This window comes from Pseudooceanicola sp. HF7, from assembly GCF_011806405.1.
GTDB lineage: Bacteria > Pseudomonadota > Alphaproteobacteria > Rhodobacterales > Rhodobacteraceae > Pseudooceanicola.
Window position 1 is genome coordinate 1 of sequence record NZ_JAATOW010000013.1, and the last position, 57,083, is coordinate 57,083.

Below are 57,083 nucleotides of genomic sequence, written 5' to 3' on the forward strand. Positions count from 1 at the left end.
ACGCCACGCCGCGCCTGCGGCGCGGACCGATCCAACCCCGGGGCTCCGCCCGTTCGCCCCTCGCGGCGTCCACTGGACGCCACGCCGCGCCTGCGGCGCGGACCGATCCAACCCCGGGGCTCCGCCCGTTCGCCCCTCGCGGCGTCCACTGGACGCCACGCCGCGCCTGCGGCGCGGACCGATCCAACCCCGGGGCTCCGCCCGTTCGCCCCTCGCGGCGTCCACTGGATGCCGCGCCGCGCCTGCGGCGCGGACCGATCCAACCCCGGGGCTCCGCCCGTTCGCCCCTCGCGGCGTCCACTGGACGCCGCGCCGCGCCTGCGGCGCGGACCGGGGCTCACCCCCTGCCGCGATAAGGCGGTACGCCCTGGTCAGGGATCCACACATCCTGCGGCACCGCGCCCGTCTGCCAGAAGACATCGATCGGAATGCCCCCACGCGGATACCAGTAGCCACCGATCCGCAGCCACTGCGGCGCAAGCAGCTCCACCAGGCGACGCGCGATGGAGATCGTGCAATCCTCGTGAAAGGCGCCGTGATTGCGGAAGGACCCGAGGTAGAGCTTCAGGCTCTTGGATTCCACCAGCCAGTCACCGGGCACGTAATCCAGCACCAGGTGGGCAAAATCCGGCTGTCCCGTCATCGGACAGAGCGAGGTGAACTCCGGCGCGGTGAAGCGGACGCAATAGGCCACCCCCTCCTGCGGGTTCGGCACGCGCTCAAGCACCGCCTCCTCGGGCGAGGCCGGCAGCGCCGTCGCGCCGCCAAGCTGGGTCAGACCTTCGGTGTAATGCGCCATGTCCAGGCTCCTCTGCTGATCGCCCTCTGATAGCGTGCTGAGCGCAGCAGGATAAGGGGGCCTTGACCTTGCCCGGGGGCCATGGTCTCACCGGGCCGATCCTGCCGCCTGATCCGAGGACCCCCATGGCCACGACCTTCCTTGCCTATACCGACGGCGCCTGCTCCGGAAATCCCGGCCCCGGCGGCTGGGGCGCCCTGCTGCAGGCCAAGGAAGGCGATACCGTCGTCAAGGAGCGTGAACTGAAAGGCGGCGAGCCCGGAACCACCAACAACCGGATGGAGCTGATGGCCGCGATTTCCGCGCTCGAGGCGCTTGGCCGCCCGACCCGGATCACCATCGTCACGGACAGCCAATACGTGAAGAACGGCGTCACCGGCTGGATCCACGGCTGGAAGCGCAACGGCTGGAAGACGGCCGCCAAGAAGCCGGTCAAGAACGCCGAGCTCTGGCAGCGCCTCGACGCGGCGCAGGCCCAGCACGATGTGACCTGGGAATGGGTCAAGGGCCACGCCGGCCACCCGGAAAACGAACGCGCCGATGAACTGGCCCGCGCGGGCATGGCCCCCTTCAAGTCCTGAAGAAGCACCAGGCGGCACGCAAATCAGGGGCTCTGCCCCCGCCGGGCCTGCGGCCCGCCTCCCCCGGAGTTTATCGGCAAGAAGAAAACGCAACGGAGGCCTGACAGGCGCCGCGGCCCTGTCTTCTTCTTGCCGGAAAACTCCCGCCGGAGGCTTCCGCCCTATCCGATCCGCGTCCCCGCCTTGAGTGGCAGACCCCGCAGGAAGACCTCGGCCTCCTGCGGCCCCTTGCCCGCGCGCTGCAGGCGCAGGATCTGCACGGCCCCCGTGCCGCACGCCAGGGTCAGGGTGTCGTCCAGCACCTCGCCCGGCGCGCCGGAACCTTCCGCCAGGCGGGAGGCCAGCAGCTTCAGACGCTGGCCGTCATGTTCGACCCAGGCCCCGGGAAAGGGCGAGAGACCGCGGATCTGGCGGTCCACCTCTTCTGCAGGGCGGGTGAAATCCACCTGGGCCTCGGCCTTGTCGATCTTGTGGGCATAGGTGACGCCCTCTTCCGGCTGGGGCTCCGGCGACAGGTTGTCGAGCTGGTCGAGCGCCTGGGTGATAAGCTGCGCCCCCATGGCAGAGAGCCGGTCATGCAGGTCCGCCGTGGTTTCCTCTGCTCCGATGGAGAGCGCCTCGCGCAGCAGGACCGGGCCGGTGTCGAGTCCGGCTTCCATCTGCATGATGCAGATGCCGGTTTCCCGGTCCCCGGCCATGATCGCCCGGTGGATCGGGGCGGCCCCGCGCCAGCGCGGCAGCAGGCTGGCGTGGATATTGAGGCAGCCGTGGGTCGGCGCATCCAGGATCGCCTGGGGCAGGATCAGCCCATAGGCCACGACCACCGCGATATCGGCCCGGAGCGCGGCAAAGCTGGCCTGTTCCTCCGCCGATTTCAGGCTTGTGGGGTGGCGCACCTCAAGGCCCAGTTCCAGCGCGCGGGCGTGGACCGGGGTGGGGCGGTCCTTCTTGCCGCGTCCCGCCGGACGGGGCGGCTGGCAGTAGACCGCCGCGATGTCGTGGCCGGCCGCCACCAGGGCATCGAGCACCGGCACGGAGAAATCCGGGGTTCCCATGAAGATCACGCGCATCGGGGGCCTCCTGCGGCTGGGCGGGCTTGTTGCAGCGCGGTCTAGCAGCGCGGGGGGAAGGGGTCCAGCGGGCCGGGGAGGCGATCGGAACGGGGCGCTGCGCCTGCGGCTCGCCCGGGAGGCGCAGCCGACAACGGACCCGGACCCCTCGATGGGGGACGGGCCCGTCCCTTGCGCCATGGGCAGCGCTTCAGCCGGCCTTGCGGGCCTTGCGCAGCAGCATGTCGCGTTTCATCTTGGACAGCCGATCAAAGTACATCCGGCCCTGCAGGTGATCCACCTGGTGCTGGACGGAGGTCGCCCAGAGGCCGACGAAATCGCGCTCTTCCATCTCGCCCGCGGCGTTAAGGAAGCGCACCGTCACCGCCCGCGGGCGCGAGATCACGGCGGACACGCCCGGCAGGTTGGGGCTGGCTTCCTCGTGCTCGCGCATCTGGACGGAGCTGTGCAGGATCTCCGGATTGGCCATGCGCACGGCCTCTCCGCGTTTCTCGGAGGCATCGACCACCGCCAGCTGCAGCATCACGCCGATCTGCGGCGCGGCCAGGCCGACGCCGGGCATGGCCTCCATCGTGTCGATCATGTCGCGCCAGATCGCCTCGATCTCGCCGGTGATCTCCTCCACCGCGATGGCGGGCGAGCGCAGGCGCTTGTCGGGCCAGGGAATGCAGCGGCGGGCGGTCATGGTCAGTCCCGCGCCCGCTCACGCTTGAGCTTCTGGCTCTTGCGCGTGATCATCTGGCGCTTCATCGGCTTGAGGTAGTCGATGAACAGCTTGCCATCCAGGTGGTCGATCTCATGCTGGACGCAGACGGCCCAGAGGCCGTCGAACGTGTCCTGCTGTTCGCGCCCGTCGCGGTCGATCCAGCGCGCCGTGACCTCGGCCGGGCGGGTCACTTCGGCGTATTGCTCGGGGATCGACAGGCAGCCTTCCTCGTAGACCTTCGTGTCGTCGGAGGCGGCGATGATCTCGGGGTTGAACATGATCAGCGGGCGGGGCGCTTCGCCCTCTTCGCGCACGCAGTCCAGCACCACGGCCCGTTGCAGGATCCCCACCTGGGGCGCGGCCAGGCCGATGCCGGGCGCGTCATACATGGTTTCCAGCATGTCGTCCGCAAGCACGCGCAACTCATCGCTGAGATCGGCGACGGGTGTGGCGACCTTCTTGAGGCGCGGATCGGGGTGGATCAGGATCGGGCGTTTCATGCGGTCCATGTAAGGCAAGCCCTGCGGCTTCGCAATATCACCGGCAGTATCGGTTTAGCCCATGTGGAGCGGGGCGGATCGGGCCGTCTCCTGCCCCCTGAACGCCATTGTGCAGGGGGACAGGCGCCATTGCGCATCCCGGCCCTTGCCCCCGCGGCGCAAAGCAGTAGCTTTCCCCCATGCCAAAGGACAGTGACACCATGAATTTCGACCAGATCATCGAACGCCGGGGCACCCATTCCGCCAAGTGGGACAACATGGAGGCCTTTTCCGGCATCTCCCCGGACGAAGGCATCCCCATGTGGGTGGCCGACATGGAATTCCGCGCCCCCGAGGTTGTGCAGCGCGCGCTTCAGAAGATGGTCGACCACGGCATCTACGGCTACTACGGCGGCAATGACAGCTACCTGGACGCGGTCCAGTGGTGGGCGGAAAACCGGCACGGCTGGCTCCCTCCGCGCGAGGGCATCTATGTCACCAACGGCATCGTCAACGGCCTGCAGCTCTGCCTGCAAGCCTGGACCAAGCCCGGCGATGGCGTGGTGATCTTCACCCCGGTCTACCATGTCTTCCCCCGCCTGATCCGCGCGCAGGAACGCGTGGCCGTGGAATGCGCCCTGGTGCAGCGCGGCGACCGCTACGAGATGGATTTCGACACCTACGAATCCCAGATGACCGGCAATGAGAAGATGCTGGTGCTCTGCTCGCCGCATAACCCCGGCGGCCGGGTCTGGAGCCCGGAGGAACTGCAGCAGGTCGCGGATTTCGCCAAGCGCCACGACCTGATCCTGGTCTCGGACGAGATCCACTGCGACCTGACCCTGCCCGGCCATACCCATACGGCCATGACCCGCGTCGATCCCTCGATCATGGATCGGCTGGTGATGATGACCTCCGCCACCAAGACCTTCAACCTGGCGGGCGGCCACGTGGGCAACGTCATCATCTGCGATGAAAAGCTGCGGCGCGATTTCGCCAAGGCGCTGGCCTCTTTCGGGGGCTCGCAGAACTCCTTCGGGCAGGTGATGTCCGAAGCAGCCTATTCGCCCGAAGGGGCCGAATGGCTGGATGCGCTGCTTGTCTACCTGGCTGAAAACGCCCGCATCTTCGAAGAGGGGGTGAACGCCATCCCCGGCCTGCAGGTCCAGCACCTTGAAGGGACCTACCTGGCCTGGGTCGATTTCTCCGGCACCGGGATGACCCCGGAGGAGGTGCGCACGCGCATCAAGGACGCCGGGATCGCGGTCAATGACGGCATCTCCTTCGGCAAGGGCGGAGAGGACTACCAGCGCTTCAACCTGGCCACCCAGAAGGTGCGGGTGGAAGAGGTCGTGCGCCGGATGCGCGCCGCCTTCTCCGACCTGCAGTGACGTGATTCGGGCATGAGCCAGCACGCGGGATCCCAAGGCGCCTTCGACCACCTGGTCGTCGCCGCCCCCACGCTCAGCGCCGGGCTGGATCATGCCCAGGCCGCGCTTGGCGTGACGATCCCGCAGGGCGGGGTGCATCCCCTGATGGGCACCCATAACCACCTGGTCCGGCTGGGCGATGCCTCTTTCCTTGAAGTCATCGCCCCCGATCCCGACGCCCCGGCGCCAGGCCGGCCGCGCTGGTTCGGGCTGGACCAGCCGCCGGCCACGCCCCGGCTGCTGCACTGGGTGATCCGCCTGCCCGGCCTTGCCGCGCGGCGCGCAGAGCTGCCGGACCAGCTTGGCCCGGCGATCGAACAGGTCCGCGGCGACCTGCGCTGGCTGATCACCGTGCCCGAAGACGGCAGCCTGCCCTTCGGCGGCGCCTTCCTCACGGTGATCGACTGGAGCAAGCCTGAGCAGGCCCTGCCACCCCGCGCCATGCCCGGTGCGGGCCTGGCGCTGGAAGCGCTAGAGGTCCGACACCCCCAGGCAGACAGGATCGCCGCCCTGCTGGCCCCGGTGCTGCAGGATCCCCGCATCCGCTTCACCCCCGCGCCCGAGATCGCGCTTGAAGCGCAGATCATGGGCCCGGACGGTCTGCGCCGCCTGCGCTGACGGCGCCCCACTCACCTGACCCCATACGCAAAAACGCGGCCCCGTTTCGGGGGCCGCGTTCTACTCGTCTCCTGTCAGGCCCTCACGGACCGGCGGCCCTGATCAGCTGGCAAAAGCTGGCGTCAGGGTGCTTCCGGGCCCTGGCCCGCTCAGCTCAGCCCTCGATGGCCTGGCTGTTGACGGTCTGGCCGCTGGCGATCTGGATCTGGCGCGGTTTCAGCGCCTCAGGCACTTCGCGCTTCAGCTCGATGTGCAGCATCCCGTCTGCATGGGTCGCGCCGGTCACGCGGACATGGTCTGCAAGCGCGAACCGGCGCTCGAAGGCACGGGTGGCGATGCCACGGTGGAGGTACGTCCGAGGCGTCTCGTCCTCTGCCTTCCTGGCGGAAACCACCAGCGCCTTGTCCTTCACCTCAACGCTCAGGTCGGCATCGGTGAACCCGGCGACAGCGATGGAGATGCGGTAGGCATCTTCGGCGGTTTTCTCAATGTTGTAAGGCGGGTAGGTCTGCTGGCCGACGTCATTGGTCAGGACCCTGTCCATCATGTCGGCAATCTGGTCGAAGCCGACGGTGGCACGGTAGAGCGGTGCAAAATCAAGGTTGCGCATCTGGTCATCCTTCTTGAAGCGATAACTATGTTTCGGCCCTCCCATCAGGGACGGACCGGGAAAGCAGAACCCGTGGTGGCGTCCTGCTGAGACTTATCTGGGAAGGGTGCGGGACGGTTTCAAGAGCCTGCCGGCAGGCCGAAGGCAGCCGCCCGCCGAAGGCCGCTCAAGACCCGGCGATCAGCGCTTTCAGCTCTGCCAGGGCCGGGCCCAGCTCCGGGCCAAGGGCCACGACCTGCCCGGCCATCTCCGCCTTGGCCGACATCACCGACACCAGCCGTGGCGCGCCGGAGGCAAAGGAAAACACCGGTGATCCGGAGGCCCCGAAATCCACCGCGCAAGAGGTCACCAGCACCCCGGCCTCGCGTGCCAGCACGCCACAGACCTCCTGCAGGCGGGGGGCGGAGTCGCGGCTGACCGCGTAGGAGACCGCGCCAACCCTGTCGCCCACGCCGGGATGGGCATCCACCGCGAAAGGCACCGCCGGGACGGGGGCGTCCAGTTTCAGCAGCGCGATGTCATGGGCCAGCTTCTGCGCGCCCGCGCTTGCCTTGCGGTAGGCGGGATGGGCCCGCGCGTGCAGCACGGACCGCCGCGCGCTCACCCCTTGGGAAAAGCCGGGGCGAAAGCGCAGGTCGGCGGCCCGCAGGGGCCGCCCGCTGAGCGGATCGAACAGGCAATGGGCGGCGGTCAGCACCAGGTCGGGCGCGATCAGCGCCCCGGTGCAGAAACCCTGCGCGCCACCCACGGTCTGCAGGTCCAGGCGGCCGACGGCCTGCCACCAGCCGCCCTCCACCGCGCCGCGCCGCAGGGTGGTCAGGTCACCGGCCCGCAGGGGCGCGGCCAGCATCAGGAAAATCAACAGAAGCCGGAGCATTCCAGTCGCTTGTCAGGGGCGCAGCACGGGCACCGGCTGCGGCAGTGGATCGGTGCCAAGCGCGGCCGGTTCCGGCCCGCCCGTCACCCAGTCGAGAAGCTCCACTGTATGCACGATGGGCAGCCCGGTTCCAGATCCGATCTGCATCATGCAGCCGATATTCCCCGCCGCGATCACCTGTGGTTGCAGCGCCTCCAGGCTGGCAACCTTGCGGGCCTTCAGCTGGCCGGAAATCTCCGGCTGCATCAGGTTGTAGGTGCCGGCAGAACCGCAGCACAGATGGGCATCCGCCGGCAGCAGCACCTTGAACCCCGCCTTGGCCAGCAGGGTCTTCGGGGCCTCCGTCACCCGCTGGCCGTGTTGCAGCGAACAGGCCGGGTGATAGGCCACGCGCATGTCCCTTGCCGGGTGATCGGGCAGCGGCTCCACCCCCAGTTTCACCAGCAGTTCAGAGATATCCGTCGCCATGCCCGCGATCCGGGCGGCCTCCTCGGCCAGCTCGGTGCCGGCCAGCATATGCCCGTAATCCTTGACCGTCGTGCCGCAGCCAGAGGTATTGACCACCACGGCCTCGACCCCGTCGCGGATCCAGGCGCGCACGTTGGCGGCGGCGAAAGGCTCGGACGGCTTGCCCATGTGATGGGTCAGCGCCCCGCAGCAGCCCGCCCCTTCAGAGACGACGACCTCCACCCCAAGGCGGGTCAGCAGGCGGATGGTGGCATCGTTGATATCGGTGTTCAGCGCCTTCTGGGCGCAGCCGGTCATCAGCGCCACCCGCATCCGGGGGGCCCTTGGCGTGAAGCTTTGCGGGCGGTCCCGGTCAGAGCGCGGCGGGATATGCGCCGGGGCCATGTCCAGCATGGCGCGCAGGCGCGGATCGGGCATCAGGTGGCGGAAGGGCCGGGCCAGCTTGGCCCCCACCAGCGCGGCGCGGAACCGCCCGGGGTAAGGCAGCACCATGGCCAGCAGCCGGCGCAGCATCCGGTCGCGCCAGGGCCGCTCGTAATGCTCTTCGACATAGGCGCGGGCGTGGTCGATCAGGTGCATGTAATCCACGCCCGACGGGCAGGTGGTCATGCAGGCCAGGCAGGACAGGCAGCGATCCAGGTGCTTGACCGTGGCCTCATCGGGCACGCGGGCGTTTTCCAGCATGTCCTTGATCAGGTAGATGCGCCCGCGCGGGCTGTCCAGCTCGTCGCCCAGCACCTGATAGGTGGGGCAGGTCGCGGTACAGAACCCGCAATGCACGCAGGCACGCAGGATCTTGTTGGCCTCGGCGGTATCCGGATCGGCCAGCTGGGCCTCTGTGAAATTCGTCTGCATCAGGCCTCCCGGGCAAGCTTGGCGATGGCGGTCCGTAAATCAGTTGAACAGGCCGAAGCCCTGTCCCGGGCCCCCAGCGCTTCTGCGTTGTGGCGGAAGGGGGTGACCCCGCCCTGGATCGCGAAAGGGGGCGTGTCGTCCTCACCGCCCCTGAGCCCGACCACCTCAAGCCCCGCAATGGCCTCCCGCAACAGGCAGGTCTCCTGCTCCAGCGTACCGGGGGGATAGGTGCACTCAGCCATGGGCCATCGCCCCCTGAGCGAACAGCCCCCTGGGATCGAACCTCTCGCGCAGGCCCCGGGCCAGCGCCGCAAGGGCGGGGGGCTGGGGATGGAACATCGGCACCGCGGCCCGCGCCTCGGCCCCAGCGCGCATCAGCGTGGCATGGCCCCCCAGCCGGTCGACCTCTGCCCGCAGCAGCTCTGCCCGCGGCGCCGCGCCCTCAAGCTGCAGCCAAAGCAACCCGCCGCTCCAGTCGCAGACCGCCGCATGCCCGACCCCGGCCTCCTCCAGCGCCGCCAGAAGAACCGGCCCGTCCGTCGGCTTGACCGACACCCGCCAGAGCGGCGCCATGCTGCCCGCGAAGTCAGAGACATCGCGCACCGCCGCCCAAAGCGCGGCGCTCTCCGGCCCCTCCAGCACCTCGTCCGCACCCAGCAGATCGCGCAGCCGTCCCGCCCGGTAGGCGACACTGCCCGACAGGCCCTCGACCCGGATCAGCCGCTCGGCAGAGGGGCCGCGCCAGGCCGCGCCGCTCACGTCCCAGGGAGTACCCATGGCCCGGCACAGATCGGCAACCGCCGCCGCCGCCCCCTGCCCGCGCAGCACCAGCGTGGCCTCGGCCTGGGGCACGGCCAGCACCTTCAGGCTGACCTCGCTCAAGACGCCCAGGGTGCCCCAGCTGCCCGCCATCAGCTTCACCAGGTCGTAGCCGGTGACATTCTTCATCACCCGCCCGCCGTTGCGCAGCACCCGGCCGGCACCATCGACAAAGCGCACGCCCAGCAGGTGATCCCGCGCCGCCCCCGCCTGCACCCGCCGGGGACCAGAGACATTGGCCGCGACCACCCCGCCGATGGTCGGCGCTCCGGGGCCAGAGGCCAGCAGAGCCCGATGATCCATGGGCTCGAAGGCCAGCCGCTGGCCCTTCTCCGCCAGCACCGCCTCGACCTCCTCCAGGGGGGTGCCCGCCCCCACGACCAGCGTCAGCGCGCCCGGCTCGTACAGATGCACGCCCGACAGACCGCCGGTCTCCAGGACCTCGCCCACCACGGGCACGCCCCGCGTCCCGCCGCCCCGCACCGCCAGGGGCGCCGTCGCACCGGCCAGCAGCTCGGCCAGCTCTGCCTCCGTCGAAGGTCTCACGCCGCACTCCTCTTCATCCTGCCGCCCCGGGAAAGGCCACCGGCCCGCCCCGGAATACGCCCTCTCCCCCGAAGACCCCTGGCTTCACCTGGCCAAAAATACTCAAACGCACCACCCGCCACCGGGCACTCCGCCCCGCTCATCGCGCCAGGGAAAGGCCATCCGCCCCCTCCCGCCGCCCGGCGGAAACCGCCAACGGAAAGACCTTGGCCGGGTTCAGCAGCCAGGCCGGATCAAAGACATCCTTCACCGCCATCTGCGCCTCAAGATCCTCGGCCCCGTATTGCCGGTCCATCAGGTCGCGCTTCTCAATCCCCACGCCATGTTCGCCGGTCAGGCAACCGCCCGCCTCGACACACAGCAACAGGATCTCCGCCCCCAGCTGCTCGCAAAGCTCAAGCTGACCCGCCTGGTTGGCGTTGAACAGGATCAGCGGGTGCATGTTGCCATCCCCCGCGTGGAAGACATTGGCCACGTCCAGCCCGTATTGCGCGCTCAGCTCGCCGATCCGGCGCAACACCTGCGGCAAGGCAGAGACCGGGATGGTCCCGTCCAGGCACATGTAATCATTGATCTGCCCCATGGCCCCGAAGGCGCTCTTGCGCCCCAGCCAGATCCGCGCGCTTTCCTCCGCACTGCGGCTTTCGCGCAGCTCCACCGGGTCATGGCGGCGCGCAATGGCGGTGATCAGGGCCAGCTGCTCGGCGATCTCGTTCTCGCTGCCCTCGACCTCCACGATCAGCAGCGCCTCGCAATCGGGATAGCCCGCGCCGGAAAAGGCATCCGTCGCGCGGATGCAGGGGCGGTCCATGAATTCGATCGCCACGGGCAGCACCCCGGCCTCGATGATATCGCTGACGCAGGCCCCGGCGACCTCCGAACTGTCATAGCCGATCAGCACCGGGCGCGCGCCCTCCGGCTTGGGCAGGATGCGCAGCGTCGCCTCCGTCACCACCCCCAGCTGCCCCTCAGAGCCGCAGATCACCCCCAGCAGGTCCAGCCCGCCGGCGTCCAGATGCGCGCCGCCGATCTCAAGCACTTCGCCGTCCATGGTCACCAGCGTCACCCCCAGCAGGTTGTTGGTGGTCACCCCGTATTTCAGGCAATGCGCCCCGCCGGAGTTCATGGCGATATTGCCCGCGATCGCACAGGCCAGCTGGCTGGACGGATCGGGCGCATAGAAGAACCCCTCGGCCTCCACCGCGCCGGAAACGGACAGGTTGGTGCGCCCGGTCTGCACCCGGATGAAGCGATTGGCATAATCGGTCTCAAGCACCTGGTTCATCCGCGCCACGCCCAGGATCACGCAATCCGCCGTGGGCAGCGCGCCCCCGGCCAGGCTGGTCCCCGCCCCGCGCGGCACCACCGGCACCCCCATCTGCGAACAGATCTTCAGAACTGCCGCGACCTCCTCGGTACTGCCCGGCAGCACGGCGCAAAGCGGCGGACAGCGGTAGGCCGTCAGGGCATCGCATTCATAGGCGCGGGTCTCCGCAGGGTCGGAAATCACCGCGACGGCGGGCAAAACTGCCTCCAGACGCGTCACCAGCTCTGCCTTGCGGGTCAGAATCTGCGGATCCGGGCGTGGCATTTCCATGGCTGAACCCTCGTTTTCCCTCGATTTTCAAGCCTCCCCGGCGACGCGGGGCGAATTGGTAAAAAACTATTACCAATTTTTCCATTAGGCAAGCAAGCCTGCAGAAGGGTAACACGGCGACCATGACCGCGTTGGACTTTCTCTCCCTCTATTCGCTCACCGATGTCTTCGCCGTGGTGGTGATCATCGCCGCCTGGCTGGCCGTCGGCTGGCGGATCGAGAACCCGCGCCCGGAAAGACCCTCCGTCTCCATGCTGATGGCGGAATACCGGCGCGAATGGCTGCGCCACATGATCGAACGCGACAACCGCATCTTCGACGCCCAGACCCTGGGCACGCTGCGCGGCGCGACCTCCTTCTTCGCCTCCTCCACGATGATCGCCATCGGCGGCGTGGCCGCCCTGCTGGGCAATTCCGAACAGCTGCGCGGCGTGGCCACCGACCTCGGCGTGGCCGAAGCCTCGGCCAGCCGCGCCTCCGATGTCTACTGGGAGGTCAAGCTCTGCCTGATCGCCTTCTTCCTGGTGAACGCCTTCCTCAAGTTCGTCTGGTCCAACCGCCTGTTCGGCTATTGCGGCGTGCTCATGGGCGCGGTGCCCAACGGCACCGACGATCCCCGCGCCATGCCCCGCGCGATGAAAGCGGCAGAGATCAACGTCTACGGCGCAAGGGGCTTCAACCGGGGCCTGCGCTCGATCTATTTCGCATTGGCCGCCACCGGCTGGTTCCTCGGTCCCTGGGGGCTGATCGTGGCCACGGCGCTGACCTGCGGCGTGCTCTGGCGGCGCGAGTTCGCCTCGGATTCCCGCGCCATGCTGCTCCGCCGGGAAGACCCCTGATCGACAGCGCCCCGAACGGCGCGCCACCACGCCGGCAGGCCCCCCCCCTGCCCCTTCTTCTTGCCAAAAAACTCTGGGGGGGGAACGAAACAGGGGGGCATCGAGCCCCCCTGTTTCGTGGGGGGCAAAGCCCCCCGCCAGCGCTTAAAGCAGGCCTAACGCCCCGTTCGCCGCGCACCGACGCAATACCGACGTGAAACCGACACGATACAGATGCCGTACCGACGTGCCACCCGCGGCAGGCCGGACACCGCGAAACCGCGCCTCACAGCGGGAAGGCCAGGCGGAACAGAAGCTGCTTGCCCGGATCTTCCACCCCCACCGAATAGCGCCAGGGAATCGCCGCGACGACCTGGAACTGCATGGTCTGGGACAGCATCCCCGACACCCCGATGCCATAGGACCCCAGGCTCTCGGAGACCGGGCCATCGCCGGGATCGCGATACCAGACAGAGCCGAAGTCCACGAAGGCCGAGGGCGTCACCACCGGCAGGGGATCCCAGCCGGTCTCGACGTCATGGCTCAGCGCCACGGCCATCGCCGCCCCGCTGTCCCCGGACAGGCTGCCATTGTCGAATGCCCAGCCGTAGGGATCGCCCCCCACCGCGAATTGCACCGCGCCCGGCAGCTCCCGGGCCGAGTATTGAGCGGAGGCGATCACCCGCAGAAGCAGCTCTTCACCCAGCATGCGGGAATACTGCAACCCGCCGGAAACAAAGCGGAAATCATCCGGCACATCGCCCATGTCCAGGTCAGAGGCCACGCCGAAGCTGACGCCGCCATCGGCACTGAAGCCGCCCTTTTCCAGCGCCCTGTCGTAATCCAGCGTCAGGCTCACCCAGCGCGTTTCGCTGCGCGACACCGCCATGCCACCGACATCCACGTCATCATTGCGCAGGGTCAGCTCCGCCCGGCCGAACAGGCTGTGATCCAGCCGCCGCAGGAAGGGATAGGACAGATGCGCCGTCGCCGTGGCCGAGGTCACGTCGATCTCCTGGTCGGCCAGCGAACCGCCGGGCCGCTGGCGAAGGAAGGTCACCCCGAATCCCGCGCTCAGCCCGTCGCTGCCGATCGGGTAATCCTGGGAGAACTGCAAAAGACCCAGCTGACGCGGATCCCCCGGAGTCACCACCCCGGTCAGGTTGCTGCTTTCAAAAAGCCCCATGTGGTCATCAAGATCAAGGATTCCAGCCAGTTGCAGCGGACCCACGGCCTCTGAGCCCAGGTTGTCCAACCCGATCATCCCGGCTGTCCTGTCCTGGTCGATCTGCAGTCGCAGCAACCCGCCGCCCGTGGCGCCGTCCGGGCGCACGAAGACCCCCTCGATCTCCAGGCCGCCCAGGTCGCTCATCAGCAGCAGCACGCGCTCGGCCTCTGCCACGCGGATCGGGTGCATCGCCAGGATCCGGTCCAGCCAGGGCGCCAGCCGCCGGTCTATCCCGCTGATATCGCTGTTGATCTCGATCCGGTCGACGTAGCTTTCAAAGACCTGCAGGCGGATCGTGCCGCTGGCATAATCCTGCACTGGCACCACCGTCTTGGAGAAATAGCCGGCCCGCAGGTAGGCCGCATCCACGGCCTCGGCGATCCGGTACATCTCGGCCAGGGTGACGACCTGCCCGATCCGCCCCTGCCAGAGCGGTGCCAGGCTGCCCGGCGGCACGCTGCGCGCGCCCTCCACGCTTACGCCCCGCAGGCGGAACCGGACCGCCTCTGCGGCACCCATGTCGACCTTGCTGCGGGCATCCTCCACCCCAAGCTCAACAGTCCCCACCTGGGGCGGCGGATCATAGCGGTTCAGGATCACCGTCTGTCCGGCAATCACCCGGTCCGCGATTCCCTCCTGCGCCCGCAGGGGCCCGGCCAGCAGTGCCGGCACCGCCGCGGAAAGCGCGGCAAACAGGATCGACCTACCCAAAACATTGAAATCATGCATATAAATAACCCCGTGCCAGCCCAATTCGGGCGGCGACGGCTCCCTTTTAACAACAGAAGCCACCTTGGCACGGGGCCTGCCCTTGGGGACAAGCCTTTGCGACCCCCGGCGCGACAAAGCCGCCAGCTTTGTCGCCCGTGCAACAGGGGGCCTCAGGCGCTCCGCGCCGCGAAAACCGGAAAATCCAATTCCCGCTTGGCGAAATCTGCATTCCCGTCTTTGAAAAAACCGCGCCCTCCTGCACATTGCAGGAAGGGGGAAAGGACCATGGCTCAGGATCACGACATTCAGCAGGAAGAGACACCGCCGGTTTTCGTCATCGGGCTGTCCATGGCCGGGGCGATCTCGGCCGGGGCCTATACGGCGGGGGTGGTCGATTACCTGTTCCGCGCCATGCGCGCCCATAACGCCCGGCTGGGGCAGGAGGACGCCACCCACCCGGCCCCCGGACACCGGGTGGTGGTCAAGGCGATCAGCGGGGCCTCTGCGGGCGGCACCACCGCCGGGCTGATCGTGGCCAGCCTGCTGGACGCGGGCGGGGACGACGGGCCCGCCTGGGACAGCCCCGTCACCGGCAGCTTCCCCGCACGCGACGGCAAGGGCCTTGGCAGCTTCGATTACGTGCTGGGGCCGGTCCACAAGGTCTGGGTGGACAGCCTGTCGATGTTCGACGAAACCACCGGCACCGGGCTGCTGGCGGACAGCGACCTGGTAAATGGGGCGACGCCGCTGGACTGGACGCCGCTGGACGGGCTCAAGCTGCCGCTGCGCGCGCTGCTGGACGGGAACGCCATCGACGCCGCCGCGCAGGATGTGCTGAGCGACATCAAGGCCTGGTCGGATAGCGCGCCCGGCTATGACTTCATCTCCGGCACCTTCGACCTGTTCCTGATGACCACCTCGCTCCAGGGACTGGCGATGCAGGTGCAATTCGCCGCCGGGCAGAGCTTTTCCATGACCCAGCATTCGCTGGTGCGCCACTTCACCCTGACCGGCATGGGCAGCGGCCCGGACCTGCCCTCGCCCTGGCTGGAGGACTGGCGCGATGACGGCATTGCCCTGGATCCGCGCAACTGCGGCCCCGGCCCCATGATTCCCTTTACCGAGGTCGACTGCGCCCGGAGCTGGAAGAAACTGACCGTGGCCTGCATCGCCACCGGGGCCTTCCCCTTTGCGCTGCCCGCCCGCTACATGGACGCCACCAACGCCGAACTGGGGGCCGAGGATGCCCAGGGCCGGCGCCAGGGCGGGGCCATGCCGCTGAACCTGCAGGGCGGCGAAGAGGCCCCGCGCATCTTCCCCGAAGGCACCAGCCCGGCCCTTGCCGCGCCCTATGTCGCCATCGACGGCGGGACGATCAACAACGAACCCTTCGAATATGCCCGCTACGCCATCCGCCAGCGCCCCGCGGGCGAAAGCCGGGGGCTGGCGGCCAATCCGCGCGATGCCAAGACAGCGGACCGGGCGGTGATCCTGGTCGATCCCTTCCCCGGCGTGGTGATCAACCAGCCCCTCACCCGCGAAGACGCCAGCAGAAGCGCCGGACTGCCCGACGTGCTGCGCCGCCTCAAGGGGCTGCTGGTCGCCCAGGCGCGCTTCAAGCCGGAAGAGCTGCTTCTGGCCTCCAAGGAAGACGTGAAATCGCGCTTCATCATCTCTCCGGTGCGCAAGGGCGGGGCCAAGGGGGACCGCTCCATCCTGGGGGCAGAGGCGATCGCCAGCGGCTGCCTTGGCGGCTTCGGCGGCTTCCTGCGCCGGGACTTCCGTCAGCACGATTTCATCCTGGGCCAGCGCAATTGCCAGCGCTTCCTGCAAGAGCATTTCACGCTGGATCCCGCGAACAAGGTGCTGGCCGGGAAATCCCCCAGCGGGCGCATCATCGACCCCGGGCCCGACATGCCGGAAATCCTGGATCCCGCCTGGCCGGACCTGTCAGCGCAAGAGCTGCAGCCGGTGATCCACCGCGCCATGACTCGGATCGACCGGGTAATCGCCAGCCTGAAGGCCGATGGCGCGCTCTCGGGCGTCCTGCCGCGCGCCGCCAGCACGCTGTTTTCGCTTTTCGGCAAGAAGCGCACCCGCCTGCGGCTGACCGGGATCATCCTGGCCGACCTGCTGCTGCGCGATCAGCTGAAGGAACCCGGGCTGAGCGCGGCCCTGACCCAGGCGCTGAAAGCCGGCCCGCCCGGCGCGGATACCGCGCCCGACAGCGCAGACATGGCCATGGCGCGCCAGGTGCTGGCCGCCGTGATGCGCGCCGGAAACAGCGGCCTGACCGCGGCCGAGGTCCACGCCGCCCTGAAGGCCGCCCGCGTCACCCCGCTGCCCCAGGTCCATGACATCGCGGCCATGCTGGCAGAGCTGAAGGCGCAGGACCTCTGCGAGACTCCGGGCTGGAACCGCCTGGCCGGGGCCGCGCGCAGCTTCCGCTACGCCTTCCCCAAAGCCCCATGAGCCCCGGGCTGTCGTCCGCTTCATGAAAGGCCAGGGAACGCCCAAGCGGGGCATCGAGCCCCCCTTGACCGTCGGGGGCCCTGCCCCCGCCAGCGCTTAATCCATCGCGAACGCGCCGTGCGCTGCGCACCGACGTAATACCGACGTGATACCGACACGATACAGACGCGGCACCGACGCCGATTTTGCGCCCCAAAAGGGCCCATCCCACCGCGCGCTTTTCGGGGAAATCCAGGACCCCGGAAAAGCGAAAACCGCCCAGCTTGCGCTGCGGCGGTTTTCGGCTTTTCTTCGGTCTTGGTCAAAGTGGTGAGCCGTGAAGGATTCGAACCTTCGACCCACTGATTAAAAGTCAGTTGCTCTACCAACTGAGCTAACGGCCCACTCTGGAGCCGCCGTCTAAGGGTGCCCGCCGGGATGGTCAAGCGTAAATCCAAAATTTTGTAACAGAAAACTTCGGCGACGTAGCGGCGCAAGGCGCGCGCGCCTTTTCTTCACCTCGTGGAATCGCTATATCGCCGCAATGCAGATCAAGGATATCCCCCAGGGCCTGCCGTTCATGAAGATGCACGGACTTGGCAACGACTTCGTGGTGATCGACTCGCGCGCTCGGCGCGAGGCGGTGACGACGCCTGCGCTTGCGCGCGCCGTGGGGGACCGCCACCGGGGTGTCGGCTTCGACCAGCTGGCAGAGATCCGTTCAGGTCAAGATACTGATATCGAACTGGATTTCTGGAACAGCGACGGCACCCGCGCCGGCGCCTGCGGCAATGCCACCCGCTGCGTGGCGGCCTTTGTCATGGGCGAAACCGGCAGCCGAAGCCTGTCGATTCGCACCGCCCGCGGGCTGCTTCACGCCCGTATCGAGGGCGACGGGACAAGCGGCGAAACCAGCGTGAACATGGGCCACCCCCAGCTTGACTGGCAGGAGATTCCCCTGGCCCGCGACGTGGACACCCTGCACCTGCCGCTCTCCGGCGACCCCGTTGGCGTCGGCATGGGCAACCCCCATTGCGTCTTCTTCGTGCCCGATGCAGAGGCCGCGCCGGTCACGGAACAGGGGCCGAAGGTCGAACATGATCCGCTCTTCCCGCAGCAGACCAACGTGGAATTTGCCGAAGTGCGCGCGCGGGATGAAATCCGCATGCGGGTCTGGGAACGCGGCACCGGCGTGACGCTTGCCTGCGGCTCCGGCGCCTGCGCGGCCCTTGTGGCCGCCCACCGGCGTGGCCTGACCGAATCGCGCGTCCGGATGGAGCTTGACGGCGGCTGGCTGACCCTGGACTGGCGCGATGACGGCGTCTGGATGACCGGCCCTACAGCCCATGTTTTCAATGGCTTGCTCTCTGCCGACCTGGTCGGTGGCTGACATGGCCGACGCCCCCCGTTTCACCACGCTCGGCTGCCGGCTCAACGCCTATGAGACCGAGGCGATGAAAGCCATGGCCCAAGAGGCCGGGCTGTCCGACGCGATGATCGTGAACACCTGCGCGGTGACCTCGGAAGCGGTGCGCAAGGCGCGCCAGGAAATCCGCCGCCTGCGCCGGGAGAACCCCCAGGGCCGGATCATCGTCACCGGCTGCGCCGCCCAGACAGAGCCAGAGACCTTCGCCGCCATGGAAGAGGTCGACCTGATCCTGGGCAACTCGGAAAAGATGAAACCAGAGACCTGGAGCAGCCTGGGCCCTGATTTCATTGGCGAAACCGAACGCGTGATGGTCGATGACATCATGTCGGTGACAGAGACCGCCAGCCACCTGATCGACGGCTTCGGCACCCGGAGCCGCGCCTATGTGCAGGTACAGAACGGCTGCGATCACCGCTGCACCTTCTGCATCATCCCCTATGGCCGCGGCAATTCCCGCTCGGTTCCGGCCGGCGTGGTGGTGGACCAGATTAAGCGCCTTGTGCAGCAGGGCTACAACGAGGTCGTCCTGACCGGGGTCGACCTGACCTCCTGGGGGGCGGACCTGCCGGCAGAGCCGCGCCTGGGCGACCTGGTGATGCGGATCCTGCGGCTGACCGATGTGCCGCGCCTGCGAATCTCCTCCATCGATTCGATCGAAGCGGACGAGGCGCTGATGCAGGCCATCGCTACCGAACCGCGCCTGATGCCCCACCTGCACCTCAGCCTTCAGGCCGGGGACGACATGATCCTGAAACGAATGAAACGCCGGCACCTGCGCGACGATGCGATCGCCTTCTGCCAGGAGGCCCGCCGCCTGCGGCCCGACATGACCTTTGGCGCTGATATCATTGCAGGTTTCCCGACCGAGACCGAAGCGATGTTCTACAACTCCCTGCGCCTGGTCGAGGAATGCGACCTGACCTGGCTGCATGTCTTCCCCTATTCCCCGCGCCCCGGCACGCCCGCCGCGCGGATGCCCCAGGTGAACGGCAAGGCGATCAAATCCCGCGCGGCCCGTCTACGCAGCGCCGGTGACCTGCAGGTCGCGCGCCACCTGGCCGCGCAGCAGGGCCGCGATCATGCCGTGCTGATGGAAAATCCCCGCATGGGTCGGACAGAGCAATTCACGGAGGTGCATTTCACCCGTGACCTGCCCGAAGGCCAGATCGTCCAGGCGCGAATCACCGGTCAGGACGCGGACCACCTGCTGGCCTGAGCCCCTGCCTGCCGGTCCCACCAGCCGTTGGACATGCGCGGCGCCCCGGTCTAGCCTCCGCAGGCCGGATCCCCGGCCGCAACGGAGCATGTAATGACCGATCTGACCGCCTATGTCTCAAACGCCTCGCCCTTCGCGCGCAAGGTCCGGGTCACCGTCCTTGAATGCGGCCTTGAGGACCGCGTGACCCTGATCGACGTGACCAACACCGCGCTGAAGCCCGATCCGGCCGTGGTAGCCGCAAACCCACTGGGCAAGATCCCCGCGCTGACCCGGCCGGACGGGCCGACCGTCGCGGACAGCCGCGTGATCACCCGCTACCTTGCCGATCTGACGGCCACGCCGCTCTATCCCCAGGATCGCATCTGGGAGGTCCTGACGCTTGAGGCCATGGCCGATGGAATCATGGAGGCCGCCCTGGCGATTTCCTACGAACTCCGCTTCCGCCCGCCGGAGATTGTCTTCCACGACTGGCTGGAGGCCCAGTGGCGCAAGGTCGCCCAGGCGCTGCATGTCATCGACACGGACTGGATCGAAGCGCTTGCGGCACCGCTGGACGGCGCGCAGATCGCGCTTGGCTGTGCGCTCGGCTACCTGGACTTGCGCCATGACGCACGCGGCTGGCGCAAGGACGCCCCGGCGCTGGCAAATTGGTATGCCCGCTTTTCCGAACGCCCCGCCATGGTGGCGACGGCCCCTGCCTGACGCAGGCAAACCCCTTGAGCACAAAGAAAAAGGCCCGCCGATTGGCGGGCCTTTCGCTGTCTCAATCAGGGTGGTTCAGAACCGGAACCCAAGACCCACGTTCAACGCATTGGTGTAGATCCTCGTGTCCAGGTTGCCGCCCCCGTCCAGGTCGGCGGAGTTGTCCGACCAGGTGAACTGGTATTCCCCGAAGACCGACCAGCGGTCATTCAGCGGGTAGGACGCGCCTGCGGTCAGCCGCGCTGCGGGGCCGGTGTACTGGTAGCCATAGGTCGCCGGGCCACCCACAGCCGTCACCTCCACATGGGGCACCGCGATGCCGAGGCCGCCGCTGACATAGGGCGTGAAGCCGTTCCAGGCGTCCTGCCACCGGCGCGATGCGTTGACGGTGATGATGTTCAGGCCATCGGTGAACTCAAGATGCTCGAACCCGGCAGCCGCGCGGTCGCCGGAATCGGAGTAGACCTTGTTATGGCTGAATTCCAGGCCGACGCCCCAGTCCGAATCCTGCCACCAGGTTGCGCGCACACCGTAATAGGGCGGCATGGAGAAGCTCTTGCCCTCCCAGCCGATCAGCGCAGAGAAATCGCCCGTCGTGGGCGAGGTGCCGTTGATCCGGCTGTGCGGTGCCGTCTGGTAACCGCTGTAGAAGCTCAGTTCCACTTCGGCGAGGGCGGGCACGGCACCAAGACCGGCTGCCAAAGCGGCGCCGGCAACGGAGGCACGGATGAGGTTCGAGGCAGACGCCATGGTATCGTCTCCGGCGGTTTGGGGAGTAATCGCTTTGGCGAAAGGCATACACCTGTGGCAACCGGGGCTCAAGCGCGACAGATTCGCACCCCTGCGCTCGTTCTGTGATTGTATGCTGGACCTGTTAGTTCTTGGCCGCTAAACACCGGATCGGAAAGGCTGCTAGTAAGACGCGGCCCCAAACCGGTATTTGGCCGCAGCGGCGGCCCGAGAATGGAGCTAAGTTCGTGTCCCACGCAGACGATCACGAAGGCACCCGAAGAGACTTCCTCTTTTACGCTACCGCTGGTGCGGGTGCGGTTGCCACAGGTGCCGCGGTCTGGCCGCTGGTCAACCAGATGAACCCCTCTGCCGATGTCCAGGCGCTGTCGTCCATCCGAGTCGACGTGTCTGGTGTCTCCGAAGGGACCCAACTCACCGTCAAATGGCGCGGCAAGCCGGTGTTCATCCGCTACCGCACCGCCGAAGAGGTCGAGATGGCCAATTCGGTAGAAGTGACAGAGCTTCCCGACCCCGATGCACGCAACGAGAACCTCTCGCTTGGTGCAGAGGCGACGGATGCAAACCGCGGCCTGCCGCTTCCTGACATGGAAGAGGGGGCAGACAGCCCCTGGCTGGTCATGCTGGGCGTCTGCACCCACCTGGGTTGCGTTCCGCTTGGCGAAGCCGGTGACTTCGGCGGCTGGTTCTGCCCCTGCCACGGGTCGCACTACGACACGGCCGGCCGGATCCGCAAAGGCCCGGCCCCCGAGAACCTGCCTATTCCGCTGGCCGTCTTCGACGGACCCACTGAAATTATCCTGGGCTGACGGAGGAGCACATGGCCGGAATTCCGCACGACCATTACGAACCGAAGACCAAGGGCGAAAAATGGGTTGAGAGCCGTCTCCCCGTTATCGGCCTGATCTACGACACGATCATGATCCCCACACCCAAGAACCTGAACTGGATGTGGATCTGGGGCATCGTCCTGGCCTTCTGCCTGGCGCTGCAAATCGTCACCGGCATCGTGCTGGTGATGCATTACACCCCCCACGTGGACCTGGCCTTTGCCAGCGTCGAGCATATCATGCGCGACGTGAACGGTGGCTTCTTCCTGCGTTACCTGCACATGAACGGCGCTTCGCTGTTCTTCTTCGCCGTCTACCTGCACATCTTCCGCGGTCTCTACTACGGCTCCTACAAGGCCCCGCGTGAGATCACCTGGATCGTCGGCATGATCATCTACTTGCTGATGATGGCCACCGGCTTCATGGGCTACGTTCTGCCCTGGGGTCAGATGTCCTTCTGGGGTGCAACGGTGATCACCGGCCTCTTCGGCGCGATTCCCTTCATAGGTGAGGCGCTGCAGACCTGGCTGCTGGGCGGACCGGCCGTGGACAACGCCACGCTGAACCGCTTCTTCTCGCTGCACTACCTGCTGCCCTTCGTCATTGCCGGCCTCGTGATCGTCCACATCTGGGCCTTCCACACCACCGGCAACAACAACCCGACGGGTGTCGACGTGCGCCGCGACAGCAAGGCGAACGCACAGAAGGACACGCTGCCCTTCTGGCCCTACTTCGTGATCAAGGACTTCTTCGCCCTGGCGGTTGTCCTGGCGGTCTTCTTCGCCATCGTCGGGTTCATGCCGAACTTCCTTGGCCACCCCGACAACTACATCGAGGCGAACCCGCTGGCGACGCCCGCCCACATCGTTCCGGAATGGTACTTCCTGCCCTTCTACGCCATCCTGCGGGCCTTCACTGCGGATGTCTGGGTGGTGATGTTCTTCAATTGGATCACCGGCGGCATCATCGACGCGAAGTTCTTCGGCGTGCTGGCGATGTTCGGTGCCATCGTGGCCATGGCCCTGGTGCCCTGGCTGGACACCAGCCGCGTGCGGTCGGGCAAGTACCGTCCCACCTTCAAGTGGTGGTTCTGGCTGCTGGCACTCGACTTCATGGTGCTGATGTGGGCCGGCGCAATGCCTGCAGAGCCGCCCTACTCGACGATCTCGCTGATCGGGGCCACCTACTGGTTCGCCTACTTCTTCGTGATCCTGCCCCTGCTTGGCGTGTTCGAAAAACCCCAGACGCCCCCGGCGACGATCGAAGAGGACTTCGACGCGCATTACGGCGACAAGACCCCAGCCGAATGAGGAAAGGTCAGAGATCCATGATCAAGAAACTCGCTCTTTCCGCCCTGGCAGCGCTGGCCCTTTCCGGCACTGCCGCCCATGCGGCCGGTGGTGAATCGGGCCATCATACGGAGAACGTCCGCTTCTCCTTCGATGGTCCCTTCGGCGCCTTCGACCAGAACCAGCTGCAACGCGGCCTCAAGATCTACACGGAAGTCTGCTCGGCCTGCCACGGCCTGCGCTACGTGCCGATCCGGACGCTGGCCGACGAAGGTGGCCCGCATCTGCCGGAAGATCAGGTGCGCGCCTACGCCGGCAACTTCGAGGTCTTCGACCCCGAGCTTGACGACTTCCGCGCGGCCACACCGAATGACCACTTCCCGATGAGCAACCTGGAAAACGCGCCCGACCTCAGCCTGATGGCCAAGGCTCGTGCCGCCTTCCACGGTCCGCAGGGCTTGGGCATCAACCAGTTCCTCTACGGCATCGGTGGTCCTGAGCACATCGTCGGCATTCTCACCGGTTACACCGGCGAGACCCGTGAACAGGCCGGCGTGACCTACTACGAGAACACCGCATTCGACAGCGGCTGGATCGCTATGGCACCGCCGCTTGCCGGTCAGGACGTGGAATTCGACGACGGTCACTCCAACGACCTGCACCACGAGGCAGAGGATGTCGCCGCCTTCCTCATGTGGGCTGCAGAGCCCAAGTTGATGGCGCGGAAACAGGTTGGCTTCGTCGCCGTGACCTTCCTCATCCTGCTCTCGGTGCTGCTGTACCTGACCAACAAGCGGATCTGGAAACCGATCAAGCACAGGAAGAAAACGGTTTGATCGCCACCGCATGACACAGAAGCCCCCGGAGCGCCGCTCCGGGGGCTTTTTTCTTGCCCGGGATCTCCGGTCCCACATGCCGCAATTTCCCCAAGGCCCTTTTCAAGGCCAGGCGCTTTCCCCTGATGACCTTCATCGATCTCTACTGCGAACGCAGCGCGCCCAGGTTCCGGAACGAACCGCTGCATGCCTGGACCAACCTCGTCTTCCTGCTGGCCGCCTGGTGGCGGCCCGTGCCCTTCACCAGCGGGGCAATGCGCGATCCGCTGGTATGTCTTTGGCGCCGCGCAGGCCTTCCTGGCCTCGCTCGCCTTCCGCAGCATGGACCTTGCCAGCTGCGAGGCCACGCGGGCCATCGGTACCCATTTCATTTGGCACCTGCTGAACGGGACCATGATCGGCCTGCTGCTTCTGGGCCTGATCCGAAAGCTTCCGCCGCAGCCCTAATCCAGCCGGATCGATGCGCGGGCAGAGCGCCCCTCTGCATCGACCACGGCCACATCGGCAAAGCCCGGCTCCATGCCCCGCAACAGCGCCTCGGCCCGCCGATCGCCCCGCACGACCGGCGCCCCGTTGACCAGCCAAGTGAAGGGCGGTGTCCCCCGACGAACCCGAACCGGCAGTGCGCCACCGTCGAGAGAGACCAGCGCTCCGTCGGGCGGAAAGGCCAGCTGCGGGGCCGTGCCATCCAGCGGCCCGGCCTCTCCACGCCGGCGAAAGGTGCGCAGTGGCACGGGCAACAGGGCGTTTGGCGCGATCAGGGTTTCGGGTGGCGGCGGGGCAAGCGGGACAAGCTCTGTTCCCAGGTGCTGGAAGGCCTCGAACAGGATCGGCGCGGCAGTGTCGCCACCGAAAGCACCGGGCACAGGCGAACCGTCGGGCCGCCCGACCCAGACACCCACCACATGCGCCCCGTCAAACCCCAGGGCCCAGGCATCCCGGTGCCCGTAGGAGGTGCCGGTCTTGTAGGCCAGCCGGTTGCGCGGCGCGCCCGGCGGCGGGGCAAGGCCGGACAGGATATCCCCCACCTGCCAGGCAGCCGGCGCAGAGGTGATCCGCTGGCCGGACACGGCCGCAGCGGGTCGCGCCGACAACAGGCGCGCCTCACCACCCTGCGCCAGGCCCGCATAGAGCTGCACCAGATCCTCAAGCGTGACGCCCAGCCCGCCAAGGGCAATCGCCAGCCCGGGAGCGCCGCCGGGCAAGACAGGTTCAACCCCCGCCCGGCGCAGACCGGCCATCAGGTTGGCGGGGCCAAGCGCCTCTGTCAGCAGCACGGCGGGCAGGTTCAGCGACAACCGCAAGGCCTCTGCCGCGCTGACCGGTCCATGAAACCGACCATCGAAATTGCCGGGCCTGTAGCCGGAGAAATCCGTGGGGCGGTCATCGATCAGCGTCTCGGGATTCGCCAACCCGCGATCGAAGGCCAGCGCATAGATCAGCGGCTTCAGGGTCGACCCGGGTGAGCGCAGGGCGCGGGTCATGTCCACGTAGCCCTGCCCTTCAGGCGCAAAGCCGCGCGAGCCGACAGAGGCCAGGATCTCTCCGCTTCGGTGATCCGCGACAAGGATGGCCAGGGAGAGAGCGCGCGTTTCCCCCTGAAGGGTGCGGGCGGCGAGCGCCTCCAACCGTGCCTGAAGATCGGCGTCCAGGGTCAACTGGCTGACCAGGGCGCCGGGATCCTCGCGGTGGATGCGGTCCGTCAGGTGCGGGGCAAGTGCGGGGAAGGGCCGCCGCGTGCGCGGCACCGGCTCTGCCAGGGCTGCCTGCGCACTCTCTTCATCCAGCACGCCATTCTGCGCGAGCCGGGCCAGCACACGGTCCCGCGCGGCCTGCGCCAGGGCTGGTGCGCGGTCGGGGCGCCGGGCTTCTGGCGATTGAGGCAGGGACACCAGCAGCGCGGCCTCTGCCGGGGTCAGGCGGGCGGGCTCCTTGCCGAAGTAGCTCAGCGTCGCGGCCCGGATGCCTTCTAGGTTGCCGCCCATGGGTGCCAGGCGGAAGTAGAGCTGCAGGATCTCTGCCTTGGTCAGGCGCTGTTCCAGCGCCAGCGCCACGCGGATCTGGCGCAGCTTGCCGGCCCAACGCCCGGTGCCGCTGTCTTCAAGCAGGCGGGCGACCTGCATGGTCAGCGTGGAGGCGCCAGAGACGACACCCCCCGATGTCACCGCCTGCCAGGCGGCCCGCCCCATGGCCCAGGGATCGACCCCGCCATGCGCCTGGAAACGGCCATCCTCATAGGCGATGAGCATCCGGGTATAGAGCGGATCCACCGCCCCCGGATCCAGCCGCCAGCGACCATCCTCGACCGTGTAGACCCGCAGAAGCGCCCCCTCTGCCCCCCGCATTTCTGCCGAAAGCGGCGGGCTGAGCGGCGGCAGGTCGGTGCGCGCCACCCAGTCCCGCCCCGCGTCCATGGCCCCGGCCAGCCCAAGGGCCAGCGCAACCGCCAGTCCAAGAAGGCTGCCGCCTCGGCGACTCATTCGGTCACCGTTATCCGCCCTGCCTCTGAATTGGCGCGGAAGTTCGGGCGGTACATGTCCTCGACCGAGGCGGGTGGGTGGGCGTAATCCCCCGGCGTGACCGCGCGGACCACATAGGCCAGGCGGAAGGCGTCTTCGGACCGCCAGTCGACCGCCGCACGGAACCCTTCGGACAGGAATTCCGAATGCTCGGCCGCTGCGGTCTCAAGCCAGTCGAAGCCGCTCAATTCGCCGGAGCGGAACAGGCGCGGGTTGTCGATCTCGAACCCGGCGGGAAGGCGATCCCGCACCATCAGGCGCCCGCCGCCCTTGCCGTAGGGCACGACGGTCAGAACGGTGACAAGCCGCTCGCCCGACCCGGCCCCATCGGGCGAAACCCGCGTGCCGTCCAGCGTGTAGTAATCCCGACGAATGGAATACCCGTTGCCCCCCGCCGTGATCGGCCCTTCTGGAATGCCGATCGCGGTGAAGGTCAGCTGCACCGGCGTCGCGCCCTCGTTTCGGATGGGGATCGGTGTGCCCGTGTTCTCAAGCACCCGGATCGCCGGGCCGTCCTGGGCCACGCCATCCACGCTGAGCTGGCTGATGGCCTGTTCGGCGGCGCTGGCCGCCAGCAGGGTCCAGGCGCTTTCCTGGGTGGAGAAGGGGCCATCGGCCTGCGCCAGGCGCCCGGACAGCACGGACTGGTTCACCGCCGTGCTGCCTGCTTCGCGCGCCAGGGCCAGCAGCCCGGCGGTGTCGCGCAGGTCCGTGCCGAAATCAGCGCGGAACAGACGTTCCTCAGGCAGGGCCGCCCTTTCGGACAACAGCGCCTCTGACGCGGCAAACAGCGTATCCGCGCGGACCTGATCCCCGTAAGAGGCAAGTGCCGCGCCAAGCTGCGCCAGCGCCAGCGGGGTGGAAAAGTCCCCCGCCTTCACGTCCGCATAATAGCGCAGGTCCCCGACAGAGGCCGCGCCCTCGCGCGCAAGGACCATCAGCGCATAGGCCAGGTCCGCCCCCCCGCCATTCTCATTCCGCGTGAAATCGGAGGCATAGTTGACCTTGTTGCGCAGGTTGTTGAGCGCGCGGGAGAAGGCCAGATCCGGAACCGCGTAGCCGGCCAGCCGCGCACGCGAAAGGAAATCGGTCACATAGGCATCCAGCCAGGCCCCGCCTTCGCTGCCCGGCCAAAGGTCAAAGCCCCCGTTCGTGCCCTGCCGTGCCAGGATCGCCGTGATCGCGTCAGAGACTTCGGCTTCCAGGCTGGCGGCAGTGACCTGCCCCAGCTCCTGCGCGACCGAAGACAGGCTGAGCAGCGGCAGCGCGCGCGAGGTCATCTGTTCCGTGCAGCCGTAGGGGTAGCTGTCCAGGAAGGCCATGAGCCCCGGCACATCGTATTCCGCCAGCGTCCCGGTTGAGATGACCGCACGTGCTGTATCGGCATGCAGCCCATCGAAGGCGGTCGAATCCAGCGTGAAGGTGCTGCCCGGCTCAAGCTCGAAGCGGCTTGTCAGGGCAACCTCGGGCGCATAGCGGCGCACGCCAAGGGTCAGCGTCTTGGTCAGCACCTCTCCCGCCGGGGTGGTGAGGGTGAGGGACAACGGGTAATCCCCGGCCTCGGACGCGGAAACGGGCAGACGGAAACTACGCTTACCCTCTTGCGGCAGTTCGAAGCTGGCTGGCAACGTCGTGCCGTCCATCATCAGCCCGCCGCTTTCCAGGGCCAGCTGCACCTGACCGGCAGGACCGGTGACATGCTGCACCTCTATCAGCATGGAGGAGCGGTCCCCCGGTGCCAGGAAGCGCGGCAAGGAGGCCGTCATGACCACCGGGTCGCGCACCAGCACATCTGCCTCTGCGCTGCCGATGCCGGTTTGCGTCCAGGTCAGCGCCATGAGGCGAACAGTGCCGTTGAAATCGGGGATGTCGAAGCTGACAGAGGCCGTACCATCTGCCCCAACCTCGACCGGGCCGGTGAAGTAGGCGACCAGCTCCTCTGTCGGCGGCGGGCTGTCGGTTCTGCGCATGGCCGCATCGCCACCAGAGCGGATGCGCCCCATTTCCCCCTGAAGCCCATCGATGAGCCGCCCGTAAAGATCGCGCAACTCAACGCCAAGGCGCCGCTGGCCGAAGAAATGGGCCTGCGGATCCGGTGTTTCAAAGCTGGTCAGGTTCAGGATGCCCAGGTCGACAGCCGCAATCGTCGCATAGGCGGTCTCACCCTCTGCCACGCCATCCACGTGCAGAACGGCGTTCAGCGGTCCACGGGGATCGGCCTCTGCCGGGGCCTCGAAGCGTGCCGAGAGCGCCTTTGCACCGGGATCGACCTTTGCATAGGACAAGCCGAGCGCACGAGCCGGGTTATGGCCCGCCGCCACGTCCATGGGCCGCAGCACAGTGGCAGAGACATAGGCCCCCGCCCCCCAATCTTCCGTGACGGGCAGAGTGACTTCGTTGCTGCCCTCCGCGACCTCGACGATCTTCATGTCGATCAGCCGGTTGGACATGACCGACACCAGCGCCGTGCCCGCGTAACGCGGCACGATGCGCAGGGTCGCCGTTTCCCCGATACGGTACTGCGTCGCATCCAGGGAGACATCCAGCATGTCCGGCGTGGTGGTCACATCGGCCGGGACATACCAGCCGGCATGGAAATCCGCGCTGGAGATCGTTCGGCTGCCATCCCGGCTTTCTGCCACGATCTCATACTGTCCCCAGTCGACTTGGGCGGAGACGGTCACCGGATCGGAGCCAAGCGTCACGTCGCCTTCGGCCACCGGTGTGCGGGTGGTGAAGGCCTCCCACTGCCATTCGCCCCACTGCCGGTACCATTGGTAGCGCGTGGTCACGCGGTTGATCGTGTAATGTGCCTCAAGCGCGGTCGGCGCCAGGTCTGTGCCCAGGGCGATCAGGTCAAAGACGGCCTCTCCGCCTTCGGGCACATCGTCCTGCTGGGCGCGGATACCGATCACCGGGGCATCCGGCGCGACGATCCGCGTCGCGCTGCGTTCGACCGGCCGCCCCGAGCCCTCCCGGACGGAGACGGTGAACCGCGCCTCTGCCGGGACCGCGTAATCCGGCTGGTAATCCGCGAAGGTCACGGAGGTCTCTGTCAGCCCAGCCGCATCCGTTGCCGGCAGCGAGAAATACTCCCGATCGCCGCCTGCCTCGCTGTCGTACTGGCCAAAACGGTAGCCCGGATAGCCGTCGAGCTGCGAGATGGGCGTCAGGCGCACGTCGCCATCTGCCTCCAACTCTGCGGCGGGCGCGCCGAACAGGTAGCGGGCTTCAAGGCTGAGCGGAATGGACTGGCGCTGCGTGAGCGGGCCGTCCGGCAAGGCGATCTCGAAATCGAGCCGCTCTGGCAGGAAATCCTCTACCAGCACGGTTTCAGAGGCCAGCGCCGGGGCGTCCAGGTCCGATTTGACGTCGATCCGCCAGCTTCCCCGGGTCACATTCGCGCCCACCGGGAAATCGAAGACATAGCCCCCCGCCTGTCCCGAGGGGCGGCTGAGGCGGGCATATTCCACGCCGTCGGGGCGATAAAGGATCGCCGTCACCGGCAGGTCATCGATGGCGCGCGCCGTGCCGTCACGGGCAAGGGCGGTCAGGTGAATGACCTCTCCGGCGCGATAGGCGCCACGGTCCGTGGCCAGGAACATGTCGATCGCGGCGGCAGGGGCGCGCCCCTCCACCCCGCGATCAGAAAGGTCGAAGGCAGGCCCCGTGAGGGAAAGGAAAGCCAGGTCATCGCCCTTCTGCGCGATGACCGAGGCCGGTGCCGCCCCGCCGGTTCCGCGCAACAGGCCAGCCCCGAAGCTGGCCAGACCCGTGGCATCGGTCTGGGCAATCCCCAGAACCGCGTTGGCATTGGAAAGCAGGGTCAGCGTCACCTCTTCCCGCGCGGCGGCATCGGCCAGCCCGCGCACGGCAACATGCATCCCGTCGGTGCCCGTCATGGTCGTCAGCCCAAGGTCGGTGAGCACGAACCACTGCATGGCATAGGCATATTCGTCATCCCCCGGCACATCGGCACGCAGGGCGTAGATGCCCGGCGCCTGACCAGCCAGAGCCTCTGCCATGGGGAGTCTGGTTGTGACCGTGCGATTGCGTTCCTTGCGCAGCTCTGCCGTGCCGGTCCAGACCTGTTGCGCGATCTCTTCAGAGAAGCTCTGCGCGGACCAGTTTTGCAGGTCCGAGGCAAAGAAGTCCTCCTGCATTGCGCGCACGATGTTGCGCTCGGTCACGCGGTAGAGCGTGAGGTCCAGCTGATCCAGGTTCACCGTATCGACCGGAAGGGCGGCATCGGCGCTGCGAGGCAGGACATAGCCACGTCCGGGGAAATGCGCTGTGGGGTCGCGATCCGGCACATAGGCGCGGATCTCGACATCCTTGGCCAGTTGCTGGCCATCCGCGCCCGGCAAACCAGCGCGGTAGGTGATCGTGTAGCTGCGCCCGTGTTCGCCCCCGGTCACGCAAAGCTCGTTCCCGCTGGCCTCCACGGCCATGGCAGGATCGGGCAGGCGCAGGTAGGTCGAATACTCCACACCGGACTTGGCCAGCCCGGCAGAGAAGGTCACGCACAGCCGTGGCTCCGCCCGATTGGCCTGAACCTCGTCATCGGTGATGCGGAACCCGAAGAGCGCTTCCGCCTCGACGCGCAGTTCGGCGATATCGGCCCGGTTGGACAGGTTCTGCCCAAGAGTCAGCGCGGGAATCATCGCGGCGCCTTCATCCAGGCTGCGCAGGGCGCGGGCCATGGTGAACAGGGCCTGGGCACGGGCCGCATCGCCCGGCGCACGCAGGTAGGAATTGACGGAGGCCGAAAGCGCCCGCGCCCGGTGCGCTGCCAGCGTGGCACTATCCCCTTCCTCTTGGGCCAGCAGCAGGCGGGCCAGCGTGTCCCAGTCCTCGGGCATATCGGTCAGGGCGACCGCGGCGCTCATCAGGCGCAGCGCCTCTTCCATGCGCATGGCGTTGACCGCCTCATTGGCGCGCCGGCGCAGAAGGTCGGCATCCTGGTCGACCGCCGCCGCGAGCCAGGGCAGGGTTGCGGCCAGATCGCGCGCGGCCTCGATCCTGCTGGCGCCAAGGAAGCCGAGTTCCTCTGCACGGCTGCGCGCCTGGTCCCGGAGCTGCGCCGAGATGGGCAAGACCCTTGCGGAAACAGCGTCCTCATAGGGGCTGGCGCCGGTCACGTTTGCCTTGGGAAAGCAGGAATTGTTCCGCCGGTTGAAGGTCAGCGCCGTGCAGGCGGGATCCGCGAAACAGGCCGCCTGGCAGGCCTGGGGCGTGGTGTCGAAAATCTGCTGCAGATCCTGCCCCGCCAGATCCATGTCCGCCTGGACGGTCACCCGTTTCTGGGGCAGCGGGTCAGGCGTTTGCGCCTGCAACCCCATTGGTACGGCTGAGAGAATGCTCAGCACGAGCGCGCGGACAAAATGCATGGAACAACTCCTTCGAACTTCTCAGAGCTTCACACGCAAAGCGCGCTTCAAGCAAGAAAGCGCTCATCACAATGTGTTTCTTAAACCGAATTTTCATCAAGTTTCCGGAGGTTAATTGCCTGACGCCTGTGGCGGGAATGGAGAAACCAGTATGAGCCTGGCCAGCAAACTGGCGGAAGAACGTCGCGCGCGCCTGGCCGCAGAGCGACTGCTGGAGCAAAAGCAGGCGGAGCTTCATGCCGCGAACCGCAAGCTGGGGCGCCATGCCCGCTTGCTGTCCGAACAGATCAGTGAACAACGCGCCGAAGTGGAAACGGTGCTTTCCGCGCATGAGAAGGTGAAATCGGACCTCTCTGCCGCCAACCAGCGGATCGAGGTGGCAGAGCGCCGTCTCTGGCTGTCGATCGAGACCTTCCAGGACGGGTTTGCCTTCTGGGATCAGGAGGGGCGTATGATCGCGGCCAACCAGGCTTGGCTCAAGGTCTTCGAGGACCTGGAAGAGATCGCGCCCGGGGTCAGCTACATCCGGACGCTCCAGCTTGCCACGGAGGAGGGTATCATCGACATCGGCGACCTGTCGGCGCAGGACTGGCGCCAGGACATGCTGAAACGCTGGCAAAGCCCCAATCCCGAACCCTCTGTCATCCGCCTTTGGAACGGCCAATACATCAAACTTCTGGATCAGCGCGGCCATGATGGGGATATCGTCACGCTGGCGCTGAACATCACCGGGACCGTCCGCTACGAAAGCCGGCTGCGCGATGCCCGCATTCGGGCAGAGGCCGCCAATCGCGCCAAGTCCACCTTCCTTGCCAACATGAGCCATGAAATCCGCACCCCCATGAACGGCGTGGTCGGGATGGCGGATCTGCTGGGGGACACGCCGCTCAGCGACGAACAGAAGCTTTACGTCGACACGATCCGCTCTTCCGGAGAGGCCCTGCTGGTCATCATCAACGACGTGCTGGATTACTCCAAGATCGAAGCAGACAAGCTGGAGCTTCACCCCCGCCCATTCGACCTGGAAAGCTGCCTGCACGAGGTGATGCTGCTGCTGCAACCTTCTGCGCGGGACAAGGGGCTGACCCTGCTGTTGGATTACGACCTGTTCACCCCCACCAGCTTCGTGGGCGATCCGGGTCGGCTGCGTCAGGTCCTGACCAACCTCATGGGCAATGCCGTCAAGTTCACGGCCAAGGGGCACGTGCTGGTCCGGGTCATCGGCCTGCCCTGCGGCGAAAGCGACATGACCGATATCACGGTGACGGTGGAGGACACCGGCATCGGCATCGCGCCGGAGAAGGCAGAGCTGATCTTCGGTGAATTCACCCAGGTCGAAAGCGACCGGAGCCGCCAGTTCGAAGGCACCGGGCTGGGCCTGGCCATTTCTCAGCGCCTGATCGAATTGATGGGCGGCAGGATCTGGGTCGACAGCGAGCTTGGGCGCGGTTCCGCCTTCGGCTTCCGCCTCAGCCTGCCGCTGGCCGAACCCGCGGCCCCCGGGCCGGAACAGATGCCCCATCTTGGGCGTGTGATGATCGTGGACGACAGCCCCCTGCAGGTCTCCATCCTCGAAAAGCAGCTTGATCTGCTGGGGGCGGAAACGGTCACCTGCCGCAGCGGTGCCGAGGCGCTGGAAATGCTGGATGAGACGGTGGAGCTGGTGCTGACCGATCACAACATGGAAGAAATGGACGGTCTGGAGCTGGCAGAGGCGATCCGCGAGCGTGGCCACCAGGCGCCCATCATCCTGCTCAGCCCCGCGGTTCATTTCGCGGAAATGGACCCGGCCCGGCGCCACCTCCACGCGATCCTGCAACGCCCGATGCTGCGCGATGATCTTTTCCGGGTCCTGCGCACCCTGCACGAGACCAAGCCGGATGAACGTGCGGCCCCTGAAGCCCCTGCGCTGGAAGCTGCTCCGGAACCGGTGAAGGGACGGCGCTGTCGCGTTCTGGCGGCAGAGGACAACCGCACCAACCGCCTTGTTTTCGAGAAATTCCTTGCAGGGGCCGATATCGACCTGCGCTTCGCGACAAATGGCGCAGAGGCAGTGGAAATCTACATGGAGTGGGCCCCCGACGTGATCTTCATGGATATCTCCATGCCCGGCATGGACGGGAAAGAGGCCACCCAGCTGATCCGCCAGGAAGAACAGGAAAGCGGCGGGCATGTGCCCATCATCGCAATGACGGCCCATGCCCTGGAAGGCGATTCAGAACGTTTCCTGGCCGATGGGCTGGATGATTACCTGCCCAAGCCCCTGCGCAAGACCGATGTTCTGGACCGGCTGGCAAGCGTCACACCGAAAGAGCTGCGCCCGCCGTTCCACCCACGCCAGGAGGACGCGCCCGAAGCCGCGCCACTTGAGGTGAGCCCCCCACAAGCGGAGGAACCGCCACTGGATGACCTGCCCGCGCCGAAGGATGATCCGGAACTTCCCCGCGCAGAAGGGGCCTAGCTGCGGCTCGCGTCGCGCAGGAAGATCAGCTCCGTTTCGGTCGACCGGTCGGGCTGGAATTCATACCCCCCGCTGTCAAAATCCTTCAGCCCGTCGACCGTGGTCAGCCGGTGGGTCACGATGAACCGCGCCATCGCGCCACGGGCACGCTTGGCATTGAAGCTGATGACCTTCTCGCGGCCCTTGACCGTATCCAGGAAGACCGGCGTGATCACCTTGAGGTCCAGCTTGGACTGGTCGACCGCACCGAAGTATTCCTGGCTGGCGCAATTGACCAGGAACTCGGTCCCGACCTCTTCCGCCTGGGCGTTCAGCGCCTTGGCAGGCTCGTCGCGCCAGTACTGATACAGATTGGTGCCACGCCGGGTCTTCAGGCGGGTGCCCATTTCCAGCCGGTAGGGCTGAATGCCGTCGAGCGGACGCAGCACGCCGTAAAGACCTGAAAGAATGCGCAGATGCTCTTGCGTCCAGGACATCTCTTCGCTGTCCAGCGTCTGTGCTTCGAGCCCCTGGTAGGTATCACCGGCGAAGGCCAGCACCGCGGGGCGTAGCGCCTCTGCGTCAGGCGCGTCCTGGAAATCACGGAAACGGTCGCGGTTCAGCTTGGCCAGATCCTCTGAAAGATCCATCAGCTCGCGCAGATCCTTCAGGCTTTTCTGCCGCATGGTCGCGGCAAGGCTGCGGGATTCACGACCGAAATCAGGCTCGGTCATTTCAAGGTCGCGTTCGGCCCAGTCGAGCCGTTTCGCAGGAGAGATCACGATCAGCATTCCACGCCCTCTTGTCCGTCTTCGGCTGTGTGCAGCCGCGTATCACGAAGGTGATGCCCGATTTTAGAATGGATTTAAAGTGTCAAAGGCAAGTGGTCCCATCGGCCTTCACGTCATCAGGCGGCGGGTCTTGTCGCAAACCACTTCCGCCTGGTCTCAGGCGATCAGCGACCGGATCGCGGCCACCCGCGCGGCATTGTCGGGGGCTGTCACGCCCTGCGCGTCGACCAGAGAATTTTCGAACCCAACCCGCAGCTTGCCGCCAACGGCGTCGGCCGCCAGCAGGCACTCGGTCTCTCCCTGACCAAAGGCGCACACAGCCCAGTCAGGCGCGATCCCAGCCTGTGCCAGCCAGTCGCTAAAGGGATCTAGCATCGCCGGGGTAGAGGTCTGACCCGCCACGTACCGCCCCAACACGAAAAGCAATTGCAGATCGGGATCCTGCAGAAGCGCCTCAGGCAGCAGGCGCGCCAATGTCTCTGCGTCCTCCCGCGCGTATAGGATGTGCTGCACGAAAATGCCCTGATCCGCGCAGGTCTGGTAAAACTGCCCCGTCGCCTCTTCCGTGTCGCGCAGCAATTCCCGCAGCGCGACAGAGACCATGGCGCAGCCGCTTTCCAGCGCGACCGCGCGTTGCAGGGGCGGATCATAGATGCCGGCCGCTTCCGTGGTGATCTGCAAGGCCATTCCAGGCACGGCCGCAGACAAATGGGCAAGCGCCTCTCTATAGGCGCCAGCGTCCAGAAGGTGACCGCCCGCCGCATCGCGCAGGTGCAGGTGCAGGCCCTCTGCCCCCGCCTGCTGGCAGGAAAGGGCCGTCCGGGTGACCTCATCCAGGGTCAGTGGCAGCGCCGGGTGGTCCGCCCGGGTCTTCGTCGCCCCGTTCGGAGCGACCATCAGGCGCGGCAGTCTCATGCAAGCGTCCTGCCGAAAGCTGTCGAAAGCTTGTCGACCAGCTCCGCGATCTGCGCGTCCTCAAGGATGAAGGGGGGTGCCAGCAAAACGTGATCGCCCCGCTGGCCGTCGATCGTGCCCCCCATCGGATAACAGATCAGGCCCGCCTCGAAAGCGGCTGCCTTGATCTTCTTGTTGATGCCAAGCGCGGGATCGAAGGGCGCCTTCGTGGCCCGGTCTGCCACGATCTCCAGTCCCCGGAACATGCCGCGCCCGCGGATGTCACCGATATTGGGATGCTGGCCGAAAGCCTCCTTCAGCGCGGCATCCAGCCTGTCACCGACCCGGGCCGCACGCGCCGTCAGCCCCCCTTCGGAGAGCTTGCGCACCACAACATCTGCCGCTGCGGCGGCAGTGGGATGGCCCATGTAGGTGTGACCATGCTGGAAGAACCCGCTGCCCTGCACGAAGGCTTCATGGATACGGTCACTGCACAGCGTTGCCCCGATCGGCTGGTAACCCGCCCCCAGGCCCTTGGCCACGGTGATGATATCCGGCGCGATCCCGTCCACTTCACAGGCGAACAGATGCCCGGTCCGGCCCATGCCGCACATGACCTCGTCCAGGATCAGCAGAATACCGTGGCGATCACAGATCTCACGGATGCGCCGGAAGTAGCCCGGCGCCGCCGGCACCGCGCCCATGGTGGCCCCCACGACCGGCTCCGCGATGAAGGCAATGACGGTTTCGGGGCCCAGCCGCTGGATCTCTTCCTCCAGCAGGTTGGCGGCGCGCAGGCCATAAGCCTCGGGGCTCTCGCCCTCATGCTGCAACCGGTAGGGATAGCAGGGGTCGATGTGGTGGCTTTGCGGCAGGATCGGCGCGAAGGGGCGCTTGCGCCATGCGTTGCCCCCAGCCGACAGGGCCCCCAGCGTATTGCCATGATAGCTTTGCCGGCGGGCGATGAAGTTCACCCGCTCCGGCTGACCGACCTCGACGAAATACTGCCGCGCCATCTTCAGGGCGGTCTCCACCGCCTCCGATCCGCCGGAGCCGAAATAGACCCGCGCGATCCCCTCCGGAGCCAGCGATACCAGCCGGTCCGCCAGGCTTTCCGCCGGGTCCGAAGTGAAGAACCCGGTATGGGCATAGGGCAGCACATCCAGCTGCGCCCTGATCGCCGCGATCACCTCCGGATCGGAATGCCCAAGACAGGAGACCGCCGCGCCGCCCGAACCATCCAGGTAGCGCTTGCCGGCATCGTCAAAGATATAGGCCCCTCCCCACGTACGGCGCGGGGCGGAGTGCTGCGGCACTGACGGTGGAAAACGTGGGACATGGCTGGCCTCCGGGTTCGGCCCGCATGGCAGCGCGCCCTTCCGAAATGCGAAACATATGTCTCAATCATTGACAAGAGTTGAAACACTTGAAACACATGGACTCGCCCTACAATTGAGCAAAGACTCATGGGGAACGCACGTGGGAGGTGTCATTTGCAGCCCGGTTTCGAAATGCGGCTTGCCGAGAAATATACCCAGCTCTCTGCGCGTCTGCAGGAAGCGGGGGATCACCTCGCGGCGAATCCGCTGGATGCTGCAACCCGTTCCCTGCGCGCCGTGGCCGATGACAGCGGCATGGCGCCGGCCACCTTTTCCCGCCTCGCCCGTGCCCTGGATTACGAAAGCTTCGAGCAACTCAGAGAGGCATTGCGCGCCGAACTGGGCCGCCGCGTGTCCTCCTTTGCCAGCCGGGCAGAAGGGCTGCGCCGAACGCGGGACGAAGGGGTGCATGCCTTTCTTGAGCGCTCCCTCACGGCTGTCGAGGGCAACCTGGCGCTCCTGTCGGCCAGCATCGACCCCGCCAAGCTGGATCACACCGTGGAAACCCTGTCCGCGGCGCGCAAGGTCCTGATCATGGGCGCGCTCGGCTCTACCGGGATTGCCGAATACGCCGGCTACATGGGCAAGTTCCTGGGTGACAACTGGGAGCTGACGGGCCGCATGGGTGCCTCGCTGGGCAGTGCCTTTTCCGACCTGGCACCAGGCGACGGGCTGGTCGTTGTGACCAAGCCGCCCTATGCCACCCTTTCCCTGCGCGCCGCCGAGGCCGCCCGCGCCCGCGGCGCTTTCGTGGTCGTCATCACCGATAGCCACGCCTGCCCTGCATTGCGCAATGCCGACAGCGGCTTCATCGTGCCCAGCGAAAGCCCGAACTTCTTTTCCTCTTATGTTGCCACCGTCTTCCTGCTTGAGACGATCATGGCCATGGTGGCCAAGCTGTCCGGCCCGGAAACCTCGATGAGGATATCAGAGATCGAACGCCAGAACCGCGCCCTGGGGGAGGTTCTGGACCGATAGAAACGCCCGGGCCCTGCCCGGGACCAACCCAAGCAACCAACGGGAGTCTGAAAATGACCATCCAGATCAAGACGGGCCTGACCGCCCTTGCTGCCTCGGCCATGCTGGCCGGGCCCGCTGCGGCGGAAGAGTTCATCACCATCGGCACCGGCGGCGTGACCGGCGTCTATTATCCCACCGGGGGCGCGATCTGCCGCCTGGTGAACAAGGGCCGCAAGGAACACGGCATCCGCTGCTCCGTCGAATCCACCGGCGGCTCCGTCTACAACCTGGAGACCATCCGGGCGGGCGAGCTTGAGTTCGGCGTGGCCCAGTCCGACTGGCAGTACCATGCCTACAACGGCACCTCCTCCTTCGAAAGCTCCGGCCCCTTCGAGGAGCTGCGCGCGGTCTTCTCCGTGCATCCGGAACCCTTCACCGTGGTGGCCCGCGCAGATGCCGGCATCACGACCTTCGACGACCTAAAGGGCAAGCGCGTCAACATCGGCAACCCCGGCTCCGGCCAGCGCGGCACGATGGAAGTGCTGATGGATGCCAAGGGCTGGACCACCGACGACTTCGCCCTGGCGACCGAGCTGAAGGCGGCCGAGCAATCCGCGGCGCTCTGCGACAACCAGATCGACGCGATGGTCTACACCGTCGGCCACCCCTCCGGCTCCATCCAGGAAGCCACCACCGCCTGTGACTCCGTCCTGGTCGAAGTGGCCGGTCCCGAGGTCGAGCAGCTTGTCGCGGACAACCCCTTCTACCGCGTCGCCACCATCCCCGGCGGCATGTACCGGGGCAATGATGAAGACGTGACCACCTTCGGTGTGGGCGCGACCTTCGTCACCTCTTCGAATGTCTCCGATGAAGCGGTCTACGCCGTTGTCTCTTCGGTCTTCGAGAACTTCGAAGACTTCAAGGGCCTGCACCCCGCCTTCGCGAACCTGAAAGAGGAAGAGATGATCAAGGACGGTCTCTCTGCCCCGCTGCATGACGGAGCAGAGAAGTACTACACCGAAAAAGGCTGGATGGAATAAACCTGTCTGGTTAACCATTTCGGGGGGCGGCACCGTCGCCCCCCCGTCTTCCATTTTCCGTTTCAGACATTTCCCAAGGGGGAGTCCTCCATGTCGGACAGTGATCGCCGCGCCTTGAACGAAGCCGAGCTGCAGGAACTTGTAGCCGCCAGCGACAGTGGGGCACGGAAGGTACCCGGCACCCTTGGGCTGGCCATCGCAGGGGTCGCGCTGCTCTGGTCGATCTTCCAGGTGCTCCTGGCTTCGCCGGTTGCGCCCTACGTCCTGCCCGGCGACCTGATCAACAACGCGCGCCAGATCCACCTGGCCTTCGCGATCTTCCTGTCGGCGATGTCCTATCCGCTGTTCAAGAGCGCCTCCAAGACCTCTGTCCCCTGGTATGACTGGATACTGGGCGTGGGCGGGGCGCTGCTGGCGCTTTACGGCTACTTCTTCTACCACAAGATCGTCGACCAGGGCGGGCTGGCCGATACCCAGGATTCCCTTTTCGCCCTTGCCGGCCTGGTCTTCCTGTTCATCGCCGCCTACCGGACCCTTGGGCCGGTCATGGTCATCCTGGCGCTGATCTTCCTAGCCTATGTCTTCTTCGGCTCGTCAGAGCTTGTGCCCGACCAGATCCGCTGGGCCGGCGCATCGCTGCGCAAGGCGATGAGCCACATGTGGATCACCTCCGAAGGGGTGTTCGGCATCGCGCTTGGGGTCTCGACCAAGTTCGTCTTCCTTTTCGTGCTCTTCGGGGCGCTGCTGGATAAGGCCGGTGCGGGTAACTACTTCATCCAGATGGCCTTCGGCGCGCTTGGCCACCTGCGCGGGGGGCCGGCCAAGGCCGCTGTCGTGGGCTCTGCCGCGACCGGCCTGATCTCAGGCTCCTCCATCGCCAACGTGGTCACCACCGGGACCTTCACCATCCCGCTGATGAAGCGGGTGGGCTTTTCCGCGGAAAAGGCCGGCTCTGTCGAGGTCGCCTCTTCCGTCAACGGCCAGATCATGCCCCCCGTGATGGGGGCCGCGGCCTTCCTGATGGTGGAATACGTCGGCATTTCCTACTTCGAGGTGATCAAGCACGCCTTCCTGCCCGCGATCATCTCCTACATCGCGCTGGTCTACATCGTTCACCTGGAAGCGGTGAAGAACAACATGCCGACCCTTGGCAACAAGGTCGTCTCCATGGGGCGGACGATCGGCGGAATGTTCCTGTTCTTCGCCGGTTTCGCCGCGCTCTGCTACCTGACGCAATTCCCCGTACGGTTCGTGACCTCTATGGTGCCGGAAGGCTCCGGCTGGATCCTGGCCGTGCTGATCGGGCTGGCCTACATTGGCCTGGTCTGGCTGGCCTCAAAGGAGCCCGATCTTGAGCCCGACGACCCCGAGGCAGAGAAGCTTGAGCTGCCCGAGGTCGACAAGATCTACAAGTCCGGCCTTTATTACCTGCTGCCGATCATCGTGCTGGTCTATTTCCTGATGATCGAACGCAAGTCCCCGGGCCTCTCGGCCTTCTGGGCGACCTTCCTGCTGTTCTTCATCCTGCTGACCCAGAAGACCCTCAAGGCCTTCTTCCGGGGCGAAAGCGATGCGGCCGGCCGCCTGAAGGACGGCTTCGTAGACCTGATCGCCGGGATGATCGACGGGGCGCGCAACATGATCGGCATCGGCCTGGCCACAGCCACGGCCGGCATCATCGTGGGGACCGTGTCGCTGACCGGGATCGGCCAGGTGATGGCCGACTTCGTCGAGTTCCTCTCCGGCGGGAACCTGATCCTGATGCTGATCTTCGTGGCCATCCTGTCGCTGATCCTGGGGATGGGGCTGCCAACCACCGCGAACTACATCGTTGTCAGCTCTCTCATGGTGGCCGTGGTCGTGGAGCTGGGCGCACAATCGGGCCTGGTGGTGCCCCTGATCGCCGTGCACCTCTTCGTCTTCTACTTCGGGATCATGGCGGATGTGACGCCGCCCGTGGGGCTTGCCAGTTTCGCCGCCGCCGCCGTTTCGGGCGGGGATGCGATCCGCACGGGCTTCACCGCCTTCTTCTATTCGCTGCGCACGGTGGCCCTGCCCTTCGTCTTCATCTTCAACACGGACCTGCTGCTGATCAACGTGACCTGGGTGCAGGGGATCATCGTCTTCGTCATCGCCACGATCGGGATCCTTGTCTTCACCGCGGCCACGATGGGCTGGTTCCTGACCCGGTCGCGCATCTGGGAAACCGTTGCGCTGCTGGTCGTGGCCTTTGCGCTGTTCCGGCCCGGGTTCTTCATGGACATGGTCCAGCCGCCCTACCACGACATCGCCCCCGCAGCCTTCGAGGAAGCCCTGCTGGAAGCGCCGGAGGGATCGAACCTGCGGATCGTCGTCTCAGGCCCGGATTTCGACACGCTTGAGCAGAAGGACCTGACCGTGGTGCTGACCATGCCCCAGGATGTGCCTGCCCCTGAGCGCGCGGATGACCTGGGGCTGATGCTCATGCCGGAAGGCGACCGGATGCTGATGGATGAGCCCATGTTCGGCACCCCCATGTCGGACAAGCTGTCATCCTTCGACTTCTACGGGGATGAGCCGGTGCAGATCACCGCCGTGCGCGCCCCTGCGGCGCAGATGCCGAAGGAGCTGATGTTCATCCCCGCCCTGCTGCTGCTGGGGCTGATCGCCCTGCTGCAATCCCGCCGCGCCGCGGCCACCCGTCCCGAAGGAGCGACCGCATGACCACGTCCGTTCTCTGCGCCATCGACATCAACCGCCCCGAGGCCGAGGCCAAGGTGCTGCAGATCGCCTGGAAGCTGGCCCAGATGGACGGGGCCCGCATGGACGTGGTCACCGTACTGCCGGATTTCGGGCGGCCGGTCGTGGGCGGTTATTTCAAGGAAGGCCATGCGGAAACGGCGCTGGAGCACGCCCGCGCCCACCTGACCGGCTTCGTCGAGGGGGTGCTTGGGCCAGAGGCCAACGCCCAGATCCGCCACGTGGTCGTCAATGGCACCACCTACCATGAGATCCTGACAGTCGCAGAGAAATCCCAGGCGGACCTGATCGTGCTGGGGGCCCACAGGCCTGACCTGAAAGACTACCTGCTTGGCCCCAACGCCGCGCGGGTCGTCCGCCATGCTCAGGCCTCGGTCTACGTGGTGCGCTAGGCCGGGTCTGCCGCTTCGCGCAGCACGTCCAGGAAGGCTTCGCCGAAGCGTTCGGCCCGCCGATCCCCCAGGATCCGCGCCATGGCATCGGCATCCCTGGGCCGGGTCTCCGCGATCCGCGCGATCAGGGACTGAGAGCAGGACAGGGGCTTGTCGATCCCGTCCGGGCCACGCGCCAGCGCCGTCTGCGCCTCCATCAGCCGGTCATAAAGCGATCCGGCCTGCTTCCCCGCCAGCTTGCGGCGCATCGGGTGCACCTCCTCGACACTGCCGGAGATGACCTCCAGGAAGGTCGCGCCATAGGCTTCCAGCTTCTTCGCGCCCACACCGGTGATCCCGGCCATCTCATCAAGGCTCTGCGGCTTGCGCTCGGCCATCTCGATCAGGGTACGGTCGTTGAAGATCACGTAGGCCGGCACGCGCTGCTCTTCGGCCAAGGCGCGGCGCTTTGCCTTAAGCGCCGAGAGCAGCGGTTCGTCCTCTTCCGACACTAGGGTCTTGGTGGCCGGGCGACGATCCTTTGCGGCGGTCAGCGTGTCACGGCGCAGGCGGATTGTTTCTTCACCGCGCAGGATCGGCCGGGCCGCATCGGTCATGAACAGGGCACCATGGCGTTCACCGTTCGGCCGCACCAGGTCATGGCCCATCATCTGCCGGAAGACCGCCTGCCATTCGCCTTTCTTGAACTCTGTCCCGACACCGAAGGTGGGCAATTGGTCATGTCCCCTTTCCCGGATCTTGTCGGTTTCGGTGCCCGTCAGGATATCCACCAGGTGCCCCGCGCCGAACCATTCGCCGGTGCGCAGCATGGCCGACAGCGCCTTGCGCACGGCTTCTGTCGCATCGAAGGTCTCTGGCGGGCGGTCGCACAGGTCGCAATTGCCGCAGTGGGCGCAGTCCTCTCCGAAGTAGCGCAGCAGGACGGCCCGCCGGCATTCCAGCGCCTCGGCCAGGCCCAGCAGGGCGTTCAGCCGGGCATGGTCGGCCGCGCGACGCTCCGGCGGGGCCAGCCCCTCGTCGATCTGGGAGCGGCGCAGGCGGATGTCATCGGGTCCGAACAGCGTCAGCGTCTCTGCCGGGGCACCGTCACGACCCGCGCGCCCGATCTCCTGGTAATAGGCCTCGATGCTCTTGGGCAGGTCGGAATGGGCCACCCAGCGGATATCCGGCTTGTCGACGCCCATGCCGAAGGCCACCGTGGCCACGACGATCAGCCCGTCCTCCTGCTGGAACTGCAGCTCTGCCGCCCGACGGTCATTCGGATCCATCCCGCCATGGTAATGGATCGCCGCCATCCCGGCCTCTCTCAAGCCCTGGGCAATGCTTTCGGTGCGCGCACGGGTGCCGCAATAGACGATGCCGGACTGGCCCTTCCGGGCCGCGGCAAAGTTCAGGATCTGCTTGCGCGGAGAATTCTTGGCCGCGAAGGCCAGGTGGATGTTGGGCCGGTCGAAGCCCCGCAGGAAGCTCTGCGGCGGGGTGCCGTCGAAGAGCCGCCGCACGATCTCTTCGCGGGTTTCCTCGTCTGCCGTGGCGGTAAAGGCAGCCAGCGGCACATCGAGCATCTCGCGCAGTTGACCGATCCGCAGGTAATCAGGGCGGAAGTCATGACCCCACTGGCTGACGCAATGCGCCTCGTCCACGGCAATGAGAGAGACGTTGATCCGCCGCAGCATCTGCATCGCGCCACCTGAGGCCAGGCGTTCCGGCGCAAGGTAGAGCAGCTTGAGAGAGCCGTCCTCGAGCGCGGTCCAGACCGCCTCTGTCTCTTCGTCGGTATTGCCCGAGGTCAGCGCGCCGGCCACGACGCCCGCTTCCCGAAGGGCACGGACCTGGTCCCGCATCAGCGCGATCAGCGGGGAAATCACCACCGTCACGCCGTGGCGCATCAGCGCCGGAAGCTGGAAACACAGCGACTTGCCACCGCCCGTGGGCATGATCGCGAGGGTGTTCCGCCCGGCGGCCACGGCTTCCACGATCTCTTGCTGCCCGGGGCGGAATGCGTCGAATCCGAATATGTCCCGCAGAAGCTTTTCTGCCTCAGCCATGCCGCTCTGGTCCTGTTCACTGCCCTGGGGGAGCTTGTCCCACACTAAGAATCCGTAAACAAGCGCTGCCCGGAGTCACGGCCTTGGGCGCGGGGCCTTACATGACGTAGCCGATGTTGTTGGCGACGACGATCCGGATGGCCATGATGGCCAGCAGGGCCACGAGCGGCGCCAGGTCGATCCCGCCCATGGGCGGCAGGATGCGGCGGATCGGGGCATAGATCGGCTCAAGGATGCGGTTCAGCCCGTACCAGATCTGCGCCACGAATTGCTGGCGGACATTCAGAACCTGGAAGGAGATCAGCCAGGACATGATCACATGGGCGATGATGAAGAACCAAACGACGTTCAGGACCAGTCCAAGGATCATCAGCAGGGATTGCATTGGGCATTTCTCCGTTTTGCGAGCCGACAACAGGTAAGCAGCCATGGCGAAAAGCACAAGTTCCGACGCAGGGTTCTGGTTGACGGAGTTTGCGCTGCGACGCAGCAAGTGCGCGAAGGAGACGCCCGATGTACCCCTATTTCCGCCTCGCGACAGAATTCCTGCGGTTTCGCAAGGCTCCGAAGCTGACGATCACGGACACCCATGTCACCACCCTGCGCATCCTGCCGGGGGATATCGACCCCTGGAAAGAGCTGAACAACGGCCGCACCCTGACGCTTTATGACCTGGGCCGCCTGCCCTTCGGCGCGCGCACCGGCTTTGGCCGCGTGCTGAAGGCACGGAACTGGGGCCTGACCGTTGCGGGCAGCGTGATGCGCTATCGCAAGCGCCTGACGCTGTTCAAGCAGGTGGAGCTGCGCACGCGCCTGGTGGGGACGGATGCACGCTTCATCTACATAGAGCAGAGCATGTGGCTGCCCGATGGCACCTGCGCCAACGCCGGGGTGATCCGCAGCGCGGTGATCGCCAATCGCAAGATGGTACCCATGGAGCAGGTTGTGGCGGCGCTCGACTCCCCGGAACTCCCGGAGCTGCCCGAATGGGCCGCTCAGCTCTTTGCCGCCGAAAGCTCCCGGCCCTGGCCGCCCGAGCGCGGCTGACACCCAAGGGGCCCTGAAACCACAGCGCCGCAACGATAGGGACGCAGGGTCAACAACCCCTTGCCCCCCTGGGTCGATCCCGGTCATATCCCCACAAACGACTTGGCGGGCGATAGGGCGGTAGGATCATGCGCAAACGCATCTGGGGTTGGTTCTTCTTCGACTGGGCCAGCCAGCCCTACAACACCCTGCTCATCACCTTCATCTTCGCGCCTTACGTGAAAGAGCTGATCGGCGACGGCGCCCAGGCCCAGACGGCCTGGGGCTTCGGCATCGGCGCGGCGGGGATCATCATCGCCCTACTGGCCCCGGTCCTTGGCGCGATCTCTGATGTGTCTGGCAACCGGATGCGCTGGATCTGGGTGTTTTCCCTGCTCTACGTCGCGGGGGCCTGGATGCTCTGGTACGCTGCGCCGGGCAGCTTTAACCTGCCCCTGACGCTGCTTTTCTTCGCCATCGGCATGATCGGGATGGAGTTCGCGACGATCTTCACCAATTCCATGCTGCCCGACCTGGGCACCAAGGAAGAGATCGGGCGCATTTCCGGCAATGGCTGGGCCTTCGGCTACCTGGGCGGGCTGGTTTCCCTGGTCATCATGCTGACCCTGCTGGCAGAGAACGCAGAGACCGGAAAGACGCTGATCGGCATTTCCCCGATCCTGGGCCTTGATCCGGAAACCCGCGAAGGCACCCGCGCGGTGGGGCCGCTGACCGCGCTCTGGTACGCGGTCTTCATGGTGCCCTTCTTCCTGTTCGTGAAGGATCCAAAGCCCCACAAAGCCAGGAAGGGCGCGGTCAAGGATGCGCTAAGCCACCTTGGCGGCACCATCCGCGACCTTCCCCGAACGCCCTCCCTCTTTGCCTATCTCGGCTCTTCCATGCTTTACCGCGATGCGCTGAATGGCTTGTATTTCTTTGGCGGGATCTATGCCTCCGGCGTGCTGGGCTGGTCGGTGACGCATATCGGGATCTTCGGCATCATCGCCATCGTCTCCGGCGCGATCTTTGCGGTCATCGGCGGCCGCGCGGACCAGCACTTCGGCCCCAAGCCGGTGATCCGCGCCTGCATCCTGATCCTGGCCGCCGTGGCACTGGTGACGATCACTATCTCGCCCACCTCGCTGCTGTTCATCCCCCTGCCCGAAGGCTCTGTCCTGCCTGATATCACCTTCTTCCTGATCGGGGCAGTGATCGGGGCCGCCGGCGGGGTGATCCAGTCCGCCAGCCGCACGATGATGGTGCGCCAGGCCATCCCCGGCCACATGACAGAGGCCTTCGGGCTTTATGCGCTAGCAGGCAAGGCCACCTCCTTCATCGCGCCCATCCTCATCGGGATCACCACGGCCATAAGCCATTCTCAGCAGATCGGGATCATCCCGCTGGTTTTCCTTTTCCTCATCGGCTGGGCCCTGCTACGTTGGGTGAAACCGGAAGGAGACACCCACCCCTAATGCGCTTGCACCTTGTCCTGCCGATGCTTCTGGCCCTTCTCGCCACCCTTGCGGGCTGCGGTCCAGACAAAGCCGATACGCCCACCCGGGCCATCATTCCCCCGGATATGCAGAACAAGGAGGCCCGGCAGTTGTTCGGGGCCATGTCCTTTGCCTCTGCCCAAAGCCCAAGCTCCTATGGCTCCTACTCGCGCGGCTGCGTCGCCGGGGCAGAGCAGCTGGCCGAATCCGGCCCGACTTGGCAGGCCATGCGCCTGTCGCGCAACCGGAACTGGGGCACGCCGGAGCTGATCGACTACCTTGAGGATCTGTCCGGTAAGGCCGCGAAGATTCCCGGCTGGAAGGGCATCTACATCGGCGACATGTCCCAGCCCCGCGGTGGGCCCATGACCTCTGGCCATGCCTCGCACCAGATCGGCCTGGATGCGGATATCTGGCTGCGCCCGGCCACCGACCTGTCGCTCAGCCGCTCGGCCCGAGAGAACATCTCTTCCATCTCCATGCGCCGCAATGCCGGGGCCTTCGTCAATGACAACTGGACCCCGCAACACATGGAACTGGTCAAGGCCGCGGCCAGCGATCCCCGCGTCGCGCGGATCTTCCTGTTCCCCGGCGCCAAGGTGCAGATGTGCAAGGAAGCGACCGGCGATCGCTCCTGGCTGCGCAAGGTCCGGCCATGGTACGGGCATCATTACCATTTCCACGTCCGCCTGGCCTGCCCGCGCGGCATGTCCGGCTGCGTGAACCAGGATCCGCCACCGCCGGGTGACGGCTGCGCCGAGGCCCAGCAATGGGTGAACAACATCCTCAACCCGCCGCCCCCGGACCCCAATGCGCCCGCGCCGAAACCGCGCCGCCAGTTGAAAATGGCTGACCTGCCCGCTCAATGCCTCTCCGTCCTGCAGTCGCGCTGATCGCGCTGCTGGCCCTGGCACAGACAGCCGGGGCCGACACGGCCCTGGTGCGTCTGACCTCTCCGGACGGGTCCGTTGGCGGCCTGTCCGGGATAGAGGTGCTTGACCACGGCCGCCGCTTCATTGCGCTCAGCGACCGGGGCTTCATGCTGGAAGGCGAGATGCTGCGCGAAGACGGCAAGCTCAGCGGGATCGAGGTTACCTCCAAGAAGCGCCTGCCCCGCGCAGACGGCCAGGGCGCCGAAGCAGTCACGGTGGATTCCGAAGGTATCGCCATCACCCCGCAGGGTGAGATCCTGATCTCGACCGAGCAGACCAACCAGATATGGTGGCTCAACCCGGATCTGAGCCCACTGAGTGTGGTCTCACCCCCGGATGCTGGGCGCTTGCCCCACAACGGCGCCTATGAAGCGCTGGCCGTCGCGCCGAACGGCGATGTCTATACCGTTGGCGAAGGCGTCCTTGCCGATGGCAGTGCGCCCCACCTCTGGCGCTATGATGGCAAGGACTGGCAGGCGCTTCTACGCATTCCACGGGAAGATCGCTACATGCCCGTGGGCGCGGATTTCGGCCCGGACGGACAGCTCTACATACTGCAACGGGCGGTCGGATTGGGCCTGCGCGCCCGCATCCTGCGCCTTGATACCGAAGATCCCGCCACGCCGCCACAGGTCATCTGGGAAAGCGACCGGCACCCCGGCACGAACTTCGAGGGCCTGTCGATCTGGACCACAGAGGCGGGCCAGCTCATGGTCACGCTGGTTTCGGACAACAACTTCTGGCCCTTGTTCCAGACAGTCTTCCTTGAGAAACCCCTTGCTCCACTGGGCGGGAGCAGCTAAACGCCGCCAATTCCCCGAACGGGGACAAGTCTCCGCTACCTTGTCTAAAAAACGGCTAGAAAAATGCAACGTACCCATATCCCTGGCATTCTTGCCATGGCTGCCATCGTGGTGGCCTCCAACGTCCTTGTGCAGTTCCTCGTTCTTGACGGGCTGCTGACCTGGGGCGCTTTCACTTACCCCTTCGCCTTCCTGGTGACCGATGTCATGAACCGTCTTTACGGCGCATCCGTCGCGCGGAAGGTGATCTTCGTCGGCTTCATCACCGGGATCATCTGCTCTCTCATCGGGACGCAGGTGATGTTGCAGGGCGACGGCTACACCTATGCCGCCGTGGCGCTGCGCGTCGCCGTCGGATCTGCCCTGGCCTTCCTTGTCGCGCAACTTGTTGATGTCGCTGTCTTTGACCGCCTGCGCGACGGATCCTGGTGGCGCGCGCCGCTGATTTCCTCTGTCGTGGGTTCCCTTCTGGACACCGCGATCTTCTTCACCATCGGCTTCGCCCAGTTCATCACCTTCTTCGGCGCGAACGCCGATGCAGAGATCTCCTGGGGATGGAGCACGGCGCCCTTCCTCAACATCGGGCCTGACGTGCCGCTCTGGACCTCTCTGGCTGTGGCGGACTGGATGGTGAAGATGACCCTGGCGCTGATCGCGCTGCTGCCTTTTCGGGCGATCGTGGCGGCGCGGGTTCGGCGGGTTGCATGAAGTTCTTTGAGATTTAACTTTCTCGTGCGACTCTGACGTCATCGGAAACAGTCAGAAAGGAGGTGCTCTAGTGTCTATTGAGGTATTGGAGAAAGGTTTCGGGACAATTCGAAGGGAGCTTGGCTGAGGCAGCCCTTGGCCGGCAAGCTGACGAGTTGGTTTGTACCTAACCGAACCACCTCCTGATCTCGAGAAGGGCCGTCCTGTTTCCGGGGCGGCCCTTTCCATTTGCGCGGGTAGGGACTCGGGCAAGGGATTGATATCCCGAGGGAAGTTTCCCCCGAAAGACCCGAGGGGAAGGCCCTGCGCCAGATGCGGCGGGGGGCTGGGACAGGCGATTCCAGGACATGCGAAGGGGTGACCGATGGCGCGTCAGGGTGGCGGCGGGGCCATGAATTTGCGCGGCGGATGCACGGGGCTTCCAGCTGCGTTCGGGGGGAACCGGGCGGGTCAGGCCTGCGCATCGACGGACCCGCGGCGGGCAGCGCGCGCTGCATTAAGATCCGCGGGTTAACGGGGCGCACGCAACGTCGGTATCGCGTCGGTATTACGTCGGTATCGCGTCGGTGCCATGTCGGTATCTGCGAAAATTAACCGGATAACGGCAAAGGGTTAAGCCCGGCCCGAACTCTGTTAAGGTTTGCGCCAAAGGTTAACGGAACGCCCCGGCGGGGTGGCAGAAGGGGCTGCGGGATGCTGCGGATCAACGACAAGATCACGATCGAGGAATGGGAGCTGATGGAGCAATTCGTCCGCGCCTCCGGTCCCGGCGGGCAGAACGTGAACAAGGTGTCGTCCGCGGTTGAGCTGCGCTTCGAGGCGGAGCGATCCCCCAACCTGCCCGACGCGGTCAAGCGGCGGCTGCGCCGGATCGCCGGGCGGCGCTGGACCAAGGAGGGCGCGGTGGTGATCCAGGTCCAGGAGGAACGCAGCCAGGCGCGCAACCGCGAGATCGCGCGGGAGCGGTTGGCGGAGTTGATCGCCAAGGCACTTGTGGTGCCGAAACGGCGGGTGCCGACGAAGGTCTCGGCCAACCAGAAGCGCAAGCGGGTGGAGGCGAAGAAGCAGCGCGCCGAGGTGAAGGAGAAGCGGGGGTGGGAGCGGTAGGGAGCCGGTTTCGCGGTGGGTAGGGTGCGTGATTTCACGCACCGTGGCGCGGGTGGATGCCGGGCGGTGCGTGTGAACACGCACCCTACGGGGAGAGGCAGCCCAAGAGGCGGCGGATGCGACGAAGGTCTCAGTCAACCAGAAGCGTAAGCGGGCAGAGGTGAAGAAGCAGCGCGCCGTGGTGAAAGAGAAGCAGGGGTAGGAGTGGTAGGGAGCCGATTTCGCGGTGGGTAGGGTGCGTGATTTCACGCACCGTGGCGCGGCTGGATTTCGGACGGTGCGTGTGAACACACACCCTACGGGAAGAGGCAGCCTACGGAGCGGCGGATCGCGACGAAGGTGTCCGCAAACCAGAAACGAAGAGAAATCCGCAGGTAACCGTAGGGTAGAGTGCGGCAATTGACACAACTTGGCCGCCACTCAAATCGCCACGCTGCAGCTCTTAGTTCAGAGCATTGCGAAACTAACCACCCCCACAGCCACAAAGGCCAAAATTATGCTACGAAAACTTCGCATTGATACAACCTAGAAACCCTGCAACACTAACGCGCAAATGGGCGAGGCATGATATGGCAACACAGAACGAAACGAATGTCTTCGATACTGAGCTGTTCTTTATGTCCTACCGAAATTTGTTTCCAGAGGACGTACCAACCGGCAGAGCAGTTTTCGAAAAGCTTGCGGAGGAACATGCCGCAAAGCCGTTTCCCACGCTAGAGTACCAAGCCCGGAAAGTTTATATTGCTGAGCTTGTTCTGAGTGGAGACTGGGTTGATATTCTCTTCCACCTGACTGACCCTGAGATCCGAGACCGCGACTATTCAAACCTCGATGACGGAACACTCAGAACAGCTGAGAGGATGGATGGAGAAGAACCTGCCTTCTCCTCCCATGTATCAATCTGCATAGCTACACAGTTTGATACCACCAGAACATACCCTTGCATCATCCAAGAAACCGAGAGCCTTTCTCGAACCCTCATTTCTATTTCCTTAAACACTTACATAAAGCCACTATTTTACGAGGAGAACAGGGCCCGCCCTGACAAAGGCGACACCAAAACTTTTCGCGTCACCGCCAAACTTCAAGCTCCCATCGATGAAACCCTTTCAGGCATGATTGACAACGGGGGAAGAATCGAAGCAGTAAAATTTGTAGAGCAAAGCCTCGCCCAGGTTGTGAACGGAGATGAGACATATCCGACTCAAGAGCAGAGGAGCGTTCTAATAAAAACGGATGAAAAGCCCACACTTGATCGCGCCAAAGACTTCATAACCTCTTTCTATAGCGGCTTCGACCGAAGCGGAATAAAGTCACTTAAAGTAATAGTTTACGACCCCGAAAATGATACGAACAAAACCATACCGGTCAACCTGAATGATGATAACATCCTGCAGAACGCATTCATAAAAAAAATTAAGCTCACCGGGTTTGATACGCCATTGAAGGACTGCGACGCGACGATACGTGAAGACATTCTGACGAAAATGAAGGGGGTAAGGCCCAATGCCGCTCCTTGAAAAGTCGATTTTCTTGAGGACGCTGAACTTTCTCAGAATACAGCACCCACATAGAGCACAATACTGCTACATATACCCAGCGACAATAACCGCCTTCGTGCTGGCCGCTTCAATCTATTCAAATTGGGGACACCCAAGCCCCAGTTTGACAGAAAGGATGCAACCCATCCTCTCTAGCGTCTTAATACTCTTCCCATTCTTTCTGGCCAGCCTCGCCGCGGTATCAACCTTTCAAGGCCCCAAAGGATTCGACTCCGAATTTAAGATGAGGACGCCAGTTGTGCTTAGCGTTACATATCGCGGTGGCTTAAGGCAAATACCTGTGAGCTATAGATACTTCCTTTGCCTTCTACTCGGCTATTGCGCAAGCATTTCTCTATTCATCTTTGTTGCGCTCTCACTAGAGTCGGCAATACCGCTTTCCAGAATCATTAAGAGCAGTGACATTCTGGATCTATTGATGGTCGCATTCTCTGCAATTAATTGCTTCCTGTTCTTCCAAATCCTTATCCTAACGATGGTCGCAATATACTATCTATCAGATCTGATTCACCGATTGGACAAGAGAGAATAGCCTTCTAAACCACAACCTCCATCCGCTCCTGCTCCCCAACCCCGAACACCCTCTTGTACCGGGCGATCTCGTCCGCCGGCCCCATGGCCTTCTCGGGGTTATCCGAGAGCTTGACGGTGGGCCGGCCATTGGCGCTTTGGGCCTTGCAGACAAGGGAAAACGGGGCGAGGGCGTCGCCCGGCACCAAGCCTCGGAAATCGTTGGTCAGCAGCGTGCCCCAGCCGAAGCTGACCTTCACGCGGCCGGTGAAACGGGCGTAGAGCTCCTCGATCTTGGCGACGTCCAGGCCGTCGGAGAAGATCACCAGCTTCTCGCGCGGGTCCTCGCCCCGGGATTTCCACCAGTTGATGGCGGTTTCGGCGCCGGTGGCGGGATCGCCGCTGTCGATGCGGATGCCGGTCCAGCCCGCCAGCCAATCGGGCGCATTGGCCAGGAAGCCCTCTGTCCCGTAGGTGTCGGGCAGGATGATGCGCAGGTTGCCCGAGTGCTCCTCGTGCCAGTCGGCAAGGACGTCGTAGGGGGCGCGGGCGAGCGCGGCATCATCGGGGGCGAGCGCGGAATAGACCATGGGCAGCTCATGGGCGTTGGTGCCCACGGCCTCCAGGTCGTCGCGCATGGCGATGAGGCAGTTGGAGGTGCCGGTGAACTTGGGGCCCAGCCCTTCGATCATGGCCTGCACGCACCAGTCCTGCCAGAGGAAGGAATGGCGGCGGCGGGTGCCGAAATCGGCGATCTTGAGCTCTGGCAGCTCGCGCAGGCGTTCGATCTTTTCCCAGAGCTTGGTCATGGCGCGGGCATAGAGGATCTGCAGTTCGAACTTGCCCAGGGTGTCGAGAACGGCGCGGCCGCGCAGCTCCATCAGGATGGACAGCGCGGGGATTTCCCAGAGCATGACCTCTGGCCAGGAGCCTTCGAAGGTCAGCTCATACTGGTCGCCGCGCCGTTCCAGGTGGTAGGGCGGCAGGCGCAGGTTCTCAAACCACTCCATGAAGTCGGGGCGGAACATCTGGCGCTTGCCGTAGAAGGTGTTGCCGCGCATCCAGGTGCTCTCTCCCCGGCGGAGGGAGAGGGAGCGGACGTGGTCGAGTTGCTCGCGCAGCTCGCCTTCGTCGATCATCTTCGCCAGCGGGATCTGCGTGGAGCGGTTGATGAGGGAAAAGGTGACCTGCGTGTCGGCGCGGTTGCGGAAGACCGACTGGCACATCAGCAGCTTGTAGAAATCCGTGTCGATAAGGGAGCGGACGATCGGGTCGATCTTCCACTTGTGGTTATGGACGCGGGTGGCGATGTCGACCATGGGCGGCTCCTTGCTTCTTGCGGATAAAGCAGGCGGGGCGGGCAGAATGCAAGTCCTGGTGGCGCGCGGGCGCGGTTATGCGCAATCTAAAGCGGAGTTATTGGAATTGGAGAATCGCCTTGATTGTCCTATCCTGCGCGCATTGATCCCCAGTTTCATTCCACGCGGTGTTTTCTGCACCCGATCCATTCAGACGGAAATCATTCAGGGAGGAGCACAGATGGCGCATGCACCCAACCACGACAAGGCGGGCCCGCCTAGCTGGTGGCTGCCCCTGCTTATCTCTCTTCTGGGGCTTCTCAGCATCCTGTTCGGCGCCCTGGTCCAGACCACACCGCAGCTTCAGCGCGTGCTGATCTATTCCGGCGCGGCGCTCTGGCTGACGGCCGCCGGGGGCGCGGCCACGGGCAAGTACGGCCCCTTTTCGGTGACCGGCGCGGTTGGCGTGCTGGCCCTGCTGTTCTTTCTCAACCCTGATGAGGTCAAGACGCCGCAGAGAGAGCTCAAGGTCTCTCACGAGGCGCTGTTCGAGAAGCTGAGCAACCTGGAGGCCCGGTCGAAAACGCGCATGCTCTACATGAAGATGGCCCGCCCCGATAACGAGGCCTACTTCCTGCTCGATGATGACTCCCTTGCCTCTGACACGATCCGGCTGCGCACCGTGCTAGCCGATGGCAAGGAGCGGTCCCTGCGCCTGTGTGTCTCTGCCCTGCAGGCCGCCATGGCAGAGCAGGAGGCGCGCAACACCATGCTTTCCGTCAACTACATCGACCTCTCCGACAGCGCCGCGCTGATGTACGCCAACCAGCCGCTGACCCATCCGCAGAGCTGCCCCACCCTGCAGACCGCCGATCAGGCAGAGGGCCCCTGGTGGTCCCGCCTGGCCGTGCTGGAACAACTGGTCGCCACGGCCCATGCCCAGGCCGGCTTTGCCACGCAGCGCGTGCCCTGCTCGCCCCAGGATGCGGGCTCTGCGCAGCTGTTCGAGGATCTTGGCTCTGACAACGGCGGCTTGCGGTTCGAGGCCGCGGGACGGTTCGCGGCGGGCTGCGATGCGGCCTCTCTGAGGGACCTCATGGATCATGGCGCCACCGTCGGGGCCGAGGGCAACTACGGCGGCGCGGTCCTGGATATCATGGAGACCATGGTGCAGATGGGCGTGCCCGCCCAGGAGCTGACGCAATCCCTGGACGACGCCGCCTACGACTACTTCGGCGCTCTTTACCAGGCGGGCGACGACACGCTGGCCCGGGGCACGGCCGCCGCGCTGACCGAGCTCAAGGATCCCAGGGCCGCAAGCGCCCTGCTGGAGGCCGCGCAGGCGCAGGGCGTCCCGGAGAGCGCGCTGAGGGAAACCGCCCGCGCCGTCGCGGCAGGTTTCTTTGCTGCGGATCCCGAAACGCAGGTCGCCCTGACCGACCAGATCCAGGCCCCCGAAACGCCTGAAAACCTGCGCGCCGCGCTCGGCCACCTGACCGCCAAGGCGGAGGACACCACCGGCGACGGCGTCAGTACGGGTGGGGGGCTGACCGACCCGGGCGCGGGGGCCGACACGGCCTGGATTCCCGCCTGGTCGAGCGACCCGGCCCTTCAGGCGGCGCAGGCCGGCGACATCGTCACGCTTCAGTCCCAGACCCTGCTGGAAGAACAGCCGACCTTCTTTTCTGCCGAGGAAGGCTGGGTTCAGGCGCCGGTGGTGGGGGTGGTGCCGCAGGGCGGCGCGATCACCATCCTGGAAAGCGTGGAATCCACTCCGGGCTTCAACTGGCTGCGGATCGAGCGATAGCTGGCATCCGGGTCCAAGGGGCGCGCGCAGGATGGGCGGCGGGCTTTCTTTCAGGGACGAACACGGGGACGCCAGGCGCCGGGGGGCTTCAGCCCCCCACGGGCGCGGGTGGCTCGATGCCACCCAAGGCCGTTCGCCCGCCGTCTTTCCAGCCTAAACGTTCTGGCCCGCAAAGAGCGGGCCGGGGGGTGACCCGGATCAGGCGGCGAAGGTGATGCCGGCCTCTGCCATCTCTTCAAGCGCTGCGGGCAGGGAGCCATCCATGTCGATTCCACGGCAGAGATCCGTGCGCACCGTGACCTCGAACCCAAGCTGCACGGCATCCACGGCGCTGTAATTGACGCAGAAATCCGTGGCGAGCCCGACGAAGGTCAGCTTTTGCAGGCCGCGCGTGCGCAGGTAGCCCTCTAGCCCGGTGGGCGTGATCTTGTCGTTCTCGAAAAAGGCGGAATAGCTGTCGACCTTGGGATTGAAGCCCTTGCGGATGATCAGGTCGGCGCGGTCCACGGCCAGGTCGGGGTGGAAATTGGCCCCGTCCGAGCCCTGGATGCAATGGTCCGGCCAAAGCACCTGCGGGCCGTAGGGCATCTGGGTCAGCGTCATGGGCGCGGCATCCGGGTGGGACGAGGCGAAAGAGGAATGGCCCGCCGGGTGCCAATCCTGGGTCAGGATCACCGCCCCGTATTCGGTCATCAGCTGGTTGATGCCGGGAACGATGTCATCGCCCTTTGGCACGGCAAGGGCGCCTCCGGGGCAGAAATCCTTCTGGACGTCGATGACGATGAGCGCTTCGGACATGGCTGTCCCCCCTGCTGGTCGGTGCTGCGTTGCGCGGACCTTGGCGGAGCAGCCCGGGACGGTCAATCGCGGAGCGCCGCTGCGCGCCCCCTTGGCCGGTCCCGGCGCGCCGGCTGCCGAAAAGCGGGCAGCTGTCGATCTGGCCGGTGGCAGACGGGCGAAATGCGGCTAGGTTCCACCGCGAAGGAAGTAAGCCACAGGAGACGAACCATGGTCATGAAGGTCGCCGCCCTCAGCGGGTCCCTGCGTGCCGGGTCGATGACGACCCAGATGCGAAACACCCTGCCGGAACTGGCGCCCGAGGGGATGGCGATCGAGATGGTCGAGATCCACGACCTGCCGCTGTTCAACGAGGATCTGCGCGAGGATGGGAAGGCCCCCGCCCCCGTGACCCGTCTGTGCGAGGCGCTGGCCGGGGCCGACGGGATCGTGCTGTGCTCGCCCGAGTACAACCGCTCGGTTCCGGGGGTGCTGAAGAACGCGACCGACTGGGCCAGCACGGACCAGAGCGCGCCGCTGAAGGCCAAGCCGATGGTCGTCCTGACGCAAAGCGTGGGCACGCGCGGTGGCAACATGTCCCATTATGCCTGGCGGCAGATCCTGTCGGCGATCGGGGCGGACGTGGTGGTGGGGCCCGATGTCTCCATCGGGCCGATGGCGGACAAGCTGGAAGACGGCCGCCTGGTGGAAGAGGAAGCCCGCAGCCTGATCGCCCGCCAGCTGGAGCTT

At 65.6% G+C, this 57,083-nt stretch carries 46 protein-coding genes, 1 tRNA gene and 1 pseudogene (1 of these 48 running past the window's edge); 26 read left to right on the forward strand and 22 right to left on the reverse strand.

The features are described 5' to 3' along the window. Window positions 1-337 precede the first annotated feature (337 nt). Window positions 338-799 (reverse strand): preQ(1) synthase, encoded by a 462-nt coding sequence (queF, locus tag HCZ97_RS09485; RefSeq protein ID WP_167688470.1) that lies wholly within the window; start codon window positions 797-799, stop codon window positions 338-340. 125 nt (window positions 800-924) lie between these two features. Here queF and rnhA point away from each other — a divergent pair, with 125 nt between their 5' ends. Continuing rightward, the gene (rnhA, locus tag HCZ97_RS09490; protein ID WP_167688471.1) at window positions 925-1,380 is read left to right on the forward strand and encodes a ribonuclease HI; all 456 of its coding nucleotides are present in this window, start codon (window positions 925-927) and stop codon (window positions 1,378-1,380) included. A 161-nt stretch (window positions 1,381-1,541) separates the two neighbouring features. Here rnhA and fmt read toward each other — a convergent pair whose 3' ends face one another. From fmt to def (HCZ97_RS09505), 3 genes are all read right to left on the reverse strand, one after another. Continuing rightward, window positions 1,542-2,450: a methionyl-tRNA formyltransferase gene (gene fmt, locus HCZ97_RS09495; protein ID WP_167688472.1), complete on the reverse strand. Its 909-nt coding sequence runs from the start codon at window positions 2,448-2,450 to the stop codon at window positions 1,542-1,544. A 190-nt stretch (window positions 2,451-2,640) separates the two neighbouring features. Next, on the reverse strand, window positions 2,641-3,135 hold the full coding sequence (gene def / locus HCZ97_RS09500; RefSeq protein WP_167688473.1) for a peptide deformylase: 495 nt from the start codon (window positions 3,133-3,135) through the stop codon (window positions 2,641-2,643). Window positions 3,136-3,137: 2 nt separating this feature from the next. After that, the gene (gene def / locus HCZ97_RS09505; protein WP_167688559.1) at window positions 3,138-3,656 is read right to left on the reverse strand and encodes a peptide deformylase; all 519 of its coding nucleotides are present in this window, start codon (window positions 3,654-3,656) and stop codon (window positions 3,138-3,140) included. A 200-nt stretch (window positions 3,657-3,856) separates the two neighbouring features. On the opposite strand from def (HCZ97_RS09505), the gene HCZ97_RS09510 reads away from it, so the two are divergent. Next, a complete protein-coding gene (locus tag HCZ97_RS09510; RefSeq protein ID WP_167688474.1) occupies window positions 3,857-5,026 on the forward strand; it encodes a MalY/PatB family protein in 1,170 nt (389 codons plus the stop codon). 12 nt (window positions 5,027-5,038) lie between these two features. Further along, the gene (locus HCZ97_RS09515; protein ID WP_167688475.1) at window positions 5,039-5,683 is read left to right on the forward strand and encodes a VOC family protein; all 645 of its coding nucleotides are present in this window, start codon (window positions 5,039-5,041) and stop codon (window positions 5,681-5,683) included. A gap of 154 nt (window positions 5,684-5,837) precedes the next feature. On the opposite strand, the gene HCZ97_RS09520 is transcribed toward HCZ97_RS09515, so the two are convergent. From HCZ97_RS09520 to HCZ97_RS09545, 6 genes are all read right to left on the reverse strand, one after another. Then, window positions 5,838-6,293: an Hsp20 family protein gene (locus tag HCZ97_RS09520; RefSeq protein ID WP_167688476.1), complete on the reverse strand. Its 456-nt coding sequence runs from the start codon at window positions 6,291-6,293 to the stop codon at window positions 5,838-5,840. Window positions 6,294-6,459: 166 nt separating this feature from the next. Next, on the reverse strand, window positions 6,460-7,170 hold the full coding sequence (locus tag HCZ97_RS09525; RefSeq protein WP_167688477.1) for a serine protease: 711 nt from the start codon (window positions 7,168-7,170) through the stop codon (window positions 6,460-6,462). A gap of 12 nt (window positions 7,171-7,182) precedes the next feature. Then, window positions 7,183-8,493, reverse strand: coding sequence for a glycolate oxidase subunit GlcF (glcF, locus tag HCZ97_RS09530; protein WP_167688478.1), 1,311 nt, complete (start codon window positions 8,491-8,493; stop codon window positions 7,183-7,185). Beyond that, window positions 8,493-8,735, reverse strand: coding sequence for a hypothetical protein (locus tag HCZ97_RS09535; protein ID WP_167688479.1), 243 nt, complete (start codon window positions 8,733-8,735; stop codon window positions 8,493-8,495). The genes glcF and HCZ97_RS09535 overlap by 1 nt, the downstream gene beginning before the upstream one ends. Further along, window positions 8,728-9,858, reverse strand: a complete 1,131-nt coding sequence (locus HCZ97_RS09540; protein WP_167688480.1) for an FAD-binding protein — start codon at window positions 9,856-9,858, stop codon at window positions 8,728-8,730. Before HCZ97_RS09540 ends, HCZ97_RS09535 begins: the two co-directional genes overlap by 8 nt. A gap of 139 nt (window positions 9,859-9,997) precedes the next feature. Next, on the reverse strand, window positions 9,998-11,455 hold the full coding sequence (locus HCZ97_RS09545) for an FAD-linked oxidase C-terminal domain-containing protein (protein ID WP_167688481.1): 1,458 nt from the start codon (window positions 11,453-11,455) through the stop codon (window positions 9,998-10,000). 122 nt (window positions 11,456-11,577) lie between these two features. Here HCZ97_RS09545 and HCZ97_RS09550 point away from each other — a divergent pair, with 122 nt between their 5' ends. After that, entirely contained in the window at window positions 11,578-12,294 is a 717-nt protein-coding gene (locus tag HCZ97_RS09550; protein WP_167688482.1) for a DUF599 domain-containing protein, read from the forward strand. Window positions 12,295-12,559: 265 nt separating this feature from the next. Here the strand turns inward: HCZ97_RS09550 and HCZ97_RS09555 are convergent, their stop codons facing one another. After that, window positions 12,560-14,230, reverse strand: coding sequence for a ShlB/FhaC/HecB family hemolysin secretion/activation protein (locus HCZ97_RS09555; protein WP_167688483.1), 1,671 nt, complete (start codon window positions 14,228-14,230; stop codon window positions 12,560-12,562). 267 nt (window positions 14,231-14,497) lie between these two features. On the opposite strand from HCZ97_RS09555, the gene HCZ97_RS09560 reads away from it, so the two are divergent. Further along, the gene (locus HCZ97_RS09560; protein ID WP_167688484.1) at window positions 14,498-16,684 is read left to right on the forward strand and encodes a hypothetical protein; all 2,187 of its coding nucleotides are present in this window, start codon (window positions 14,498-14,500) and stop codon (window positions 16,682-16,684) included. Between the two features lie 307 nt (window positions 16,685-16,991). Here HCZ97_RS09560 and HCZ97_RS09565 read toward each other — a convergent pair. Further along, window positions 16,992-17,067: transfer RNA gene (locus tag HCZ97_RS09565), tRNA-Lys, on the reverse strand. A gap of 140 nt (window positions 17,068-17,207) precedes the next feature. Between HCZ97_RS09565 and dapF the strand changes: the two genes are divergently transcribed. The 3 genes from dapF (at window position 17,208) to HCZ97_RS09580 (ending at window position 20,013) form a co-directional block, all read left to right on the forward strand. Further along, window positions 17,208-18,053, forward strand: coding sequence for a diaminopimelate epimerase (dapF, locus tag HCZ97_RS09570; RefSeq protein WP_167688485.1), 846 nt, complete (start codon window positions 17,208-17,210; stop codon window positions 18,051-18,053). A 1-nt stretch (window position 18,054) separates the two neighbouring features. After that, window positions 18,055-19,308, forward strand: a complete 1,254-nt coding sequence (mtaB, locus tag HCZ97_RS09575; protein WP_167688486.1) for a tRNA (N(6)-L-threonylcarbamoyladenosine(37)-C(2))-methylthiotransferase MtaB — start codon at window positions 18,055-18,057, stop codon at window positions 19,306-19,308. 93 nt (window positions 19,309-19,401) lie between these two features. Next, on the forward strand, window positions 19,402-20,013 hold the full coding sequence (locus tag HCZ97_RS09580) for a glutathione S-transferase family protein (RefSeq protein WP_167688487.1): 612 nt from the start codon (window positions 19,402-19,404) through the stop codon (window positions 20,011-20,013). A 75-nt stretch (window positions 20,014-20,088) separates the two neighbouring features. Here the strand turns inward: HCZ97_RS09580 and HCZ97_RS09585 are convergent, their stop codons facing one another. Next, window positions 20,089-20,763 (reverse strand): outer membrane protein, encoded by a 675-nt coding sequence (locus tag HCZ97_RS09585; protein ID WP_167688488.1) that lies wholly within the window; start codon window positions 20,761-20,763, stop codon window positions 20,089-20,091. 227 nt (window positions 20,764-20,990) lie between these two features. On the opposite strand from HCZ97_RS09585, the gene petA reads away from it, so the two are divergent. From petA to HCZ97_RS09605, 4 genes are all read left to right on the forward strand, one after another. Then, on the forward strand, window positions 20,991-21,572 hold the full coding sequence (gene petA / locus HCZ97_RS09590) for a ubiquinol-cytochrome c reductase iron-sulfur subunit (RefSeq protein ID WP_167688489.1): 582 nt from the start codon (window positions 20,991-20,993) through the stop codon (window positions 21,570-21,572). Window positions 21,573-21,583: 11 nt separating this feature from the next. Then, entirely contained in the window at window positions 21,584-22,903 is a 1,320-nt protein-coding gene (petB, locus tag HCZ97_RS09595; RefSeq protein ID WP_167688490.1) for a cytochrome b, read from the forward strand. 17 nt (window positions 22,904-22,920) lie between these two features. After that, on the forward strand, window positions 22,921-23,718 hold the full coding sequence (locus HCZ97_RS09600; protein ID WP_167688491.1) for a cytochrome c1: 798 nt from the start codon (window positions 22,921-22,923) through the stop codon (window positions 23,716-23,718). A 186-nt stretch (window positions 23,719-23,904) separates the two neighbouring features. Beyond that, window positions 23,905-24,165, forward strand: coding sequence for a hypothetical protein (locus HCZ97_RS09605; protein ID WP_167688492.1), 261 nt, complete (start codon window positions 23,905-23,907; stop codon window positions 24,163-24,165). On the opposite strand, the gene pbpC is transcribed toward HCZ97_RS09605, so the two are convergent. Further along, a complete protein-coding gene (pbpC, locus tag HCZ97_RS09610; protein WP_254871450.1) occupies window positions 24,162-26,132 on the reverse strand; it encodes a penicillin-binding protein 1C in 1,971 nt (656 codons plus the stop codon). The genes HCZ97_RS09605 and pbpC overlap by 4 nt on opposite strands. A gap of 62 nt (window positions 26,133-26,194) precedes the next feature. After that, window positions 26,195-31,627 (reverse strand): alpha-2-macroglobulin family protein, encoded by a 5,433-nt coding sequence (locus HCZ97_RS09615; protein ID WP_167688494.1) that lies wholly within the window; start codon window positions 31,625-31,627, stop codon window positions 26,195-26,197. 151 nt (window positions 31,628-31,778) lie between these two features. Between HCZ97_RS09615 and HCZ97_RS09620 the strand changes: the two genes are divergently transcribed. Next, on the forward strand, window positions 31,779-34,088 hold the full coding sequence (locus HCZ97_RS09620; protein ID WP_167688495.1) for a response regulator: 2,310 nt from the start codon (window positions 31,779-31,781) through the stop codon (window positions 34,086-34,088). On the opposite strand, the gene yaaA is transcribed toward HCZ97_RS09620, so the two are convergent. From yaaA to HCZ97_RS09635, 3 genes and pseudogenes are all read right to left on the reverse strand, one after another. Then, window positions 34,085-34,858 (reverse strand): peroxide stress protein YaaA, encoded by a 774-nt coding sequence (yaaA, locus tag HCZ97_RS09625; RefSeq protein WP_167688496.1) that lies wholly within the window; start codon window positions 34,856-34,858, stop codon window positions 34,085-34,087. The genes HCZ97_RS09620 and yaaA overlap by 4 nt on opposite strands. Window positions 34,859-35,014: 156 nt before the next feature. Then, window positions 35,015-35,773, reverse strand: coding sequence for a 3-keto-5-aminohexanoate cleavage protein (locus HCZ97_RS09630; protein WP_167688497.1), 759 nt, complete (start codon window positions 35,771-35,773; stop codon window positions 35,015-35,017). Continuing rightward, window positions 35,770-37,091, reverse strand: a pseudogene (locus tag HCZ97_RS09635) (aspartate aminotransferase family protein). The gene HCZ97_RS09630 and the pseudogene HCZ97_RS09635 overlap by 4 nt, the downstream one beginning before the upstream one ends. Before the next feature lie 172 nt (window positions 37,092-37,263). Here HCZ97_RS09635 and HCZ97_RS09640 point away from each other — a divergent pair. The 4 genes from HCZ97_RS09640 (at window position 37,264) to HCZ97_RS09655 (ending at window position 42,262) form a co-directional block, all read left to right on the forward strand. Beyond that, entirely contained in the window at window positions 37,264-38,109 is an 846-nt protein-coding gene (locus HCZ97_RS09640; protein WP_167688560.1) for a MurR/RpiR family transcriptional regulator, read from the forward strand. 53 nt (window positions 38,110-38,162) lie between these two features. After that, window positions 38,163-39,131: a TAXI family TRAP transporter solute-binding subunit gene (locus HCZ97_RS09645; protein WP_167688498.1), complete on the forward strand. Its 969-nt coding sequence runs from the start codon at window positions 38,163-38,165 to the stop codon at window positions 39,129-39,131. Between the two features lie 90 nt (window positions 39,132-39,221). After that, window positions 39,222-41,834 (forward strand): TRAP transporter permease, encoded by a 2,613-nt coding sequence (locus HCZ97_RS09650; RefSeq protein WP_167688499.1) that lies wholly within the window; start codon window positions 39,222-39,224, stop codon window positions 41,832-41,834. After that, window positions 41,831-42,262, forward strand: coding sequence for a universal stress protein (locus tag HCZ97_RS09655; RefSeq protein WP_167688500.1), 432 nt, complete (start codon window positions 41,831-41,833; stop codon window positions 42,260-42,262). Before HCZ97_RS09650 ends, HCZ97_RS09655 begins: the two co-directional genes overlap by 4 nt. Here HCZ97_RS09655 and recQ read toward each other — a convergent pair. Beyond that, a complete protein-coding gene (recQ, locus tag HCZ97_RS09660) occupies window positions 42,259-44,310 on the reverse strand; it encodes a DNA helicase RecQ (protein WP_167688501.1) in 2,052 nt (683 codons plus the stop codon). The two genes, HCZ97_RS09655 and recQ, sit on opposite strands and share 4 nt — an antisense overlap. Before the next feature lie 97 nt (window positions 44,311-44,407). Then, complete coding sequence (locus HCZ97_RS09665) at window positions 44,408-44,695, reverse strand: YggT family protein (RefSeq protein ID WP_167688502.1); 288 nt, start codon at window positions 44,693-44,695, stop codon at window positions 44,408-44,410. Between the two features lie 128 nt (window positions 44,696-44,823). Between HCZ97_RS09665 and HCZ97_RS09670 the strand changes: the two genes are divergently transcribed. From HCZ97_RS09670 to HCZ97_RS09700, 7 genes are all read left to right on the forward strand, one after another. Then, window positions 44,824-45,357 carry an acyl-CoA thioesterase gene (locus tag HCZ97_RS09670; protein ID WP_167688503.1) on the forward strand — a complete coding sequence of 178 codons (534 nt, stop codon included), beginning with the start codon at window positions 44,824-44,826 and terminating at the stop codon, window positions 45,355-45,357. A gap of 128 nt (window positions 45,358-45,485) precedes the next feature. Then, window positions 45,486-46,808: an MFS transporter gene (locus HCZ97_RS09675; protein ID WP_167688504.1), complete on the forward strand. Its 1,323-nt coding sequence runs from the start codon at window positions 45,486-45,488 to the stop codon at window positions 46,806-46,808. Further along, on the forward strand, window positions 46,808-47,722 hold the full coding sequence (gene mepA / locus HCZ97_RS09680; protein WP_167688505.1) for a penicillin-insensitive murein endopeptidase: 915 nt from the start codon (window positions 46,808-46,810) through the stop codon (window positions 47,720-47,722). Before HCZ97_RS09675 ends, mepA begins: the two co-directional genes overlap by 1 nt. Further along, a complete protein-coding gene (locus tag HCZ97_RS09685; RefSeq protein ID WP_167688506.1) occupies window positions 47,695-48,564 on the forward strand; it encodes an esterase-like activity of phytase family protein in 870 nt (289 codons plus the stop codon). The genes mepA and HCZ97_RS09685 overlap by 28 nt, the downstream gene beginning before the upstream one ends. A 63-nt stretch (window positions 48,565-48,627) precedes the next feature. Further along, window positions 48,628-49,272, forward strand: a complete 645-nt coding sequence (locus HCZ97_RS09690; protein ID WP_167688507.1) for a queuosine precursor transporter — start codon at window positions 48,628-48,630, stop codon at window positions 49,270-49,272. A 693-nt stretch (window positions 49,273-49,965) separates the two neighbouring features. After that, window positions 49,966-50,379, forward strand: coding sequence for an alternative ribosome rescue aminoacyl-tRNA hydrolase ArfB (gene arfB, locus HCZ97_RS09695; protein ID WP_167688508.1), 414 nt, complete (start codon window positions 49,966-49,968; stop codon window positions 50,377-50,379). Window positions 50,380-50,948: 569 nt separating this feature from the next. Further along, a complete protein-coding gene (locus HCZ97_RS09700; protein ID WP_167688509.1) occupies window positions 50,949-51,899 on the forward strand; it encodes a hypothetical protein in 951 nt (316 codons plus the stop codon). Window positions 51,900-52,477: 578 nt separating this feature from the next. On the opposite strand, the gene pncB is transcribed toward HCZ97_RS09700, so the two are convergent. Further along, window positions 52,478-53,770 carry a nicotinate phosphoribosyltransferase gene (gene pncB, locus HCZ97_RS09705; RefSeq protein WP_167688510.1) on the reverse strand — a complete coding sequence of 431 codons (1,293 nt, stop codon included), beginning with the start codon at window positions 53,768-53,770 and terminating at the stop codon, window positions 52,478-52,480. A gap of 220 nt (window positions 53,771-53,990) precedes the next feature. Here pncB and HCZ97_RS09710 point away from each other — a divergent pair, with 220 nt between their 5' ends. Beyond that, window positions 53,991-55,556, forward strand: coding sequence for a hypothetical protein (locus tag HCZ97_RS09710; RefSeq protein ID WP_167688511.1), 1,566 nt, complete (start codon window positions 53,991-53,993; stop codon window positions 55,554-55,556). Between the two features lie 198 nt (window positions 55,557-55,754). Here HCZ97_RS09710 and pncA read toward each other — a convergent pair whose 3' ends face one another. Continuing rightward, window positions 55,755-56,354 carry a bifunctional nicotinamidase/pyrazinamidase gene (pncA, locus tag HCZ97_RS09715; RefSeq protein WP_167688512.1) on the reverse strand — a complete coding sequence of 200 codons (600 nt, stop codon included), beginning with the start codon at window positions 56,352-56,354 and terminating at the stop codon, window positions 55,755-55,757. A gap of 210 nt (window positions 56,355-56,564) precedes the next feature. Between pncA and HCZ97_RS09720 the strand changes: the two genes are divergently transcribed. After that, window positions 56,565-57,083, forward strand: the 5' portion of a protein-coding gene (locus HCZ97_RS09720; protein ID WP_167688513.1) for an NADPH-dependent FMN reductase. The gene runs 33 nt beyond the window's last position; only the first 519 of its 552 coding nucleotides appear in the window; the start codon lies at window positions 56,565-56,567; the stop codon falls past the right edge of the window.

Excerpts from the sequence above, each read along its gene's own strand:
- HCZ97_RS09545 (WP_167688481.1), bottom strand. The coding sequence starts at position 11,455 with ATGGAAATGCCACGCCCGGATCCGCAGATTCTGACCCGCAAGGCAGAG.
- HCZ97_RS09510 (WP_167688474.1), top strand. The coding sequence starts at position 3,857 with ATGAATTTCGACCAGATCATCGAACGCCGGGGCACCCATTCCGCCAAG.
- queF (WP_167688470.1), bottom strand. The coding sequence starts at position 799 with ATGGCGCATTACACCGAAGGTCTGACCCAGCTTGGCGGCGCGACGGCG.
- HCZ97_RS09670 (WP_167688503.1), top strand. The coding sequence starts at position 44,824 with ATGTACCCCTATTTCCGCCTCGCGACAGAATTCCTGCGGTTTCGCAAG.
- HCZ97_RS09535 (WP_167688479.1), bottom strand. The coding sequence starts at position 8,735 with ATGGCTGAGTGCACCTATCCCCCCGGTACGCTGGAGCAGGAGACCTGC.
- HCZ97_RS09685 (WP_167688506.1), top strand. The coding sequence starts at position 47,695 with ATGCCTCTCCGTCCTGCAGTCGCGCTGATCGCGCTGCTGGCCCTGGCA.
- HCZ97_RS09580 (WP_167688487.1), top strand. The coding sequence starts at position 19,402 with ATGACCGATCTGACCGCCTATGTCTCAAACGCCTCGCCCTTCGCGCGC.
- glcF (WP_167688478.1), bottom strand. The coding sequence starts at position 8,493 with ATGCAGACGAATTTCACAGAGGCCCAGCTGGCCGATCCGGATACCGCC.
- HCZ97_RS09520 (WP_167688476.1), bottom strand. The coding sequence starts at position 6,293 with ATGCGCAACCTTGATTTTGCACCGCTCTACCGTGCCACCGTCGGCTTC.
- fmt (WP_167688472.1), bottom strand. The coding sequence starts at position 2,450 with ATGCGCGTGATCTTCATGGGAACCCCGGATTTCTCCGTGCCGGTGCTC.
- rnhA (WP_167688471.1), top strand. The coding sequence starts at position 925 with ATGGCCACGACCTTCCTTGCCTATACCGACGGCGCCTGCTCCGGAAAT.
- yaaA (WP_167688496.1), bottom strand. The coding sequence starts at position 34,858 with ATGCTGATCGTGATCTCTCCTGCGAAACGGCTCGACTGGGCCGAACGC.
- HCZ97_RS09665 (WP_167688502.1), bottom strand. The coding sequence starts at position 44,695 with ATGCAATCCCTGCTGATGATCCTTGGACTGGTCCTGAACGTCGTTTGG.
- HCZ97_RS09655 (WP_167688500.1), top strand. The coding sequence starts at position 41,831 with ATGACCACGTCCGTTCTCTGCGCCATCGACATCAACCGCCCCGAGGCC.
- recQ (WP_167688501.1), bottom strand. The coding sequence starts at position 44,310 with ATGGCTGAGGCAGAAAAGCTTCTGCGGGACATATTCGGATTCGACGCA.
- HCZ97_RS09645 (WP_167688498.1), top strand. The coding sequence starts at position 38,163 with ATGACCATCCAGATCAAGACGGGCCTGACCGCCCTTGCTGCCTCGGCC.
- mepA (WP_167688505.1), top strand. The coding sequence starts at position 46,808 with ATGCGCTTGCACCTTGTCCTGCCGATGCTTCTGGCCCTTCTCGCCACC.
- HCZ97_RS09515 (WP_167688475.1), top strand. The coding sequence starts at position 5,039 with ATGAGCCAGCACGCGGGATCCCAAGGCGCCTTCGACCACCTGGTCGTC.
- HCZ97_RS09605 (WP_167688492.1), top strand. The coding sequence starts at position 23,905 with ATGCCTGGACCAACCTCGTCTTCCTGCTGGCCGCCTGGTGGCGGCCCG.
- HCZ97_RS09560 (WP_167688484.1), top strand. The coding sequence starts at position 14,498 with ATGGCTCAGGATCACGACATTCAGCAGGAAGAGACACCGCCGGTTTTC.
- HCZ97_RS09710 (WP_167688511.1), top strand. The coding sequence starts at position 53,991 with ATGGCGCATGCACCCAACCACGACAAGGCGGGCCCGCCTAGCTGGTGG.
- HCZ97_RS09675 (WP_167688504.1), top strand. The coding sequence starts at position 45,486 with ATGCGCAAACGCATCTGGGGTTGGTTCTTCTTCGACTGGGCCAGCCAG.
- pncB (WP_167688510.1), bottom strand. The coding sequence starts at position 53,770 with ATGGTCGACATCGCCACCCGCGTCCATAACCACAAGTGGAAGATCGAC.
- def (WP_167688473.1), bottom strand. The coding sequence starts at position 3,135 with ATGACCGCCCGCCGCTGCATTCCCTGGCCCGACAAGCGCCTGCGCTCG.
- HCZ97_RS09550 (WP_167688482.1), top strand. The coding sequence starts at position 11,578 with ATGACCGCGTTGGACTTTCTCTCCCTCTATTCGCTCACCGATGTCTTC.
- HCZ97_RS09600 (WP_167688491.1), top strand. The coding sequence starts at position 22,921 with ATGATCAAGAAACTCGCTCTTTCCGCCCTGGCAGCGCTGGCCCTTTCC.
- HCZ97_RS09615 (WP_167688494.1), bottom strand. The coding sequence starts at position 31,627 with ATGCATTTTGTCCGCGCGCTCGTGCTGAGCATTCTCTCAGCCGTACCA.
- HCZ97_RS09585 (WP_167688488.1), bottom strand. The coding sequence starts at position 20,763 with ATGGCGTCTGCCTCGAACCTCATCCGTGCCTCCGTTGCCGGCGCCGCT.
- dapF (WP_167688485.1), top strand. The coding sequence starts at position 17,208 with ATGCAGATCAAGGATATCCCCCAGGGCCTGCCGTTCATGAAGATGCAC.
- HCZ97_RS09640 (WP_167688560.1), top strand. The coding sequence starts at position 37,264 with ATGCGGCTTGCCGAGAAATATACCCAGCTCTCTGCGCGTCTGCAGGAA.
- pbpC (WP_254871450.1), bottom strand. The coding sequence starts at position 26,132 with ATGGACGCGGGGCGGGACTGGGTGGCGCGCACCGACCTGCCGCCGCTC.
- HCZ97_RS09620 (WP_167688495.1), top strand. The coding sequence starts at position 31,779 with ATGAGCCTGGCCAGCAAACTGGCGGAAGAACGTCGCGCGCGCCTGGCC.
- HCZ97_RS09525 (WP_167688477.1), bottom strand. The coding sequence starts at position 7,170 with ATGCTCCGGCTTCTGTTGATTTTCCTGATGCTGGCCGCGCCCCTGCGG.
- arfB (WP_167688508.1), top strand. The coding sequence starts at position 49,966 with ATGCTGCGGATCAACGACAAGATCACGATCGAGGAATGGGAGCTGATG.
- mtaB (WP_167688486.1), top strand. The coding sequence starts at position 18,055 with ATGGCCGACGCCCCCCGTTTCACCACGCTCGGCTGCCGGCTCAACGCC.
- pncA (WP_167688512.1), bottom strand. The coding sequence starts at position 56,354 with ATGTCCGAAGCGCTCATCGTCATCGACGTCCAGAAGGATTTCTGCCCC.
- HCZ97_RS09690 (WP_167688507.1), top strand. The coding sequence starts at position 48,628 with ATGCAACGTACCCATATCCCTGGCATTCTTGCCATGGCTGCCATCGTG.
- HCZ97_RS09630 (WP_167688497.1), bottom strand. The coding sequence starts at position 35,773 with ATGAGACTGCCGCGCCTGATGGTCGCTCCGAACGGGGCGACGAAGACC.
- HCZ97_RS09700 (WP_167688509.1), top strand. The coding sequence starts at position 50,949 with ATGGCAACACAGAACGAAACGAATGTCTTCGATACTGAGCTGTTCTTT.
- HCZ97_RS09555 (WP_167688483.1), bottom strand. The coding sequence starts at position 14,230 with ATGCATGATTTCAATGTTTTGGGTAGGTCGATCCTGTTTGCCGCGCTT.
- HCZ97_RS09650 (WP_167688499.1), top strand. The coding sequence starts at position 39,222 with ATGTCGGACAGTGATCGCCGCGCCTTGAACGAAGCCGAGCTGCAGGAA.
- def (WP_167688559.1), bottom strand. The coding sequence starts at position 3,656 with ATGAAACGCCCGATCCTGATCCACCCCGATCCGCGCCTCAAGAAGGTC.
- petB (WP_167688490.1), top strand. The coding sequence starts at position 21,584 with ATGGCCGGAATTCCGCACGACCATTACGAACCGAAGACCAAGGGCGAA.